At 69.1% G+C, this 56,605-nt stretch carries 49 protein-coding genes (1 of these 49 cut by a window edge); 23 read left to right on the forward strand and 26 right to left on the reverse strand.

Translation table 11 applies throughout. The features are described 5' to 3' along the window. Positions 1-406, forward strand: a 406-nt coding sequence (locus PO605_RS07275; RefSeq protein WP_272206207.1) for an Ig-like domain-containing protein, incomplete at its 5' end; no start/stop codon positions are given. 31 nt (positions 407-437) lie between these two features. On the opposite strand, the gene PO605_RS07280 is transcribed toward PO605_RS07275, so the two are convergent. From PO605_RS07280 to PO605_RS07305, 6 genes are all read right to left on the reverse strand, one after another. Beyond that, complete coding sequence (locus PO605_RS07280; RefSeq protein ID WP_046984647.1) at positions 438-755, reverse strand: DUF3325 domain-containing protein; 318 nt, start codon at positions 753-755, stop codon at positions 438-440. Next, entirely contained in the window at positions 748-2,421 is a 1,674-nt protein-coding gene (locus PO605_RS07285; protein WP_047470436.1) for a PepSY-associated TM helix domain-containing protein, read from the reverse strand. Before PO605_RS07285 ends, PO605_RS07280 begins: the two co-directional genes overlap by 8 nt. A gap of 16 nt (positions 2,422-2,437) precedes the next feature. Continuing rightward, positions 2,438-2,716, reverse strand: coding sequence for a hypothetical protein (locus PO605_RS07290; RefSeq protein ID WP_016448165.1), 279 nt, complete (start codon positions 2,714-2,716; stop codon positions 2,438-2,440). An 88-nt stretch (positions 2,717-2,804) separates the two neighbouring features. Then, the gene (locus PO605_RS07295) at positions 2,805-4,523 is read right to left on the reverse strand and encodes an FMN-binding glutamate synthase family protein (RefSeq protein WP_047470434.1); all 1,719 of its coding nucleotides are present in this window, start codon (positions 4,521-4,523) and stop codon (positions 2,805-2,807) included. A gap of 87 nt (positions 4,524-4,610) precedes the next feature. Further along, positions 4,611-6,116: a sensor histidine kinase gene (locus PO605_RS07300; protein ID WP_074923442.1), complete on the reverse strand. Its 1,506-nt coding sequence runs from the start codon at positions 6,114-6,116 to the stop codon at positions 4,611-4,613. Positions 6,117-6,118: 2 nt separating this feature from the next. Further along, entirely contained in the window at positions 6,119-6,835 is a 717-nt protein-coding gene (locus PO605_RS07305; RefSeq protein ID WP_047327256.1) for a response regulator transcription factor, read from the reverse strand. A 168-nt stretch (positions 6,836-7,003) separates the two neighbouring features. On the opposite strand from PO605_RS07305, the gene msrB reads away from it, so the two are divergent. From msrB to PO605_RS07335, 6 genes are all read left to right on the forward strand, one after another. Next, a complete protein-coding gene (gene msrB, locus PO605_RS07310) occupies positions 7,004-7,504 on the forward strand; it encodes a peptide-methionine (R)-S-oxide reductase MsrB (protein ID WP_016448169.1) in 501 nt (166 codons plus the stop codon). Between the two features lie 41 nt (positions 7,505-7,545). Further along, a complete protein-coding gene (gene msrA / locus PO605_RS07315) occupies positions 7,546-8,295 on the forward strand; it encodes a peptide-methionine (S)-S-oxide reductase MsrA (protein ID WP_047470383.1) in 750 nt (249 codons plus the stop codon). A gap of 84 nt (positions 8,296-8,379) precedes the next feature. Continuing rightward, positions 8,380-9,738: a chromate efflux transporter gene (chrA, locus tag PO605_RS07320; RefSeq protein WP_272206208.1), complete on the forward strand. Its 1,359-nt coding sequence runs from the start codon at positions 8,380-8,382 to the stop codon at positions 9,736-9,738. Positions 9,739-9,751: 13 nt separating this feature from the next. Next, the gene (locus PO605_RS07325; RefSeq protein WP_047473424.1) at positions 9,752-10,579 is read left to right on the forward strand and encodes an AraC family transcriptional regulator; all 828 of its coding nucleotides are present in this window, start codon (positions 9,752-9,754) and stop codon (positions 10,577-10,579) included. Positions 10,580-10,663: 84 nt separating this feature from the next. Continuing rightward, positions 10,664-11,350 (forward strand): B3/B4 domain-containing protein, encoded by a 687-nt coding sequence (locus tag PO605_RS07330; RefSeq protein WP_272206209.1) that lies wholly within the window; start codon positions 10,664-10,666, stop codon positions 11,348-11,350. A 321-nt stretch (positions 11,351-11,671) separates the two neighbouring features. Continuing rightward, a complete protein-coding gene (locus tag PO605_RS07335; protein ID WP_272206210.1) occupies positions 11,672-13,831 on the forward strand; it encodes a TonB-dependent siderophore receptor in 2,160 nt (719 codons plus the stop codon). 36 nt (positions 13,832-13,867) lie between these two features. Here the strand turns inward: PO605_RS07335 and PO605_RS07340 are convergent, their stop codons facing one another. Further along, positions 13,868-14,818, reverse strand: a complete 951-nt coding sequence (locus tag PO605_RS07340; RefSeq protein WP_272206211.1) for a transglutaminase-like domain-containing protein — start codon at positions 14,816-14,818, stop codon at positions 13,868-13,870. A 227-nt stretch (positions 14,819-15,045) separates the two neighbouring features. Between PO605_RS07340 and PO605_RS07345 the strand changes: the two genes are divergently transcribed. After that, positions 15,046-15,732: a GntR family transcriptional regulator gene (locus tag PO605_RS07345; protein WP_012204906.1), complete on the forward strand. Its 687-nt coding sequence runs from the start codon at positions 15,046-15,048 to the stop codon at positions 15,730-15,732. Between the two features lie 12 nt (positions 15,733-15,744). On the opposite strand, the gene PO605_RS07350 is transcribed toward PO605_RS07345, so the two are convergent. From PO605_RS07350 to PO605_RS07360, 3 genes are read right to left on the reverse strand one after another with little or no spacing between them, the layout of a single operon-like run. Then, positions 15,745-16,164, reverse strand: coding sequence for a heme-binding protein (locus PO605_RS07350; RefSeq protein WP_272206212.1), 420 nt, complete (start codon positions 16,162-16,164; stop codon positions 15,745-15,747). Between the two features lie 37 nt (positions 16,165-16,201). Then, positions 16,202-19,288, reverse strand: coding sequence for an FAD-binding and (Fe-S)-binding domain-containing protein (locus PO605_RS07355; protein WP_047474701.1), 3,087 nt, complete (start codon positions 19,286-19,288; stop codon positions 16,202-16,204). An 8-nt stretch (positions 19,289-19,296) separates the two neighbouring features. Continuing rightward, complete coding sequence (locus PO605_RS07360; RefSeq protein ID WP_047474698.1) at positions 19,297-19,986, reverse strand: GntR family transcriptional regulator; 690 nt, start codon at positions 19,984-19,986, stop codon at positions 19,297-19,299. Positions 19,987-20,144: 158 nt separating this feature from the next. On the opposite strand from PO605_RS07360, the gene PO605_RS07365 reads away from it, so the two are divergent. From PO605_RS07365 to PO605_RS07380, 4 genes are all read left to right on the forward strand, one after another. After that, on the forward strand, positions 20,145-21,386 hold the full coding sequence (locus tag PO605_RS07365; protein WP_047327241.1) for a pyridoxal-phosphate-dependent aminotransferase family protein: 1,242 nt from the start codon (positions 20,145-20,147) through the stop codon (positions 21,384-21,386). A gap of 105 nt (positions 21,387-21,491) precedes the next feature. Then, positions 21,492-22,532, forward strand: coding sequence for a Bug family tripartite tricarboxylate transporter substrate binding protein (locus PO605_RS07370; RefSeq protein WP_047474697.1), 1,041 nt, complete (start codon positions 21,492-21,494; stop codon positions 22,530-22,532). Positions 22,533-22,543: 11 nt separating this feature from the next. Beyond that, a complete protein-coding gene (locus PO605_RS07375) occupies positions 22,544-23,140 on the forward strand; it encodes a tripartite tricarboxylate transporter TctB family protein (protein ID WP_082001652.1) in 597 nt (198 codons plus the stop codon). A 27-nt stretch (positions 23,141-23,167) separates the two neighbouring features. Beyond that, positions 23,168-24,676 (forward strand): tripartite tricarboxylate transporter permease, encoded by a 1,509-nt coding sequence (locus PO605_RS07380; protein WP_047474696.1) that lies wholly within the window; start codon positions 23,168-23,170, stop codon positions 24,674-24,676. A 10-nt stretch (positions 24,677-24,686) separates the two neighbouring features. Here PO605_RS07380 and PO605_RS07385 read toward each other — a convergent pair whose 3' ends face one another. From PO605_RS07385 to PO605_RS07415, 7 genes are all read right to left on the reverse strand, one after another. Continuing rightward, entirely contained in the window at positions 24,687-25,904 is a 1,218-nt protein-coding gene (locus PO605_RS07385) for a Fic family protein (protein ID WP_047474694.1), read from the reverse strand. A 94-nt stretch (positions 25,905-25,998) separates the two neighbouring features. Then, positions 25,999-27,042, reverse strand: coding sequence for a transporter (locus PO605_RS07390; protein WP_016448182.1), 1,044 nt, complete (start codon positions 27,040-27,042; stop codon positions 25,999-26,001). Between the two features lie 178 nt (positions 27,043-27,220). Next, positions 27,221-27,838 (reverse strand): hypothetical protein, encoded by a 618-nt coding sequence (locus tag PO605_RS07395; RefSeq protein ID WP_016448183.1) that lies wholly within the window; start codon positions 27,836-27,838, stop codon positions 27,221-27,223. A 133-nt stretch (positions 27,839-27,971) separates the two neighbouring features. Further along, positions 27,972-28,703 carry a ligase-associated DNA damage response endonuclease PdeM gene (gene pdeM / locus PO605_RS07400; protein ID WP_047469534.1) on the reverse strand — a complete coding sequence of 244 codons (732 nt, stop codon included), beginning with the start codon at positions 28,701-28,703 and terminating at the stop codon, positions 27,972-27,974. A gap of 16 nt (positions 28,704-28,719) precedes the next feature. After that, entirely contained in the window at positions 28,720-31,596 is a 2,877-nt protein-coding gene (locus tag PO605_RS07405) for a ligase-associated DNA damage response DEXH box helicase (protein WP_047469540.1), read from the reverse strand. 22 nt (positions 31,597-31,618) lie between these two features. After that, entirely contained in the window at positions 31,619-33,310 is a 1,692-nt protein-coding gene (locus PO605_RS07410; RefSeq protein ID WP_047469531.1) for an ATP-dependent DNA ligase, read from the reverse strand. Beyond that, positions 33,307-34,356 (reverse strand): ligase-associated DNA damage response exonuclease, encoded by a 1,050-nt coding sequence (locus PO605_RS07415; RefSeq protein WP_047469528.1) that lies wholly within the window; start codon positions 34,354-34,356, stop codon positions 33,307-33,309. The genes PO605_RS07410 and PO605_RS07415 overlap by 4 nt, the downstream gene beginning before the upstream one ends. 224 nt (positions 34,357-34,580) lie before the next feature. Here PO605_RS07415 and PO605_RS07420 point away from each other — a divergent pair, with 224 nt between their 5' ends. The 6 genes from PO605_RS07420 (at position 34,581) to PO605_RS07445 (ending at position 40,401) form a co-directional block, all read left to right on the forward strand. Next, positions 34,581-34,844, forward strand: coding sequence for a DUF2789 domain-containing protein (locus tag PO605_RS07420; protein ID WP_017404395.1), 264 nt, complete (start codon positions 34,581-34,583; stop codon positions 34,842-34,844). A 193-nt stretch (positions 34,845-35,037) separates the two neighbouring features. Further along, complete coding sequence (locus PO605_RS07425) at positions 35,038-36,270, forward strand: SpoIIE family protein phosphatase (RefSeq protein ID WP_047469525.1); 1,233 nt, start codon at positions 35,038-35,040, stop codon at positions 36,268-36,270. 9 nt (positions 36,271-36,279) lie between these two features. Continuing rightward, complete coding sequence (locus tag PO605_RS07430) at positions 36,280-36,852, forward strand: SiaB family protein kinase (protein ID WP_016448190.1); 573 nt, start codon at positions 36,280-36,282, stop codon at positions 36,850-36,852. A gap of 84 nt (positions 36,853-36,936) precedes the next feature. Continuing rightward, complete coding sequence (locus PO605_RS07435; protein ID WP_047469523.1) at positions 36,937-37,338, forward strand: DUF1987 domain-containing protein; 402 nt, start codon at positions 36,937-36,939, stop codon at positions 37,336-37,338. After that, positions 37,338-38,096 carry a GGDEF domain-containing protein gene (locus tag PO605_RS07440; protein WP_016448192.1) on the forward strand — a complete coding sequence of 253 codons (759 nt, stop codon included), beginning with the start codon at positions 37,338-37,340 and terminating at the stop codon, positions 38,094-38,096. Before PO605_RS07435 ends, PO605_RS07440 begins: the two co-directional genes overlap by 1 nt. Before the next feature lie 28 nt (positions 38,097-38,124). Beyond that, positions 38,125-40,401: a putative bifunctional diguanylate cyclase/phosphodiesterase gene (locus PO605_RS07445; RefSeq protein WP_047472934.1), complete on the forward strand. Its 2,277-nt coding sequence runs from the start codon at positions 38,125-38,127 to the stop codon at positions 40,399-40,401. Positions 40,402-40,433: 32 nt separating this feature from the next. Here PO605_RS07445 and PO605_RS07450 read toward each other — a convergent pair whose 3' ends face one another. Together PO605_RS07450 and PO605_RS07455 are read right to left on the reverse strand one after the other, a co-directional pair. After that, positions 40,434-41,606, reverse strand: coding sequence for an MFS transporter (locus PO605_RS07450; RefSeq protein ID WP_047472933.1), 1,173 nt, complete (start codon positions 41,604-41,606; stop codon positions 40,434-40,436). After that, positions 41,603-42,844: a serine hydrolase domain-containing protein gene (locus PO605_RS07455; protein ID WP_047472932.1), complete on the reverse strand. Its 1,242-nt coding sequence runs from the start codon at positions 42,842-42,844 to the stop codon at positions 41,603-41,605. The genes PO605_RS07450 and PO605_RS07455 overlap by 4 nt, the downstream gene beginning before the upstream one ends. 116 nt (positions 42,845-42,960) lie before the next feature. On the opposite strand from PO605_RS07455, the gene PO605_RS07460 reads away from it, so the two are divergent. Continuing rightward, on the forward strand, positions 42,961-43,902 hold the full coding sequence (locus PO605_RS07460) for a LysR family transcriptional regulator (protein ID WP_272206214.1): 942 nt from the start codon (positions 42,961-42,963) through the stop codon (positions 43,900-43,902). 354 nt (positions 43,903-44,256) lie between these two features. Further along, positions 44,257-47,226: a diguanylate cyclase gene (locus tag PO605_RS07465; RefSeq protein ID WP_082001458.1), complete on the forward strand. Its 2,970-nt coding sequence runs from the start codon at positions 44,257-44,259 to the stop codon at positions 47,224-47,226. A 67-nt stretch (positions 47,227-47,293) separates the two neighbouring features. Here the strand turns inward: PO605_RS07465 and PO605_RS07470 are convergent, their stop codons facing one another. The 7 genes from PO605_RS07470 to PO605_RS07500 form a co-directional block, all read right to left on the reverse strand. Next, positions 47,294-47,971 carry a DUF1028 domain-containing protein gene (locus PO605_RS07470; RefSeq protein WP_017406790.1) on the reverse strand — a complete coding sequence of 226 codons (678 nt, stop codon included), beginning with the start codon at positions 47,969-47,971 and terminating at the stop codon, positions 47,294-47,296. Between the two features lie 53 nt (positions 47,972-48,024). Beyond that, positions 48,025-48,459, reverse strand: a complete 435-nt coding sequence (locus PO605_RS07475) for a RidA family protein (protein WP_047470736.1) — start codon at positions 48,457-48,459, stop codon at positions 48,025-48,027. Between the two features lie 53 nt (positions 48,460-48,512). Beyond that, positions 48,513-49,796: a flavin-containing monooxygenase gene (locus tag PO605_RS07480; protein WP_047470738.1), complete on the reverse strand. Its 1,284-nt coding sequence runs from the start codon at positions 49,794-49,796 to the stop codon at positions 48,513-48,515. A 115-nt stretch (positions 49,797-49,911) separates the two neighbouring features. Next, positions 49,912-50,610, reverse strand: a complete 699-nt coding sequence (locus tag PO605_RS07485) for an ABC transporter ATP-binding protein (RefSeq protein WP_016448200.1) — start codon at positions 50,608-50,610, stop codon at positions 49,912-49,914. After that, positions 50,603-51,430 carry an ABC transporter ATP-binding protein gene (locus PO605_RS07490; RefSeq protein WP_016448201.1) on the reverse strand — a complete coding sequence of 276 codons (828 nt, stop codon included), beginning with the start codon at positions 51,428-51,430 and terminating at the stop codon, positions 50,603-50,605. Before PO605_RS07490 ends, PO605_RS07485 begins: the two co-directional genes overlap by 8 nt. Beyond that, positions 51,420-52,601 carry a branched-chain amino acid ABC transporter permease gene (locus PO605_RS07495; RefSeq protein ID WP_047470742.1) on the reverse strand — a complete coding sequence of 394 codons (1,182 nt, stop codon included), beginning with the start codon at positions 52,599-52,601 and terminating at the stop codon, positions 51,420-51,422. The genes PO605_RS07490 and PO605_RS07495 overlap by 11 nt, the downstream gene beginning before the upstream one ends. Beyond that, positions 52,601-53,518, reverse strand: a complete 918-nt coding sequence (locus tag PO605_RS07500) for a branched-chain amino acid ABC transporter permease (RefSeq protein WP_016452303.1) — start codon at positions 53,516-53,518, stop codon at positions 52,601-52,603. The genes PO605_RS07495 and PO605_RS07500 overlap by 1 nt, the downstream gene beginning before the upstream one ends. Positions 53,519-53,807: 289 nt before the next feature. On the opposite strand from PO605_RS07500, the gene PO605_RS07505 reads away from it, so the two are divergent. The 3 genes from PO605_RS07505 to PO605_RS07515 all read left to right on the forward strand — a co-directional run. Further along, positions 53,808-54,956 (forward strand): branched-chain amino acid ABC transporter substrate-binding protein, encoded by a 1,149-nt coding sequence (locus PO605_RS07505; RefSeq protein ID WP_047470744.1) that lies wholly within the window; start codon positions 53,808-53,810, stop codon positions 54,954-54,956. Beyond that, a complete protein-coding gene (locus tag PO605_RS07510) occupies positions 54,956-56,470 on the forward strand; it encodes a 4-hydroxyphenylacetate 3-hydroxylase family protein (RefSeq protein WP_026062743.1) in 1,515 nt (504 codons plus the stop codon). Before PO605_RS07505 ends, PO605_RS07510 begins: the two co-directional genes overlap by 1 nt. 133 nt (positions 56,471-56,603) lie before the next feature. After that, positions 56,604-56,605: a 2-nt sliver of a LysR family transcriptional regulator gene (locus PO605_RS07515; RefSeq protein ID WP_016448205.1), read on the forward strand. Its footprint extends 949 nt past the window's final position; only 2 of the gene's 951 nt are visible here; its start codon straddles the right edge of the window (only 2 of its three bases are visible, at positions 56,604-56,605); the stop codon falls past the right edge of the window.

Here is a 56,605-nt window from a genome sequence, read left to right on the forward strand (position 1 = left end):
GTCCATCACCCTCGCTGGCACGGACTTCGAGTCGGACCCGCTGCGCTTCGAGATCACCACCGGCCCCGCCCATGGCGGCATCAGCGGCTTCGATCCCCAGACGGGTACGCTGATCTACACGCCGACGGCCGGCTACTCCGGGCCCGATACCTTCGCCTTCACGGTATCCGACGGGCACCAGAGCGCTGCCGCACCGGCATCCGTGACCATCGAGGTGATCGCTGCCGATCCTCCCGATCCCGGCCCGGGCACCGATCCCGACCCCGGTCCGGGCACGGACCCAGGACCCGGTGCCGGCCCCGGAAATGTCCAGGCCGTTCCCGGCCTGGGCCAGGGTGGCATGCTGGCACTGTTGTGCGGCATGGCCTATCTGGCCAGCCGCAGGATGAGGAAAAGGCAGGCCTGAGCCCGCAGCGGGCGCAGGTCCCGCGCAAACGTCAGGCCGGCAGCCAGCGCAGCCAGCGCGGCCGCCAGGTCAGCGTGAAGGCAATGGCCAGGGCGGCGGCTGCCAGCGTCATGATCCAGACCAGGGAGGCCATGGAGGCATGGTCCACCGCCAGGCACAGGCCCAGCGAGGCGGCCAGGCCTGAGGCGCCCAGCCAGCGCAGCAGCCTGACCTTGCCATCGGGCTGGGGCATGTCGCCGTGCACCTGCTCCCAGTGCACGTCCTTGGCCAGCGCAAACCAGGCCATGCCCAGCAGCGACGCCGCAAAGGCGGCGGCCAGCAGCAGTGCGTCCATCAGCCCCTCAGACATGGGCCACCTCCGCAGCGCGCGAGGGCATGGCGGGCGCGGCGCGCGTCTTGAGCTTGCGCGCCACCACCACGGCCAGCACGGCGCTGGCCAGCATGAACAGGTCCACGCCGGCCACCGGCCAGTAGCCCTCGCCCAGGGTCTTGAACAGGTGGTCGCCCGTGGTCAGCCAGTTCAGCAGCACGGCCGTGACGGCCATGGCGGCCACGGCCCAGCACTGCTCGCGCCAGGCGGGGTTGGGCAGGCCCCGGGCCACGGGGGCGCTGCGCACAAAGGCATGCGCCATGGCCAGCAGCCAGGTGGCCCAGAAGAAATAGCGTTCCATGTCGCCCCGGCCCGGCCAGCCCTGGGGCATGGCCTCGGGCAGCAGGCGGTTGGCGATCAGCATGCCCAGCGTGGCCACCAGCATGCCGGTGACCGTGGTGACGGCCAGGGCATCGACCACGCGCGCGCCCTGCACGCCCTGTCTGGCGTGCTGCTTCTTGCGCTTTTCCACGAAGAAGACAAAGCCGGTGGCAATGCACACGCAGCCGGCCAGGCCGCCCAGCACGTACAGCCAGCGCAGCAGCCAGTGGCGGAAGTGCTGCAGGTGCAGGCCGGTGAGGAAGGTGTTGATGCTGTCCACGGCCGTGCGCGGAGGATCTTCGCGCAGCAGGGCGCCCGTGCTGGCCTTGAAGTGGATGCCCTCGCCCGTGAGCGCGATGCGGTCGGTGCCGGCGCGGTAGACGCTGACGTAGCCGTTGGCATCGCCCACATGGGTGACGGACAGGAAGCCCACGTCGCCGGCCATGCCCTTGGCGGCCCAGCGGCGCTGCGCCTCGGCCACCATGGCGTCCACCGAGGCCATGGGTGCGGCCACGCCGGCGCGGTCGTGCGGCAGGCCGGTTTCCTCGGCCTCCATCTTCTCGTGCAACTCGTGCAGGGGCTCCAGCTGGGTATGGGTGATGGGGAAGTAGATGCCCGCAAAGATCACCAGGCCCGTGAAGGCGAAGAAGAAGTGGAAGGGCAGCGCCACCACGCCGGTGAGGTTGTGCAGGTCCAGCACGCTGCGCTGCGTGGCCTTCTTCGGACGGAAGGTGAACAGCTCGCGGAAGATCTTGCGGTGCATGACCACGCCGCTGACCAGGGCCACCAGCATGATGAGCGCGGCAAAGCCCACGATCCAGTAGCCAAGGTTCATCCAGTTGAGCGTCAGGCTGTAGTGCAGCGGGTAGAAGAACTGGCTGCCGATCTTGAGGTGGTCGTCCGGCAGGGATTCGCCATTGCGCGGGTCGATGGTGCGCATGGCCCAGATCAGGGTCTCGGGCTTCTTGGCGTTGGGCACCTCGTAGCCGGCGAACAGGCCCAGCACGGGATCGCGGTGGGTGGTGTAGGCGCCCCAGCGCTGGGGCGTGTCGAAGCGCTCGGGCAGCGGGCCGTTGACCTCGCCGCGCATGGCATCGCGCGCCTGGGCGTTGGGCTGCATGGACTCGAAGACCGGCTTGAGGATCTGGTCGTACGAGGGCATGGGCGTGGGCTCGAAGCGCGCGGCCGGGATGGCCCAGCGGTCGATCTCGCGGTCGAACACCGACAGCGCGCCGAAGAAGAAGGCGGCCATGAGCACGAAGCCGAGCGCAAGCCCGAACCAGGTGTGCAGCCAGGCCATGGAGAGGCGGAAGTTCTGGAACATGGGGCGTTCTCCGGATTCAGGGCAGCAGCATCTGCTGGAGCAGCGATGCGCAACCGGTCATGACAATGCCGCCGCCGGCCAGCACGGCCCAGACGCGCGGGAGGCTCTGCGCCGCAAAGGCCCAGAGGAACACCGTCAGAAACACCAGGAAGCCGAGGATGTAGCCCAGATGCTCGGCATCGTGGAACTCCATTCCGGCGGCAAACATCAGCGCCACGCCCAGGGCGATGAAGCCCCAGGTGAAGGCATAGCCGCCGAAGACGGCAGCTGCAATGCGAACCAAAATAGTTTTCATTTACAAAGAAAAATACAGTCGTGGACCAAAGTGCTCGGGGCGCATTATCCCCGAGCGCCGTCAAAACCCGTGATCGGCCGTGGTGTCCCTATGCGGGCTGGCCTGCCGCCTGCGCCTTGGCCTGCGGTGCCGAAGGCTTGAGCGTGGGCGGCACGAACTGGAAGGTATCCGCGCGCGCGCCCGGCCAGTAGAGCTTGAACACGTTGTGCTGCTTGTCCAGCGGCCCCAGCAGAGCGCCGGGCTCCACGCGCAGGACCAGGTTGGCGAGCTGGCGCACCTCGGTGTCGGAGATGCGCCGCACGATGTGGTGGGCCGTGATGTCGCAGGGGTGCTCCAGGCCCGCCGCCTGCACCAGCTCCTGCAGCGCATGCAGGGTCTTGTCATGGAAGTTGGCCACGCGCGTGGCCTTGTCGGGCACGACCAGGGCCTTCTGGCGCACCGCGTCCTGCGTGGCCACGCCCGTGGGGCAGTGGCCGGTGTGGCAGTTCTGCGCCTGGATGCAGCCCAGGGCCATCATGAAGCCGCGCCCGGCGTTGCACCAGTCGGCGCCCAGCGCCATCATGCGCGCGATGTCGAAGGCCGTGATCACCTTGCCGGCCGCGCCGATCTTGATGCGGTGGCGCAGGCCCACGCCGATCAGCGTGTTGTGCACCAGCAGCAGGCCTTCCTGCAGCGGCACGCCCACGTGGTCGGTGAACTCCACGGGCGCCGCGCCCGTGCCGCCCTCGGCGCCATCGACCACGATGAAGTCCGGCGTGATGTCCGTCTCCTGCATGGCCTTGACGATGGCGAACCACTCCCAGGGATGGCCCACGCAGAACTTGAAGCCCGTGGGCTTGCCGCCCGACTTCTCGCGCAGGCGGGCGATGAAATGCATCATCTCCACCGGCGTCCTGAAGGCGCTGTGGCTGGAGGGGCTGATGCAGTCCACGCCCACGGGCACGCCGCGCGCGGCGGCGATCTCGGGGGTGACCTTGGCGCCCAGCAGCATGCCGCCGTGGCCGGGCTTGGCGCCCTGGCTGAGCTTGATCTCGATGAGCTTGACCTGCGGGTCGGTGGCATTGGCGATGAACTTCTCTTCGCTGAACGTGCCATCGTCGTTGCGGCAGCCGAAGTAGCCCGAGGCCACCTCCCAGATCAGGTCGCCGCCGTGCACGCGGTGGTGCTGGCTGATGGAGCCCTCGCCCGTGTCGTGCGCAAATCCGCCCATCTTCGCGCCCTTGTTCAGCGCCAGGATGGCATTGGCCGACAGCGCGCCGAAGCTCATGGCCGAGATGTTGAAGATGCTGGCGCTGTAGGGCTGGGTGCAGGGCGAGGCACCTTCATCGGCGCAGCCGATGGTGATGCGGAAATCATGCGAGGCCAGCTTGGTGGGCTGCATGGAATGGTTCACCCACTCATAGCCCTGGGCCGTGACATTGAGCTGCGTGCCCAGCGGGCGGCTGTCCGGGTCGCCCTTGGCGCGCTGGTAGACCAGGGAGCGCTGGGCGCGCGAGAACGGCAGCGCCTCATGGTCGGACTCGATGAAGTACTGCCGCATCTCGGGCCGGATGAACTCCAGCAGGAACCGCAGGTGGCCGATGATGGGGTAGTTGCGCAGCACCGAATGGCGCACCTGGGTCATGTCGCGCACGCCCAGCAGCGCCAGCGCGGCGCACACGCCGAAGCCCAGCCACCACCACAGCCCTCCCCACACCAGCGCCGCCACCAGCAGCCCCGCGCTGCCGACCAGGCTCAGGCAGAACGTGGTGTAGCGCAGCGGCACCCATGCGGGCAGGCGATGAACGGGAGATGCAGACGTTGACATGGCGTGGGTCCTCGGAACGAGTTGACGATCTTGTGCATGCCGCGCCTTCAAGGGCGCGCTGTGCACAAGGTTAACCCACGATCCGCGTCAGCCCTGGCGCGGCCGGGCGCCGGCGCCCGTTGCCTGCGCGGCCGCAGGCAGCACGAACCGGAAGCTCGCCCCCTGCCCCGGCGGGTCCACCAGCTCGATGCGGCAGCCGTGCAGCTCCAGCATGCGGTGGACGATGCGCAGGCCCAGGCCGCCGCCGCGGCGGGCGCCGCCCACGGTGAAGGGGCGCTCGAACAGGCCTTCGCGCAGATCGGCCGGGATGCCGGGGCCGGTATCGGCCACGGTGACTTCGACGGCGTTGCCCGCCGCCGCCAGCGCCACCAGGATGCTGCCGCCTTCGGGGGTGTGGCGCAGCGCGTTGTCCAGCAGGTTGCCCAGCACGCGCTCGATCATCCCCAGGTCGGCCTGGACGACGGGCAGGCGGGCTGGGAAGTCGGCCCGCAGCGCCACCTGTCGCGCCTCGGCACGCAGCTCGAATTTCTGGAACACGTCCTGCACCAGGTCGGGCATGGAAAACGGCTCCGGCTCGGGCTGGACAAAGCCGTATTCCAGGCGCGCCAGCTCGAACAGGCTTTGCGCCAGCTCGCCCACCTTCTGGCTCTGTGCCAGGGCAATGCCCAGGTAGCGGCGGCGTTCGGTGGTGTCGAGCACGGCGTCCTTGAGCAGCAGCGTTTCCAGGTAGCCGTGCAGGGACGACAGCGGCGTGCGCAGGTCGTGCGAGACGTTGGCGATGAGCTCGCGCCGCTCCTGGTCCTGGCGCGTGAGGGCGCGCCACTGCTCGCCGATGCGCGCCACCATGCGGCGGTAGGCCGCGTCCAGCACGGCGATCTCGTCGCGGCTGTCCTGCGCGGCACCGGGCTGGGGGGCCGGCAGGTCCGGGGGGGTGCCATGGATGTCGAAGCCGGCCACCTCTTCGGTGAGCCGGCGCAGCGGCCGCGTGATCAGCGCAAAGGCCACCAGGCCGGCCACCAGGCACAGCAGCGCCACCAGGCCGATGGACCACAGCGCCGTGCTGAGCACCGAGTTGGCCGAGCCCTGCGCCACCAGCTGGTCATGCGCCTCGCCCTGCAGCACCACGTAGATGAAGCCCACTTCCTTGCCGTTGACGCGCAGCGGCGCCGCGCTGAAGACCTTGCGGCCTTCGGTGCTGCGCGGGTCGTCGCCCAGGATGGGCAGCGTGCCGCCTTCCAGCAGCCGGTGCACGGGCGCCAGGTCCACGCGCTCGCGGCGCACGCGGCCGTCGGGGGCGGCATGGCCGGCAATGCGGCCATCGGCATCCAGCAGGTAGACCTCCACGCTGGGGTTGACCAGCATGAGCTGGTTGAAGAAGCTGCGCACGGCGCCGGGCATGAGGCCGTTGGCGTCGGTCAGCTGGGCATCGCGCGCAATGCTTTCTGCCACGTCGCGCGACAGGCCCTGCACCACTTCCAGCTCGTGCATGCGGCTGGCGCGCAGCTGCATCCAGGCAGAGGTGCCGCTGCACACCAGCAGCAGCACGGCAAAGACCAGGGACAGGCGCTGGGTCAGTGTCAGGCGCAGTTTCATGGTCATGCGCCCTCGCCCGCTTCGGCGAACTTGTAGCCGCGCCCCCAGACGGTGAGGATGCGCGCGGGCTGGGTCGGGTCGGCCTCGATCTTGGCGCGCAGGCGGTTGATGTGGGTGTTGACGGTGTGCTCGTAGCCTTCGTGCTGGTAGCCCCAGACGGCGTTGAGCAGGTCCATGCGCGAGAACACCTTGCCGGGCTGGCGCGCAAAGAAGTACAGCAGGTCGAACTCGCGCGGGGTCAGGTCCAGCCGGGCACCATGAAGCCGGGCATCGCGCGCCACGGGGTCCATGGCCAGGCCGTCAATGGACAGGCTGCCGGACTCCAGCCGCGCGTTCTGGGCCAGCGCCTCCACACGGCGCAGCAGCGCCTTGACGCGCGCCACCAGCTCCAGCACGGAAAACGGCTTGGCCAGGTAGTCGTCCGCGCCGATCTCCAGGCCCAGGATGCGCTGCACCTCGCTGGAGCGCGCGCTGATGATGATGATGGGCGTGTAGCGCGCCATGGCGCGGGCGCGGCGGCAGATCTCCAGGCCGTCCACGCCGGGCAGCATGATGTCCAGCACCAGCGCGTCCCAGCCGCCGCGCTCCAGTTGGCGCAGGCCGTCGTCGCCGCGCGCGCAGTGCATGACTTCCAGGCCTTCGTCGCGCAGGTGCAGCGTGAGCAGGTCGGCGATATGGGCGTCGTCCTCGACGAGAAGTACGCGGCGCGTGGCGGTCATCGGATGCGGTTTCCTGGAAGTGGCGGGAGTGGCTGCCATTGTGCGCAATACCGGGGCCGGGAGTTATCACGAATCTTTGAACTCTGCGTGAGGACTTCGGGAGGCCGGCGCCCTAACCTGACTGGCATCGCTTCGTTTTCAGACGCACGCAACCTTCAGGAGCACACCATGACCACCAGACGCCATCTTCTGTGGACTGCAGGCGCCGGCACCACCGCCGTGCTGGCGGCCAGCCTGTTCCCGCGCCGCGCGCCAGCGGCCGCCTCCAGCGAGGTCTTCGAGGTCAGCTACACGGATGCCGAGTGGCGCGCCCGCCTCACGCCCGAGCAGTACCGGATCCTGCGCAAGGAAGGCACGGAGCGTGCAGGCTCCAGCCCGCTGAACAAGGAGCACCGCGCGGGCACCTTTGCCTGCGCAGGCTGCGCGCTGCCCCTGTTCTCGTCCAAGACCAAGTTCGACAGCGGCACGGGCTGGCCCAGCTTCTGGCAGCCGCTGGACAAGGCCGTGGCCACGCGCCAGGACCGCACCTACGGCATGCTGCGCACCGAGGTGCATTGCCGCCGCTGCGGCGGCCACCTGGGCCATGTCTTCGACGACGGCCCCAGGCCCACGGGCCTGCGCTACTGCATGAACGGGCTGTCCCTGACGTTCACACCCCAGCCTGCCTGAACCCGGGAGCCAGACCACCCCACCATCACCGGAGAGACACCATGACCAACGATTCCCCCCTCGCCGCCGCACCCCGCCGCCGCGGCCTTCTCCAACTGCTGACCGGCAGCGCCGTGCTGCTGGGCGGCGCCCTGCTGTGGCAGGGCAGCGACCTGCAGGCGGCAGAGCAGGCCGTGCGCATTCCGCCACCCGCGCAGGACATGCCGGCCACGGGCCAGGGGCCGCAGAAAGCCATCTTTGCGGGCGGCTGCTTCTGGGGCGTGCAAGGCGTGTTCCAGCATGTCAAGGGCGTGCAGCGCGCCGTCTCGGGCTACAGCGGCGGCACGGCGGCCCAGGCCTCGTATTCGGCGGTGAGCAGCGGCCGCACCGGGCATGCGGAGTCGGTCGAGGTCACCTATGACCCGGCCCAGGTCAGCTACGGGCAGCTGCTGCAGATCTACTTTTCCGTGGCCCATGACCCGACCCAGCTCAACCGCCAGGGGCCGGACACGGGCACGCAGTACCGCTCGGCCATCTTCGCCACCGACGCCGCCCAGCTCAAGACCGCCCAGGCCTATGTGGCCCAGCTGGACGCGGCCAAGGTCTTCGGCAAGCCCATCGTGACCCGGCTGGAGGACAAGCCCAGCTTCTTCCCGGCCGAGAACTACCACCAGGACTTCATGACCGAGAACCCGCGCCACCCCTACATCGTCATCAACGACCTGCCCAAGGTGGAGCAGCTCAAGCAGCTGTTCCCGGGCAGCTACCGCGCCGAGCCGGTGCTGGTCAAGCAGGCCGCCCGGCAGATGTAGCGTCTGCGCAGCACGGGTGCGGTACGGATGCGGTATAGGTGCCTGCAGGCGTCGGCGGCGGCTGCCGTATGAGACATTTGCGGCATGCCTCCCAGTTCGCTTGATGCACCCGCTGCACCCCTCCCGCCCACCCGCGCCGAAGCCCTGCGCTACTGGCTGAAGCTCGGCTGCATCAGCTTTGGCGGGCCGGCCGGGCAGATCGCCATCATGCATGAGGACCTGGTGGAGCGGCGGCGCTGGATCTCTGAGGGGCGCTTCCTGCATGCGCTCAACTACTGCATGCTGCTGCCCGGCCCCGAGGCGCAGCAGCTGGCCACCTATATCGGCTGGCTGCTGCACCGCACATGGGGCGGCATCGTGGCCGGCGGCCTGTTCGTGCTGCCTTCGCTGCTGCTGCTCATCGCCCTGTCCTGGATCTATGTGGCCTTCGGCCATGTGCCGGCCATTGCCGGCATCTTCTATGGCATCAAGCCGGCCGTGACGGCGCTGGTGGTGCAGGCGGCCTGGCGCGTGGGCTCGCGCACCCTGCGCAACGGCTGGCTGTGGGGGATTGCCGCGGCGGCCTTCGTGGCCATCTTCGCGCTGAAGCTGCCGTTTCCGCTGATCGTGCTGGCGGCCGGCGCACTGGGCTACCTGGGGGGCAGGCTGGCGCCGCGCCACTTCTCCCCTGCGGGCGGGCACGGCCCGCGCGGCGGCAGCCACGGCCCGGCCGTCATCGACGATGACACGCCCACACCGGCCCATGCACGGTTCCGCTGGCGCTTTTTCAGCCAGGTGCTGGCGGCCAGCATGGGGCTGTGGGCGCTGGCGCTGGGCCTGCTGACCGCCGCCTTCGGCTGGCAGGGCGCGCTCACCCAGATGGGCTGGTTCTTCACCAAGGCGGCATTGCTGACCTTTGGCGGCGCCTATGCCGTGCTGCCCTACCTCTACCAGGGCGCGGTGGACCACTACCACTGGCTCACGGCCACGCAGATGATGGACGGGCTGGCCCTGGGCGAGACCACGCCGGGGCCGCTGATCATGGTGGTGTCCTTCGTGGGCTTCCTGGGCGGCTGGAGCACGCAGGTGTTCGGCCCCGATGCGCTGCTGCCTGCCGGCGCCGCCGCCGCCCTGGTCGTGACCTTTTTCACCTTTTTGCCGTCCTTTGCCTTCATCCTGCTGGGCGGCCCCTTCATCGAGTCCACCCATGGCAGGCTGGGCTTCACCGCGCCGCTGACGGGCATCACGGCCGCCGTGGTGGGCGTCATCGCCAACCTGGCCGTGTTCTTTGCCTGGCACGTGCTGTGGCCGCAGGGCTGGGCGGGTCCCTTCGACTGGCCGTCCGCACTGCTGGGCCTGGCTGCGGCGGCCGCGCTGCTGCGCTGGAAGGTGGGCGTGATCCCCGTGGTGGTCGGCGCGGGGCTGGCCGGCCTGGCGATCACGCTTGCGCGCCAGGTTGGATAGGAAAGGCTGCGGCATGGTATCGACCACGGATGGGCATTTCAGCTGGCTGCGCTGCCGCACCGCAGGCGTGGAGGCCGTGGCCGCAGACACGGCGAGGCACTTTGGGCGGCACGCCCACGAGCAGTACGGCATCGGCCTGATCGAGCGTGGCGCGCAGAAGTCCGCCAGCGGGCGAGGTCTGTACGAGGCCGGGGCTGGCGACCTCATCATGGTCAACCCCGGCGAGTTGCATGACGGCATGCCCCTGGGCGATGGCGGTCGCGCCTGGCGCATGCTCTACCTGGAGCCCTGGGTCGTGGCCGGGCTCATGGCGGACATGGATGGCGCAGGGCCGGCGGCCGGCTTCGAGTTCCGCCAGCCCGCCGTGCGCGACCCGCGCCTGGCCGCGTGTTTTCAGACCCTGTACCGCAGGATGACCGGCAGCGGCGAGCCAGCGGACGCCCTGGACCTGGACGAAGCCCTGCTGCAGCTGCTGGGCGGCATGCTGCAACGCCCTGCCCCTGCGCCCCGCGCACCGGCCCCCATCACACTGGCCCGCGCCCGGATGGACGACGATCCCGGCGCGCCCCTGACCCTGGGCGCCCTGGCCCACGAGGCGGGCCTGAGCCGCTACCAGTTCCTGCGTGCCTTTGCGCGCGCCACGGGCATGACGCCCCATGCCTATCTGCTGCAGCGGCGCCTGCACCAGGCGCGCGGGCTCATCGCCAGCGGCATGCCGCTGGCCGAGGCCGCAGCGCACAGCGGCTTTGCCGACCAGAGCCATATGACGCGCCTGTTCGTGCGCAGCTTCGGCATGGCGCCCGGCTTCTATGCCAGGGCAGCCAAGGCCTGCGCTGCGTGACGCGCTGCAATTTCCTTCAAGACCACGCAAACCGGCCTGGCGAGGATGGGGATCACATCCCCTCTCCAATCACAAGGCCCGATCTTGCCGTTCTCCTACGCACCCTCCATCCCCCGCGACTTTCCTGAACTGGCCACGCAGACCTTGCTGCTGCGCGGCCTGTCGCCCGACGTGCCCGCACACGCCGTGATCGCCCCCTTCATGGCACAGGCCAGGCAGAACCTGGCCTGCACCCCGGAAAGCGAGATGCCATCCATCCAGGCCTGGCGGCGCGGCTTTGCCAGGATGGGCCTCAAGCCCACGCAATACCGCTGCGCCGCCGAGGCCCTGCTGCGCCGCCTGCGCAAGGAGGGTGATCTTCCCGGCCTGCATCCGCTGGTGGACCTGTGCAATGCGGCCTCGGTGGCCTTTGCCATTCCCGTGGCCGTCTTCGACCTGGACCGCATCAGCGGCTGCCTGCAGGTGCGCCCCGCAACCGGCAGCGAGGTCTACGAGACCTTCTCGGACGAGATCGAATATCCCGAGCCCGGCGAAATCATCTTTGCCGACACGGCTGGCCGCGCCCACGCCCGGCGCTGGTGCAACCGCCAAAGCGGCCACTCGGCAGTGCGCGAATCCACCGTCAACGCGCTGATCGTGACCGAAGCGCTGCACGCCACCGGCAAGACGGATACGCAGCAGTTGGTGCAAGCGTTGCAGGCGGCGGCCGGTCGGCTGTGGCCCGAGGCCGTTTCACACCCAGGCAACCCCTTGCAGGCCGCCCAGGCCTGAGGCGACCGGGGCGGTTGGCGCCCCGGCACGAAGAGGGCTATCACGCTGCGCGGACTTCCCGCAAGCAAGACCGTACGCGTATCGCACCGCCCTGCACATCGACCCGCAGGCCCTTTCAAAACAAGCTTTTACGCTATCAAATTGATAACAATGCGTTGCATGCTACATACAAATGAAAAGAAAAAGAAATCATTCCCATTGTCATTCTAGAATCCGCACCCGCCATGACAGGCTGCGCTGCTGGCCCCAGGGCCGGCAGCAGCGCCGACGCACCCAGAGCACGCCCCACGGCACAGGTTTCCCAGCTCTCGACCATTGACCATGCTTACCCAAAGACTCTCGCGCACGGCAGTTGCGCATGCCGCCCTGCTTGCCCTGTGCGGCGCAGCCCACGCACAGGCCCAGCCTGACAAGGTCCCCGAGGCCACGCTCGCCCCGGTCACCGTGAACGCAGGCACCGAGAAGGAAAATCCCACCGGCCCCGTGGTGGGCTTCACCGCAAAGCGCGCCATTTCGGCCACCAAGACCGACACGCCGCTGATAGAGACGCCCCAGGCCATCAGCGTGGTCACGCGCGACCAGTTCGAGGCCCAGGGCGTGCAGACGCTGCGCCAGACCACCGCCTACAGCGCGGGCGTGGTATCCAACTACTTTGACAGCCGGGTGGACAGCTTCTCGGCACGCGGCGGCAGCGTGAGCCAGTACCAGGACGGGCTGCTGCGCACCTACGGCACCTACAACACCAGCCGCCCCGACCCCTACACGCTGGAGCGCGTGGAGTTCCTGCGCGGCCCCTCTTCCGTGCTCTACGGCCAGGGCAGCGTGGGCGGCGTGCTCAACCTCACCAGCAAGCGCCCGCAGGCCGAGGCGCTGCGCGAGGTGCAGGTGCAGGTGGGCAGCTACGGGCGCAAGCAGATCGCCGCCGACCTGACCGGCGCCGTCACCGAAGACGGCCAGTGGCTGTACCGCCTGGTGGCCGTGGGCCGGGAAAGCGGCACCCAGGTGGACCATGTGAACGACGACCGCCTGGTGATCGCGCCCAGCCTGACGTGGAGGCCCAGCGCCGATACCTCGCTGACGCTGCAGGCGCTCTACCAGAAGGACAAGAGCGGCTCGCTGATCGGCTTCTTCCCCTGGCAGGGCACTCGCCTGCCCAGCCCCTACGGCCAGATTCCCACCAGCACCTTCATCGGCGAGCCCGGCTGGGACTCTTTCGACACAGAGAACAAATCCTGGAGCTACCTGTTCAGCCACCGCCTGAACGCGGACTGGACCGTGCGCCAGAACCTGCGCCGCACCATCAGCGACGTGGACTACCGCTCCATCTACACCAGCTTCACCGCCATCCCCGGCCAGGGCCGCCCTGCGCGCCCGGTCTTCAACCCCGACAACCGCAGCGTCTACCGCGATGCCTCCTGGCAGGTCAACGGCGGGCGCATGCTGGTGATCGACACGCAGCTCGAAGGCCGGCTGCGCTGGGGCACCGCAGAGCACACCGTGCTGGCCGGCATGGATGCGCAGCGCAACAGCACCAGCCAGTCCACCTGGCGCGGAGTGACCGCGCCGTTTGACGTCTACAACCCCGTCTACGGCAATTTCACGCCGCCCACGGCCTCGCAGTTGGTGCGCCAGCCGGGCGTGTCGCAAAAGCAATTGGGCTTCTACGCCCAGGACCAGATCAAGTGGGGCCGCTGGACCGCCACCCTGGGCCTGCGCCACGACAGCGCGCAGACGGACACCGAAGGCCGTCCCGCCTCCGCCGTGGACGAGAAGGCCTGGACCAAGCGCGCAGGCGCCACCTACCAGATGGACGGTGGCTGGGCGCCCTACCTGGGCTACTCCGAGTCCTTCCAGCCGCTGGGCGGCGTGAACGTCTACGGCACGCCCTACAAGGCGCAGCGCGGCGAGCAATGGGAAGCCGGCGTGAAATGGCAGCCGCCGGGACAGGGCCTCTCGGCCTTTGCCGCGGTCTATACGCTGCGCGAGAAGAACCGCAAGACCACCGACCCGGCCAACCCGCTCAACAGCCTGCAGATCGGCGAGGTCAAGGTCAACGGCTTCGAGGCCGAGCTGACCGCCAGCTTGGCCCGCCACTGGGACGCCACGCTCGCCTATGCGTACACCGACGCCATCATCTCGCGCAGCAACGGCGGCGACCAGGGCCAGCGCGTGACCAGCGTGCCGCGCCACACGGCATCGGCCTGGCTGACCCACCGCTTTGCCAGCGAAGGGCGCGGCGGCTGGAGCCTGGGCGCTGGCGTGCGCTACACAGGTTCGCAGTGGACGGGCACCAGCCTGGTGGACACGCCTTCGGCCACCCTGCTGGACGCCATGGTGTCCTATGACGCCGGCCCCTGGCGCCTGGCCTTCAACGTGGTCAACCTGACCGACAAGGTGCAGATCACGCAGTGCCTGGCACGCGGCGACTGCTTCTACGGCCAGCGGCGCACCTTTGCGGTGACGGGAACGCACCGCTTCTGAGGACCGCCGCCGTGCGCCTTTTACAGCGCAGGCAGCTCAGGCAGGCAGCTGCCTGAAGCTCCTTCGGTCCGCCGTGCTGCCAAACGATGCGCAGCCCGACAGCACGGCGGGCGAAGGCGCGGTGGTCGACAGCGCCTCGCTGCACAGACGGGGCAGCTGGCTGTGCTCATCTTCCAGGGCCTGTGTCTGGATCATGGGGGCCATGGCCACCACGTTGCCGAAGATGGTGGCAAAGGCCACGTCGGCCGCGTCCCGGCCCGTGCCAAAGCGCATGAAGCCCATGGGAATGGCCGTGCCCGATGCATCGAACAGGTACCACCTGTCGCCCAGGTAGGCTTCCACGTAGGCATGGAAATCGGGCGGGCCCAGTGCAGGATCGGCGCCGTAGTCCGTGCCGGTGGCGATGCGGGCGGGAATGTTCAGCGCACGGCACAGGGCGATCATCAAGTGCGTGAAATCGCGGCACACGCCCACCTGCTCCACCAGGGTATCGACGGCCGAGGTGGACGAGTTGCTGGTGGCCGAAGCGAAGGTCACCAGCTCCTGCACCCACTGCTGTATGGCCAGCACGCGCGAATAGCCGGGCGCCAGGTGGCCGAAATTGCGGAAGGCCAGCTGCATCAGCCGGTCGGACTGGCAGTAGCGGCTGGGGTAGATGTAGGGCAGGATTTCCAACGGAATGCAGCGCACCGGAACCTCGCCCAGCGCCGCCGGATCCTCGCGGTGGTGCGCGATGCAGACGGTGGCCGTGTAGGTCAGGTGCAGGGGGCCGGGGTTGGCATGCAGGCGCATGAAGCGCGTGGAGGTGGCGGGCTCGGTGGCAATGTCGGGCTCCACCGGCTGGCTGAGCACCAGCCGCTCGTTCTCCACCGTCTGGTGCGAGGTGTGGGCCGCATGGATGTTGAACACGAAGTCGGCCCCGGCCGGATCGCGGATGTCATAGGCAAGATCCACCTGGATCTGCAGCCGGATCGCTGCGTTGGCCATTGTTTGTCCCTGGTTGGTGTGTCTGATCGGAACCATGGTGCGGGCAGCCACGCCCGCAGGCCGTAGGCCCCTGCTGAAAAGCCTGTAGTGCTTGGCAGGGACAGCGCGTGCGCCCGCCCGGCGGCCCGCAGGGGATGCAAACTCGGCTAACATCGGCGCCGCCCCGCATGGCGCAATGCCTGTGGCGGGGGCATCCACCAGCCAGGAACAGCCAAGGAGACCGCTAGATGGCGGAGATCATCGAGATATCGCGGGCGGCGCTGCACGAGCAGGTGGCGGACCGTTTGCGGTCCATGCTCATCGAGGGGCGCATCGCCCCGGGCGCCAAGCTCAACGAGCGCGAGCTGTGCGAGCAGCTCGGCGTCTCGCGCACGCCGCTGCGCGAGGCCATCAAGCTGCTGGCCGCCGAAGGCCTGGCCGACCTGCTGCCCAACCGCGGCGCCATTGCCGTCAAGCTGAGCGAGGCCGATGTCATGCACGCCTTCGAGGTGCTGGCCGGCATCGAGGGCCTGTCGGGCGAACTGGCCGCCCAGCGCATCACCGACCAGGAATTCGCCGAGATCCGCGCCCTGCACTACGAGATGATGGCCAGCGTGGCGCGCGCCGACGTGTCTGCCTACTACCGGCTCAACGCCGCCATCCACGCGGCGCTGAACAGCGCCGCCAAGAACCCCGTGCTGACGGAGACCTTCCAGCGCATCAACAACCGCGTACAGTCGCTGCGCTTTCGCACCAACCTGGACACGGCCAAGTGGAAGCAGGCCGTCAAGGAGCACGAGGCCATGATCGAGGCCCTGGGCGCACGCGACGCCACGGCCCTGCGCGAGCTGCTGGTCACCCACCTGCACCACAAGCGCGATGCCGTGCTGGCCATGCTGCGCGCCGAGGCCCTGCAGCCGCGCAAGGCGCGCTGAAGCCCAGGGCCCCTACCGCTGCGGCGCGGCCCCCAGCGCCGCAACGCCGGCCCGCGCCACCTCCGCATCCTCGGCCGGCTTCACCCCGCTGACGCCCACGGCGCCCAGGCAGTGGCCCTCCCTGGCGATGGGCACGCCGCCTTCCAGCAGGCCCTGCAGCGCGGGCACGCTCAGGTAGGCGGTGCGGCCGCCATTGATCATTTCCTCATAGAGCCGGCTTTCCTTGCGGCCCAGTGCTGCGGCGTGGGCCTTGGCCGGCGCGATGTGGGCCGAGGCCGGTGCCGCGCCGTCCAGGCGCTGCAGCCACAGCAGGTGGCCGCCGTCATCGGCGATGGCGATGCTGACGGCCCAGCCGCGCGCCGTGGCATGCGCCTCGGCGGCCTGGGCGATGGCCTTGATGTCCTGGAGGTCCAGGCAGGGCTTGTGCTTCATGAGAGTGCCTTGTCTTGTGCGGTAGGGAGGATGGCAGTCAGCGGGCGTCCAGCAGGCTTTCCAGCAGCCGCGCCACATGCACGGCTTCGCGCGCCGCGCCGTCGGCGATCTGGTGGCGGCAGCTGGTGCCGTCGGCCACGACGATGGCCTCGGGGCGCTGGCGTATGGCCGGCAGCAGGGCCGCCTCGGCCATGTCCATGGAGACCTGATGGTGGCTGGCCTCGTAGCCGAAGCTGCCGGCCATGCCGCAGCAGGAGCTTTCGATGAGCTCGGGCTGGGCGCCGGGAATCAGCCGCAGCACGTCGAGGATGGGGCTGACGGCGCCAAAGGCCTTCTGGTGGCAATGGCCGTGCACGAGGATGGGCGCCTCGGCGGCGCGCAGCGGCAGCGCGAAGCGGCCGGCCTTGACTTCACGGGCAATGAATTCCTCGAACAGCAGGGCCTGGGCGGCAACGGCCTGCGCAGGCTCGCCCAGGCCCATGACCAGGGCTTCGTCGCGCAGGGTCAGCAGGCAGGAGGGCTCCAGGCCGACGATGGGGATGCCGGCCCGGGCCAGGGGCGCCAGGGCGTTGATCAGCGCACCGGCGCTGGCCTTGGCCTGCTCGACCATGCCGGTGGCCAGGTAGGTGCGGCCGCAGCAGTGGTGGCCGCCGCCCTCTTTGGCGGACTTGCTGGCGGTGTGCAGCGCATAGCCGGCCGCCTGCAGCACGCGGGCGGCGGCCAGGGCGTTTTCGCTCTCGAAGGTGCCGTTGAAGGTGTCCACGAAGAGCACGGCCACGCGCTCGCCGGCCGCCGCGCGGGCCAGTGCCTGGTCGCGGTCAAGAAAGGTATGTGCTTCGGGCGCGCGCCAGAAGGTGTCGCTGCGCCAGGCCGGCAGCGAGCGCCTGGCGGACAGGCCCAGCAGTTTTTCGCCCAGTTGGCGCAGCACGGGCAGGCGGTTGCGCAGGTTCAGCAGCCAGGGCATGCGGCTGGCCGTGGCCGCGTAGCGCGGCAGATGGGCGACCAGCCGGTCCTTGAGCGTGTGGCCATGGCGGGCCTTGTAGTGGGCCAGGAATTCCACCTTCATGCGGGCCATGTCCACGCCCGTGGGGCAGTCACGCCTGCAACCCTTGCAGCCCACGCACAGGTCCATGGTGTCGTGCATGGCCTCGCTGGTGAAGGCGTCCGGCCCCAGCTGGCCCGAGATGGCCAGGCGCAGGGTGTTGGCTCGGCCGCGCGTCAGGTGCTGCTCGTCGCGCGTGACGCGGTAGCTGGGGCACATGGTGCCGGCGTCGAACTTGCGGCAGTGGCCGTTGTTGTTGCACATCTCCACGGCCTTGGCAAAGCCGCCGGTGACGTCGCCGCCCGTGCCGGGCGCCGTGGTGACTTCGGTGACCGGGTCGGCCTGCACGTTCCAGGCGGACCAGTCGAGCACGGGCGTGATGGGAATGCGCCGGTAGGGCCGGGGCGCATCGGCGGGCGCGAAGCGGAACAGCCGGCCATCGTCCATCTTCGGCGTATCGATGATCTTGCCGGGGTTGAAGAGGCTGTCCGGGTCGAAGTGCTGCTTGATGGCGCGCAGGGCCTCGGTGATGGCGGGCCCGAACTGCCAGGCAATCCACTCGCCGCGGCACAGCCCGTCGCCGTGCTCGCCGCTGAAGGCGCCCTTGTATTTGCGCACCAGTTCGGCCGCTTCCTCGGCAATGGCGCGCATGCGCGCCGCGCCGTCGGTGCGCATGTCCAGGATGGGCCGCACATGCAGCGTGCCCACGGAGGCATGGGCGTACCAGGTGCCCCGGCTGCCGTGGCGCGCGAACACTTCGGTGAGCGCGTCGGTGTACTCGGCCAGGTGCTGCAGCGGCACGGCGCAGTCCTCGATGAAGCTCACGGGCTTGCCGTCGCCCTTGAGGCTCATCATGATGTTCAGCCCCGCCTTGCGCACTTCCCAGAGGTTTTTCTGGGCCGCTTCCTCGGGCATTTCCACCACGCTGCCGGGCAGGCCCAGCTCGCCCATGAGTTCCACCAGCTGGCGCAGCCGCGCCAGCAGCGCGGCGCGGTCGTCGCCGGCGAATTCCACCAGCAAGATGGCGGCCGGGCGGCCGATGAGCGCGGTCTCTATGGTGGGCCTGAAGGCCGGGTTGGCCAGGCCCAGCTCGATCATGGTGCGGTCCACCAGCTCCACGGCCGTGGGGCCCAGCTTCACGATGTGCTGGGCCGAGTCCATGGCCGCGTGGAAGGTGGGGAAATTGACCACGCCCAGCACCTTGGCGCGCGGCAGCGCGCTGAGCTGCAGGGTGAGCGAGCGCGTGTAGGCCAGCGTGCCCTCGGCGCCTATCAGCAGATGGGCCAGGTTGACGCTGCCGTCGGCCGTGTAGGGCCGCTCGCTCTGGTTGTCGAAGATGTCGAGGTTGTAGCCGGCCACGCGGCGCATGACCTTGGGCCAGTGCGCGTGAATGTCCTCGCGGTGCTGTTGCGCCAGCCCGTGCACGAATTGCGCAATGCGCGCCGCGCGGCCCGTGGCCTGGGCGACGGGGCCGAAGTCCAGCAGCTCGCCATCGGCCATCCAGGCGCGGGCGCCGCGCACGTTGTGCACCATGTTGCCGTAGGCAATGGAGCGCGAGCCGCAGGAGTTGTTGCCCGCCATGCCGCCCAGCGTGGCCTGGGCGCTGGTCGATACGTCTACCGGATACCACAGGCCGAGCTTCTTGAGCCGGGCGTTGAGGTGGTCCAGCACCAGGCCGGGCTCGACCTCGGCCGTGCCTGCATCAGGGTCCACCGAGAGGATGTTGCGCAAATGCTTGCTGTTGTCGATGACCAGGGCCGCGCCCGTGGTCTGCCCGCACTGGCTGGTGCCGCCGCCGCGCGGCAGCACGGGCACCTTCAGCTCGCGGGCGATCTGCAGGGCCGTGGCGATGTCTTCTTCGCAGGTGGGCACGAAGACGCCCACCGGCATGATCTGGTAGATGGAGGCATCGGTGGCATAGCGCCCGCGCGAGGCGGCGTCGAACAGGACCTGGCCGCGCGTGTCCGAGCGCAGGCGGCGCGCCAGCATCTGGCTGACATCGTTAGGCGGCAGCACGGTGCCGGGGGCGGGCACGGTGTCGTCGGGGGAAGCGGCAAGGCGGTGCGTGGATTCCATCAGCATGGCAGCTCTCATTCGTTCATGGTTCGTGGGTAGATCTGGCCTGCCTTGAGCAGGGCGATGACGGTGTCGCGCTTGTGCTTCAGGTGGGCCACCAGCACCTGGCGCAGCGCGGCGGCATCGCGCGCCTGCAGCGCCTCCAGCATGCGTTCGTGCTCCTGGACGGCGCGCTTCCACTTGGCCGCGTCCTGGTTGGTGCGAAAGCGCAGCGACTGCACGCGGGCGTTGATGCGGCCATAGGTCTCGGCCAGCACGGGGTTGGCGGCGGCGCGGTTGATGGCCGAGTGGATCAGCGCATTGAGCCGGTAGTAGCCGGACAGGTCCTGGCGCGCATGGCTGGCCAGCATCTCGAAGTGCAGGGCCCGCACCTCGGCCAGTTGCTGCTCGCTGATGCGCTGCGCGGCCAGCTCGCCCGACATGCCCTCCAGCCCCGCCAGCACCTCGAAGGTCTGCAGCACATCGGCCTCGCCCAGGCGCACGGCCACGGCGCCGCGGTTGGGCACCAGGTCCACCAGCCCTTCGGAGGCCAGCAGCTTGATGGCCTCGCGCAGCGGCGTGCGCGAGACGCGCAGCTGCTCGCACAGCGCGCGCTCGTTGAGTTTGGCGCCGGGCGGTATGCGCCCCTCCACCAGCCAGGTGCGCAGCCGCGCCGCCACCTGGTCATGCAGGGCAAGCCGCGAAATCTCGATGATCTCCGCCATGGATTCTCCTGGTTTAATGAATTTTGCATTCATTTTTACGCAAGCATTTCTCAATGCATTCATGGTTATCACCAAGGCGTTTATGAATTTTGAATGCAAAAATTCGCAAACACCCTCCCCCGCAGACCGACCTGGCATTTCCTTGAAAAGGACGCACCATGCTCACGCTCGACAACCATCCCACGGGCCGCCACTTCCTCCAGATCCCCGGCCCCAGCCCGGTTCCCGACCGCATCCTGCGGGCCATGAGCCTGCCCACCATCGACCACCGGGGGCCGGAGTTCGGCCAGCTCGGCCTCAAGGTGCTGGCCGGCATCCAGCAGGTCTTCAAGACCCGGCATCCGGTGGTGATCTATCCGGCCTCCGGCACGGGCGCCTGGGAGGCGGCCCTGATCAACACGCTCAGCCCTGGCGACCATGTGCTGATGTTCGAGACCGGCCACTTCGCCTCGCTGTGGCAGAAGATGGCCACGCGCCTGGGCCTGTCCACCGAGTTCCTGTCCTATGGCGGCTCCGACGAGCATCTGCCCCAGGCGCCGGGCTGGCGCCATGGCGTGCAGGCCGGCCTGATCGAGGCGCGGCTGCGCAAGGACACGGAGCGCCGGATCCGCGCCGTGTGCGTGGTGCACAACGAGACCTCCACGGGCGTGACCTCGGACATCGCCGCCGTGCGCCGGGCCATCGACGCGGCGGGCCACCCGGCCCTGCTGCTGGTGGACACCATCTCGGGCCTGGCCAGCGCCGACTACCGCCACGATGAATGGGGCGTGGACGTGACCATCAGCGGCTCGCAAAAGGGCCTGATGCTGCCGCCCGGCATCAGCTTCAACGCGCTGTCGCCGCGTGCGCTGGAGGCCGCCAAAAGCGCCAGGCTGCCCAAGTCGTTCTGGGCCTGGGACGAGATCGTGGAGATGAACCAGACCGGCTACTGGCCCTACACGCCCAACACCAACCTGCTGTACGCCCTGTCCGAATCGCTGGACATGCTGCTGGCCGAAGGGCTGGATACGGTGTTTGCGCGCCACCAGCGCTGGGCGGCCGGCGTGCGCGCCGCCGTCCAGGCCTGGGGCCTGCCCATCCAGTGCGCCGATCCGCAGGTCTACTCGCCCGTGCTCACCGGCGTGATCACGCCCGAGGGCGTGGATGCCGACGCCCTGCGCCGCCTGATCCACACGCGCTTCGACCTGTCGCTGGGCGCGGGCCTGGGCAAGCTCAAGGGCCGCATGTTCCGCATGGGCCACCTGGGCGACAGCAACGACCTCACGTTGCTGGCCATGGTGGCGGGCGTGGAGATGGGGCTGAAGCTGTCAGGCATCCGGCTGGCCGGCAGCGGCGTGCAGGCATCCATGGATTACTTCGCGGCCCACGCCGCAGCCGGGGCGCTGCGCAAGGCCGCCTGAACCCATCGGCCCCGCGCCGAAAACCCTTGGCAGAGCCGGAGCACATGGCTCGCCCCCTTGATCGTGGATTGCACCAATACCAGGAAACAACAGGAGACAAGAGACATGACATCGCCCCGCAACCGCCTGGCGGCAACTGCCGTCGCCACCCTCGCCGCCACCGCCGCCATCACCCTGGCCGCCCCTGCCGCCTGGGCGCAATGGAAGCCCGCCAAGTCCGTCGAACTCGTCGTGCCGTTCTCGGCCGGCGGCGCCTCGGACCAGATGGCGCGCGTGATCCAGGCCATCGTCACCAAGCACAAGCTGATCGAGCAGCCCGTGGTCATCCTCAACAAGGCCGGTGCCTCCGGCGCCGAGGGCATTCTGGATGTCAAGGCCTCGGCGCGCGACCCGCACAAGCTGCTGGTGGCCTCCACGGCCATCTTCACCCTGCCCATGGCCACGGCCCTGCCCTTCCAGTGGCGCGACCTGAATCCCGTGGCCATGATTGCCCAGGACCAGTTCGTGCTCTGGGTCAATGCCGAGACCGGCTACCAGACGCCCGCCGACTACCTGGCTGCCGCGCGGCAGGCCGGCGGCAAGTTCAAGATGGGCGGCACCAGTTCCAAGCGCGAGGACCAGATCATCACCGCCAACATGGAACAGGCCGCCGGCGTGAAGTTCACCTACATCCCCTACAAGGGCGGCGGCGAGGCCAGCACCCAGCTGGTGGGCAAGCACATCGACTCCAACGTCAACAACCCCAGCGAGTCCATGGCGCAGTGGCGCGCGGGCCAGGTGCGGGCGCTGTGCGTGTTCGACACGCAGCGCATCGAGTACACGGCCAAGGTCACGGGCAGCCAGGCGCTGTCAGACATCCCCACCTGCAGGGAGCAGGGCCTGGATGTGCAGTACACCATGCTGCGCGGCTTCTTCCTGCCGCCCGGCACCACGCCCGAGCAGGCGCAGTTCTATGCGGGCGTGATGCACAAGGTGGTGGCCACGCCCGAGTGGAAGGAGTACCTGGAGAAAAACGCGCTCAAGCCCGAGTACATGACGGGGCAGGCCTTCGTGGACTTCCTGGCCAAGGACGAGACGCGCCACCTCGACATCATGAAGAAGGCCGGTTTCCTGTCGGCCAGCGTGGCCGCCGCCGCAGCCAAGTGAGGAGCCGCGCCATGGACACCGCCATCCACCTTGCCCCGCCCTCCTCCAATTCAGCGGCGGCAGCGGCAGCAGCAGCCCCGGCCCAGCCCTCCAGCGCGGCCACCGAATCCATCCCCGCCACCGAAGCCCAGGCCCCCGGCCTGTCCCGCCGCCATGTGGAGTACGGCGTGGCCGCCGTGCTGCTGGCGCTGGCCGTGCTCGTGGTCTGGGACAACCAGCGCATTGGCGCGGGCTGGGGCGACACCGGCCCGCAGGCCGGCTACTTCCCGCTGCGCGTGGGCGCCGTGCTGGGCATCTGCGCCATCGCCGTCTTCGTGCAGGCGCTGCGCAGCCGCAGCCAGGAACAGTTCGCCAGCTGGCTGCAGCTCAAGCGCGTGGCCCAGGTGCTGCTGCCGCTGACGGCCTACATCGCCGTGATCGCGCCGCTGGGCATCTACGCGGCCTCGGTGCTGTTCATCACGGGCTTCATGGTGTTTGCGGGCCGCTATCCCTGGTGGAAGGCCGTGGCGCTGTCGGGCTTCACCAGCGTGCTGCTGTTCTACGTCTTCGAGATCCAGTTCAAGGTGCCCCTGCCCAAGGGTCCGCTTGAAGCCTGGCTCGGCTATTGACCCCTGTCGCCGCCACGGAGCAACACCATGGACGAACTCCAATACCTCGCGCACGGCTTCGCGGCCGTCACCACCTGGCAGAACACGGGGCTGATGCTCACGGGCATCCTGCTGGGCATCGTGGTCGGCGTGCTGCCGGGCCTGGGCGGCCCCAACGGCGTGGCCATCCTGCTGCCGCTGACCTTCGGCATGTCGCCCACCTCGGCCATCATCCTGCTGTCGTGCATCTACTGGGGGGCGCTGTTCGGCGGCGCCATCACCTCGGTGCTGTTCAACATCCCTGGCGAGGCCTGGTCGGTGGCCACCACCTTCGACGGCTATCCCATGGCCCAGCAGGGCCACGCGGGGGCGGCGCTGACCACGGCCTTCACGGGCTCGTTCATCGGCGCCATCTCGGGCGTGATGCTGATCACCTTCCTGGCGCCGGTCGTGGCCTCGTTCGCGCTGCAGTTCGGGCCGCCGGAGTTCTTTGCGGTCTTCTTCCTGACGTTCTGCTCCTTCATCGGCATGGGCAAGGAGCCCAAGGCCAAGATCGTGGCCGCCATGGCCGTGGGCCTGCTGCTGGCGGCCGTGGGCATGGACACCATCTCGGGCGACCTGCGCATGACCTTCGGCTCCACCGAGCTGCTGCGCGGCTTTGATTTCCTGGTGGTGGTGATCGGCCTGTTCGGCATCAGCGAGATCCTGATGACCATCGAGGAAGGCCTGGCCTTCAAGGGCAAGAAGGCCTCCATCGACCTCAAGGTGGTGTTCAGGACCTGGGCCCGGCTGCCGCGCTACTGGCTGACCATGCTGCGCTCGGCCCTGGTGGGCTGCTGGATGGGCGTGACGCCCGGCGGCGCCGTGGCGGCCAGCTTCATGGGCTACGGGCTGGCCAAGAAGTTCTCGCGCGACCCCGACAGCTTCGGCAAGGGCAACCCCGAAGGCGTGCTCGCCCCCGAGACCGCCGCCCACGCGGCCGGCACCTCGGCCCTGCTGCCCATGCTGGCCCTGGGCATTCCGGGCTCGGCCACGGCGGCCGTGCTGCTGGGCGGGCTGATGATCTGGGGGCTGCAGCCCGGCCCGCTGCTGTTCACCGAGCAAAAGGACTTCGTCTGGGGCCTGATCGCCAGCATGTACCTGGGCAACATCGCCGGCCTGGTCATCGTCATGGCCACCGTGCCGCTGTTCGCCGCCATCCTGCGCGTGCCGTTTTCCATCGTCGCGCCCATGATCCTCATGGTCTGCGCCATCGGCGCCTTCACCGTGCACGGCAATGCCACGGACATCTGGCTCATGCTGGTCTTCGGCGTGGTCGGCTACGTGTTCAAGAAGCTGGACTATCCGCTGGCGCCCATGGTCCTGGCCATCGTGCTGGGCGACCGCATGGAAGACGCCTTCCGCCAGAGCATGCTCTCCAGCCAGGGCGCGCTGGGCATCTTCTGGCACAACGGCCTGTCGGGCACCATCACCACGCTGGCCTTGCTGATGCTGGTGTGGCCGCTGCTGGGCAGGCTGCGGGCGATGGCGTTCGGGGCAAGGGCTTCGGCGGCCTGAGAGGAGCCGTCTACAGCGAATCAGCCTCCGCTTCCGGCCAGAGGCGGGGGAAGTAAAAACGCAGGGCGTGCAGCGGCACGCCCAGGCGCACTCTTCCATACGGTGAATCCGTCTCCAGCAGGCCGCGCTTGAGCAGTGCCGATACCTGGGCGGTGGCCAGCCGGTCACCCAACCCCAGCATGGCCTTGAAGTCGGCCCGATCCATCTCCGCCTGGGCCGCAAAAAGATAGTGCAATGCGCGCAATGCCTCGCTGCGCACGCCTTGGCGCACCACCCGTTCCTCATAGGCAAGGCATGCCGCCATGCGTTCCTTCATGCCGTCCAGCGACAGAAGTCCCTCCATGAAGCTCACCTGGTCCATGCACAGTTCCAGCACGTATGCGATCCATTCGATCAACCCCAGTTCGGTCAGATTGCCACGGCCATCAAGGTCACCACGGCGCGGCTCGTCTGCGGCGGCAAGCAAGGCGTAATAGCGCTCCTGCGACCGTGCGAACCCCCTCAGGGGGGACCACAGACCATTGCTCAGGCCCATGTGGGTTAGTACGAGATGTGAATGCAGCCGGGCCACGCGCCCGTTGCCGTCCCGGAACGGATGGATCCAGGCCAGGCGCTGGTGCGCAGCGGCCATGGCCACCAACTGCAACTCGCCACGGCGCACGCCGGAGTAGAAGCTCGACCAGCGGTCCAGAAAAAATGGCAACTGCCCCGCTGCAGGCGCCGCATGCCTGCCCACGCTAACCTCCCGCGTGCGCCATCGACCCGGCTCGATGGCATCGTCGCCAAGGGCGCCGGCCTCCAAATCGGCCTGGGGCAGACGGGCGAAGAGATCCTGGTGGATATCGGCCAGCATCTGGGGGGTCCAGACCTGCGCATTCGTCCATTGCGTGGACCTGTACTCCAGTTGCTCTTCAGTGGCCATGTGCGCCAGCGCCAACCGCTGACGGCGGGCCTGGTCTTCGTCCTGCGCATAGTCGTTGTGCAGGGCGCGCTCGATATCCAGCGGAAAGGTGTGCTGTCCCTCGATCCTGTTCGAGTAATACGAGTTCATGGCCCGAAGCAGCCGGCGCAGGCCTGGCAATGTGTCTGGTCGGTAGCGGCCGGCCAGCCGCTCACCCAACCTGATCAGGTCATGGGAGAGCTCCAGCAAAGGGCCCAGCTTGTGTTCCCCCGGCAGCAGCGGCTCCATCTGGGCAGGATGGTCGTATAGCAGGAATTCTTGCGACATTGATCACCTATATAAGCAGCTGATTTATATAGATGAAATCCGTTTGGTGCGAGATATTTTGCGAGTTCTTCTGCAAGACTCCCTGACACGTCCCCTAATCCCTGTACCGCTTCTTGCGAAACGCCAGCCATGCGGCGATGACGGTGAAGGCGACGACGATGGACACCACGATCCAGAAGCCGTGCTCGTGCTCGGCCAGCGGTATGCCGCCCACGTTCATGCCGAACAGGCCGGCCAGGATGTTGATGGGCAGGGCCAGCACGGTGACCACGGTCAGCACGAAGAGGCTGTTGCTGTTGTCCTCGTTCACGGCGGCGGCCACCTCTTCCTGCAGCAGCTTGATGCGGTCCTGCAGGGTCTGCATGTCGCGCAGCATGAGCGAGAACTCCTCGCTCGCTGCGGCCAGGCCGCGCCGGTCTTCCTCGCCCATCCAGCCGGGGGGCTGCTGCAGCAGGCGGAACAGCGCCGCGGGCTCGGGCGCCAGCAGGCGCTGAAGGCGCACCAGCAGGCGGCGCAGCCGGCCCAGGTGGGCGCGCGGATGGTGGTAGCGCTGGGCCAGGATGGCGTCCTCGATGTCGTCCACGCGCGCCGTGGTCTCGCGCACCACCTTGACCAGCACATCGGCCTGGGTGCGCATCAGGTGCTCCAGCAGCTCGGCCGTGCTGGCGGGGCTGTCGCCGCGGCGCACGGCGTCGCGCAGGGCATCGACAGAGCGCAGCGGCTGGGTGCGCGCGGTGATGACCAGGCGCTCGTCCAGGCAGATCCACAGCGTGGCGATGTCGGCCGAATCGAAGTTGAACTCGAAGTTCACGTCGTTGAGCACGGCGACCAGGCTGTCGTCGGCGCGCTCGATGCGCGTGGAGGTCAGGCCCTCGCGCAGGGCGGCATAGAACACGTCGGGCAGCCCCGCATGGCGCTGCAGCCAGCGCAGGGACTGGGTGTGGGTCAGGTTGAAGTGCAGCCACAGGAAATCGCGCCGGCCCGCATCGGACCGGGCTGCGGCATCGGCCAGCCACTGCGCGGCGGATGGCGCCGTCACGGCCTGCACGCACTGCCGTGTGTCACTGAAGAAGCGCCAGCCGCAGATCAGGCCTGCGTCTTCGTGGGCCTGTGCCAGGGGGGAGGCTGCATCGGTCATGGGGAGGAGGAAGCACCTGCGGAAGTGGCCTGCGCGGGCCGGGCAAGTGCGGGATTCTTGGCTGCGTCCATGACAGGGATGTGACAGGCGTCATCAGACTGTCATGCACAGGCCCTTGCGTCCCCTCTCCGCCCCCTCACTGCCCCTGCTCCTCCCCTCCCCTTGCCGCGACCCTGCATCAGCACATCACGACGTTCTCCAGCGAGAACGAGAAGGGGCGGGAATTCGCCCCCGAGCCGCCGCCGCGCATCACGATGTCGGCACGGGAGATGCCCAGCAGGGAGATTTCGGTGTTCATCTGGGAGACGATGGCCGAGTTCATGATCTGGCCCTGCTGGATGTGCGAGGCCACGCCGATCCAGATGCTGGGCTTGAACTCGAAGACGGCCTTTTGCCGGGGGGCAATCGCGGTCTTGACGGCCAGCAGCCTGCCGTCCTTGTAGCAGCTGGCGTTGATGGCGCCTTGGGGCAGCGCGTTGAGCACCTGCACTTCCTTGGAGCTGGCGCCGTAGCCTGCGGGCGCCAGGCGATCGCCGGCGGTGGACGGTGCCATCTGGAACTGCTGGCCATACTGCGCCTCCAGCTGCGGCGTGCAGTTGCCATGGCTGTCGCTGGCGCCGACCTGCAGACCCAGCGGAAAGGTGAACGGATGGTTGTCGCCCTGTCCGCAGTACTTGATGACGCGCCAAGCCACGGCAGGCGCATCGAGGTCGCTGGCGACGTTCTTCTGGAAGATGACGATCTGCGGGTGGTTCGCGTCGTTCGATTGGTTGAAGAAATTGAGTTGAACGCCCATGCATTCCTCCTGGTGGAACGAAAAGCGCTGCGGCATCCCCGGGCACTGCCTGCTGTCCCGCCACGCTTGCTGCGGGAGTCACTGTAGGGAACAACGGCCTTGCGGAGAATTACGCCCGATTACATCCCTGGGCTCACCCAGGCACGGCCCAGACCCGGTCCGCGCCCACGGCAAAGAGCTGGCGGCCTGGCTCGGGCGGCAGGCTGGCCATGCCGGTGAACAGGCCGAAGGCGGGCAGCAGGGTAAAGCCAGCGTGTACGGCAAAGCACGGCAGGCGCAGGGCGTCGCGGCCGGCGCCGCGCAGCACGATGGCGGGATGGACATGGCCGGCCAGCACATGCCAGGGCCGGGCCTGCTGCGCCTGCAGGTCCTGCGTTGGCGGCGGGGGGTGATGGCAGGCGGCGAACGGCCCCAGGTGCCAGGGCTCGTCCACGATGGCAAAGCCCAGCGCGGGCGGCGGATCGCCTGCATGGCTGTCATGGTTGCCGCGCACCAGCACCAGTTCCACGGCCGCATGGCGGCTGCGCCAGCGGGCCAGTGCAGCCAGTACAGCAGGATTGCGTGCCTCGGCCGCGTGCAGGAAGTCGCCCAGCACCACGAGCCGCCGCACGGGCAGGCCCAGAAGAAGGGCCGACAGCCGCTCCAGGTTGCCCTGCGTGGTGCCCGCCGGCACGGGGATGCCGCGCGCGCGGAAGGTGGCGGCCTTGCCCAGGTGCAGGTCGGCGATGAACAGCGTGCCCTGGGCGGGCCACCACAGCGCATGCTGGGCCAGCAGGTGCACGGGCTCGCCGGCCAGGAACATGCCCAGGCTGCCGGCCAGGGCGTCGGGGGAAACAGGACTTGGCAACGGTGCGTGGCCTTTCATCAGCGGTGCAATGGTTCTACAGCAGCGGCAAGGGCCGCGAGGGCTTGCGTACGCGGCGCGGGCGGCGGCTGGCGGCATCGGCCTCGGGGCCGTCGGTGGCCTGCAGCGAGAAATCCAGCGTGCGGCGCACGGCGGCCGTGTCCTCGTCCACGGCGGGGGGCTGGTCTGCCTTGGTTTTTTTCCGTGGACGCAGCGGTGGATCGGGCGGGACCAGGTCCTGCGTGCGCGGCTCGCTGGCTGCACCGCCAGCATCTGCCGCCTCGTGCAGCTGGGCCAGCATGCGCGCGATGCGGTCGGCCAGATGCTCGTTGGTGAGCTTTTCGCGAAAGCGCTCCACCATCAGCGGGAAGGCAAACGGGCTGGGCCGGCGCAGCGCGCTCACCACCAGCTGCTGGGCCTGCATGCGGCGCAGCGCGGCCAGCAGCTGGGCGACATCGAGTTCCTGGCTCAGCACTTCCTCGTCGGCCTGGCGCAGCAGCAGGTTGCTGTCGTCGTACTTGCGAAACACCTCGAAGAACAGCTGTGACGAGGCCTGCAGCTGGCGCGCACTGCGGCGCTCGCCCGGGTGGCTCTGGAAGATCAGGCCCGAGACGCGGGCGATCTCGCGGAAGCGCCGCCTTGCCATCTCGGTGGCGTTGAGGCTGGCCAGCACTTCGTGCAGCAGGGCGTGGCGCGCGTCATCGCTCGCCAGGTGGGCGTCGTCGGCGGCCTGGTCCCAGTGGCGGTCCGCATTGGCGGTGTTGCGCGTGGCGACCGCCTGGCTGGCGGACACGCGCCCGGGCACTGCCACGGCCTGGGCCGGCTCGGCGCGCAGCAGCTCGGGCAGCATGGCGGCCCAGTCACGCTCGGTGGCGCTCAGCAGCTCCAGCCCGTAGTCGTTGACGGCGATGGAGAAGGTGCCCGTCTCGCCCTGGGCGGCGCGCCAGGCCAGCAGGCTGGCCAGGCCCATATGGGCATGGCGACCTGCAAACGGGTAGAGAAACAGGTGCCAGCCCTCGCGCGTGCGCAGGGTTTCGGCCAGCAGCGTAGCGGGCGTGGGCAGGGCCGACCAGCGCTGCTGCACTTCCAGCAGGGGGCGCACGCAGCGCAGCTCGGGCGAGTGGTAGTCGCCCGCCGCCGCCAGCGCCAATTGCTGCACCACGAAGTCGGCCAGCACGGTGGACAGCGGCATGCGCGCGCCGGCCCAGCGCGGCACGGTGGGCCGCGTTCTGGCGGCGCGGCGCACGTAGGCGGTCATGTCCTCGATGCGCACCAGCTCCAGCACCTGGCCCGCGAAGACAAAGGCATCGCCGGGCGACAGGCGCGACAGAAAGCTCTCCTCCATGCTGCCCAGCCGCGCGCCGTGCAGGATCTGCACGCTCATGCTGGCGTCGCTGACGATGGTGCCGATGTTGGCGCGGTGCCTGCGCGCCAGCCGCGCGTCGGGCATGCGCCAGATGCCCTCCGCGTCGGGCCGCACGCGCTGGTAGTCGGGATAGGCGGCCAGCGAGGGGCCGCCGCGGTGCACGAAGTCCAGGCACCACTGCCAGACCGCAGGCGCCAGCCCGGCGTAGGCGACGGTGCGGCGCACTTCGGCATACAGCTCATCGGGCACGAAGCCGCCGCCCAGGGCCACGGTGGCCAGGTGCTGCACCAGCACGTCGGCGGGCTGGCGGGGGCTGGCGCGCATTTCCACCTGCTGCGCGCGCACGGCAGCGCGGGCGGCGGCGGCCTCCACCAGCTCCAGGCTGTGCGTGGGCACCAGGGTGATGCGCGAGGGCCGGCCCGGCGCATGGCCCGAGCGGCCCGCGCGCTGCAGCAGCCGTGCAATGCCCTTGGCCGAGCCGATCTGCAGCACGCGCTCCACGGGCAGGAAGTCCACGCCCAGGTCCAGGCTGCTGGTGCAGACCACGGCCTTGAGCGTGCCGGCCTTGAGCCCGGCCTCCACCCATTCGCGCACACCCCGGTCCAGCGATCCATGGTGTATGGCCAGCAGGCCGGCCCAGTCGGGCCGGGCCTCCAGCAGCGCCTTGTACCAAAGCTCGGCCTGCGAGCGCACATTCACAAAGACCAGGGTGGAGCCGGCCGTGGCCTCCAGCTCGCGCACCACGGCCGGCAGCATGGCCAGGCCCAGGTGGCCGGCCCAGGAAAAGCGCTCGGGCCGGTCGGGCAGCAGGGTGTCCACCACCAGGCGCTTGTCCACCTGGCCCTGGACCAATACGCCGGGCCGCGGCTGGCCATGGTCGTCCAAGCCCAGCAGGGTCTGCATGGCTTCGTCCAGATTGCCCAGCGTGGCCGACATGCCCCAGACGCTCAGCTGCGGGCTCCAGCCGCGCAGCCGCGCCAGGGCCAGCTGCAGTTGCACGCCGCGCTTGTTGCCCAGCAGCTCGTGCCATTCATCGGCCACCACCAGGCGCGCGGAGCCCAGCAGCTCGCGCGCATCGGCGCGCGCCAGCAGCAGGGACAGGCTCTCGGGCGTGGTGACCAGCACGGTGGGCAGCTGGCGCGACTGCGCGCTGCGCTCGGCGCTTCCCGTATCGCCCGTGCGTGCGCCCACGGTCCAGCGCGCCAGCGCGGGATGGCCCTGGGCCAGCGCCTGCAGGGGCGTCTGCAGCGCCTTGAGCGTGTCGGCCGCCAGGGCGCGCATGGGCGTGATCCACAGCACGGTGAGCGGTGCGGAGGCCGGTTTTCGTTTTCCGGTGTGCGCCGGCATCGGGGTTTGCGGCGGGCCCGCAAAGGCCTGCAGCGCGCCCAGCCAGACCGCATAGGTCTTGCCCGCGCCCGTGGTGGCATGCAGCAGGCCGCTGTGGCCCTGGGCCAGCGCCTTCCACACGGCGCGCTGGAAGGCAAAGGGCTTCCAGCCCCGTGCGGCAAGCCAGGCGGTGGCGAGGGGATGGGGGGAACGGGTGGCCATGGCGCGGTGCGTCAAGGGTGGGTCACGGGTCGGAGTGCGGCAGCAGGGCCGCCAGCGTGTCGATGGAGTCGGCCTCCTGCACAGGCTTGTCCTCGCGCCAGCGCAGCATGCGCGGAAAGCGCACGGCAATGCCGCTCTTGTGGCGTGCGCTGCGTGCAATGCCCTCGAAGCCCAGCTCGAACACCAGGGTGGGCCGCACGCTGCGCACGGGGCCGAAGCTCTCCACCGTGGTCTTGCGGATGATGGCGTCCACGCGCGCCATTTCGGCATCGGTCAGGCCCGAATAGGCCTTGGCGAAGGGCACGAGGGCCCGGCCCTCGGTGCCGGGCGGCGCGTTCCAGACGGCAAAGGTGTAGTCGCTGTAGAGGCTGGCGCGACGGCCGTGGCCGCGCTGTGCGTAGATGAGCACGGCGTCCACGCTCAGCGGATCGATCTTCCACTTCCACCACACGCCGCTGTCCTTGGTGCGGCCCACGCCGTAGGCGGCGTCGCGGGCCTTGAGCATCATGCCCTCCACACCCAGGGAGCGGGCCTGTTCGCGAAGTTCGGCCAGGGCCTGCCAGCTGTCGCCTGCCAGCACGGGGCTGGGCAGCAGCGCCGGGTGCGCCACCAGGGCCACCAGCTGCTCCAACCGCGCGCGCCGTTCATGCTGGGGCAGGGCGCGCAGGTCCTGGCCGCCCTCCTCCAGCAAGTCATAGGCCAGCAGCACCACGGGCAGCTCGCGCAGCAGCTTGGGTCCCAGGGTCTTGCGGCCTATGCGCTTTTGGAGGTCGGCAAAGGGGCGCACATGGGCGGGCGCCTCGCCCTGCTGGGCGGCCCAGACGACGATCTCGCCGTCGATAACGGTGCCCGCAGGCAAGGCATCGCCCATGGCCTGCAGCTCGGGGAAGCGCTCGCTCACCAGTTCCTCGCCGCGCGACCAGATCCAGGTGCCCAGCGCGTCACCGCTGCCGCGCCGCACGATCTGGGCGCGTATGCCGTCCCATTTCCACTCCACCACCCATTGGGACGGCGGGCCGAGCACGGCGTCGAACTGCTGCAGCGGCAACTGCAGCGGATGGGCCAGGAAGAAGGGATAGGGGTGGCCACGGGCTTCGCCCGAATGCGCATCATCGCCCTCTTCCTCACCTGCCACCAGCCGCAGGTAGTCGGCCGCCCCGGGCCGCGCGCCGATGTGGGTGTAGCCCATGAGCCGCTGGGCGATGCGCTTGGCATCCACGCCGCTGACGGCCGCCAGCGCCTGCGTGACCTGCAGCCGCGACACGCCGACACGGAAGGCGCCGGTGATCAGCTTGAAGTAGACCAGCCGCTCATCGGCCGCCAGCCGCGCCCATTGCATGCGCAGCGTGTCCGCCAACGCCTCGGGCGCCATGCCGCGCAGCGGCAGCAGGTGGTCCGTGACCCAGGCGGCCAGGCCCAGGTCGTGCGCGTCACCGGGTGGCGGCAGCAGCAGCGCAATGGTCTCGGCCAGGTCGCCCACGGCCTCGTAGCTTTCGTCGAACAGCCATTCGGGCAGGCTGGCAGCCTCGCGCGCCAGCTCCTTCAAGACCTTGGTGGGCACCAGCTGGCGCGGCTTGCCGCCGGCCAGGAAATAGACGGCCCAGGCCGCATCGGCAGGCGCGGCGGCGCGCAGATAGGCCTGCAGCGCGGCCTGCTTGTCGCGGCTGGCGGTGCTGGCGTCCAGCGCGCGGTAGAGGGCGGCGAAGTCCTTCATGGGGTGGGCGCCTCATCCGGTGCAGCCTGCGCAGCGGAGACAGCGGCAGCCTCGTCCTCATCGCCGTATTCGGTCTGGAAGGCTTGCGCATCCAGGCCCTGCTCGCGCAGCCAGCGCACCAGCACGGCCACGCTGCCGTGGGTGACGAAGACCCGCTCGGCGCCCGTGGCGCCAATGGCGTACTGCAGGCCGGGCCAGTCGGCATGGTCGGACATGACGAAGCCCCGGTCCACGCCACGGCGGCGGCGCGTGCCGCGCAGCTGCATCCAGCCGCTGGCAAAGGCATCGGCATGGCCGGGAAATCGGCGCATCCACGGCGTGCCCTGCGCCGAAGGCGGCGCCAGCACCAGGGCGGTCTTGAGCAGTCGTGCATCCACGCCGGGGTCGGTCACGCGCAGCGTGGCCGGCAGGTCCACGCCTGCCGCGCGGTACACGGCGTTGAGCGGCTCCACCGCGCCGTGCACGACGATGGGGCCGATGCCGCTATCCACCCCGTGCAGGATGCGCTGGGCCTTGCCGAAGGCATAGCACAGCAGCACAGAGGGCCTGCCCTGGGCCGCGTTGGCCTGCCACCAGGCGTTGATGTCGGCCATGAGCTCGGGCTGGCGGGGCCAGCGGTAGATGGGCAGGCCGAAGGTGGATTCGGTGATGAAGGTGTCGCAGCGCACGGGCTCGAAGGGGGTGCAGGTGCCGTCGGCCTCGGTCTTGTAGTCGCCCGAGGCCACCCAGACCTGACCGCCATGCTCCAGCCGCACCTGGGCCGATCCCAGCACATGGCCGGCCGGGTGCAGGGAGATGCGCACGCCGTGGTGATCGATGGCTTCGCCATACGGCAGGGTCTGCAGCGTGATGTCCGCGCCCAGCCGTGCGCGCAGCACGCCTGCGCTGTCGTCATGGGCCAGGTAATGGACGTGGCCGGCGCGCGCGTGGTCGGAGTGGCCATGCGTGATCACGGCCCGGTCCACGGGCCGCCAGGGGTCGATGTAGAAATCGCCGGCCGCGCAGTACAGGCCTTCGGGACGGGCCACGATCAGGTCGGCGGCCATGCGGGATCGGGGAAAGCAGTGCTCATGTCCCCATGCTAGTGGGGCAGTCGACGGGCGCGCGCTGGCCCGGAGCGCGGCAGGCTGTCAGCCTGCACCTACCCGCGCTGCCATGCTGCCGCAACTGGCCTGCGGCGCCCTGCAAATCGGGGAAGATAGCGCCCTGGCCCCTTCCTGCAGCCGGCCCGCCGGCTCCCTTTGATCCCACACGCACCGAACACGCCTCCATGAACAACTCCGTCGTCCGCATGTCCAATCTCTTCCTGCAGCTGGGCCTGGATGCCAGCGACCAGGCCATTGCCGACTTCATCCGCGCCCACCAGCTGGCCGCCGATGTGGATGTGGTGGATGCGCCCTACTGGAGCGATGCGCAGCGCCAGTTCCTGGCCGAGCAGCTCAAGGCCGATGCGTCGTGGTCCATCGTGGTCGACCAGCTCAGCGAGTCGCTGCACGAGGACGCGGTCAGGCGGCGCGCCGAAGGCCTGAGCTGAAGCGAGGCTGCCTGTCCACCCCGATGGCCTGCATGGACGGCAGCCCCAGGCCGCGAACGGCCATGCCGCGCCAGGACGAAGGCTGTCGGCTCACAGTCCTCCAAAGAGGTGCCTGCCCCTCAGGCCCATCCGCGTCACAAAACTGAAACAGGGAAATCGTAACATTCCCTAACAATTTTGCGATGTGCATTCCATGGATGAGTCCCGCGCCTACCTGAGCGATTCCCGGCCCCGTTTCCGCCCACCCAGCGCCGCGGACCTGTGCACCCCCGTACCCTGCATGACCGCCGACGAGACCAACGAGAAGGTGCTCGAGGTCTTCACGCGCCACCGCGATCTGGCCAGCCTGCCCGTGGTGGAGGGCGACCGCCCCATCGGCCTGATCAACCGCAGCATCTTCCTGTCGCAGTTCAGCAAGCCGTTTCGCATGGAGCTGTACGGCAAGAAGAGCTGCATCGCCTTCATGGACAAGGAGCCGCTGGTGGTCGATGCCTCCACCGACATCGACACCCTGACCGTGAAGACCGTGGAGTACGGTGAAAAGGCGCTGACCGACGGCTTCATCATCACGCGCGGCGGCCTGTTCGCGGGCGTGGGCCACGGCCTGCAGCTGATGCGTGCGGTGGCGGACATGCAGGTGGCGCGCAACCGCCAGATCATGCACAGCATCGAATACGCCAGCGTGATCCAGCAGTCGCTGCTGCGCAGCTCGCGCGAGGCCCTGGCACGCGCCTGCCCCGGCGCCGACCTGGTCTGGGAGCCGCGCGACGTGGTCGGCGGCGACTTCTACCAGTTCAGCCAGGACGGCGATGGCTGGTTTGCCACCGTGGCCGATTGCACGGGCCACGGCGTGCCCGGCGCCTTCATGACGCTGATCGCCACCAGCAGCCTGGGCCAGGCCATCAAGGAACACGGCCCGCGCGACCCGGCCGCGCTGCTGGGCCATGTGAACCGCAGCGTCAAGCAGATGCTGGGCCAGCTCGACGGCAAGGACGGCACGCCGGGCTCGGACGACGGGCTGGACGCGGCCTGCTTCTGGTTCGAGCCCGCGCACCGGCGCCTGCGCTTTGCAGGCGCGCGCCTGTCGCTGTTCCTGCTGCACCCCGGCGCCGAGGCGGTGGAGGTGGTGGACGGCCAGCGCAAGGGCGTGGGCTATGTGGACAGCGAATTCGACTTCGCCTGGAACAACATCGACCTGGAGCTGCCCGCAGGCACCCTGGTCTTCACCACCACCGACGGCCTGATCGACCAGGTCGGCGGCCCGCGCGGCATCACCTTCGGCAAGAAGCGCCTGCGCGAGCTGCTGCTGGAGCAGGCCGGCCGCACGCCCGCCGAGATCAACCGCGCCCTGCTGGACGCCCTGCAGGCCTGGCAAGGCGAGCACCACCGCCGTGACGACCTGACCTTCTTCTGCTTCAGAACCTGAATGCCTCCCATGCCCCAAGCACAGATCGCCGACAAGTACGGCAGCTTCTTCCACCTGGCGCGCCAGCACCAGGTGATCTTCTACTACGTGGGCTACTTCTCGCAGAACATCGTCGCGGCCATGGCCGAGGCCGTGCGGCTGCAGCTGGAAGTGGCCGGCGTGCCCGGCCCCACGCGGCGCAAGCTGTTCTCGTCCTTCGTGGAGATGGCGCAGAACATCATCCATTACTCGGCCGATGCCCTGACCCCGCCCCACCAGGACGATGGCGAGCTGCGCCACGGCGCGGTCTGCATCCGCCGCGAGGACGACGGCAGCTTCGTGCTGCTGTGCGCCAACCCCATCGAGCCCGGCATGGGCGAGGCGCTGCGCGCCAAGCTCGACGCCCTGCGCAGCATGACCCTGGACGAGATCAAGAAGGCCTGCCGCCAGTCGCTGCGCGACGACGCGCCCGAAGGCAGCAAGGGTGCGGGCATGGGTTTCCTGACCCTGGCCCGCGATGCGCGCGAGCCGCTGCAGTTCGACTTCGATCCCGCCCAGACCGTTGACGGTCGTCCCGTCTTCTACCTGAAAGCCACGCTCTGAGCCGCACCGGCCAGCCAGGAACGCTCCGGCACCGGACCTGGACAGGCCGGGCGCGCAGGCACGGACAACGCACCGAGATCACGCATGGACAACCTCTACATCACTCCGACCCCCAGCTCCCCGGAAGTGGACTTCCGGTTCGACACGCACACGCTGCACCTGCGTGGCGAGTCCTATCCGGAGAACGCCGCCGCCTTCTATGGCGGCATCCTCACCCGCCTGCAGGACTACCTGGCCCTGGCGCAGCCCGCGCAACAGCAGGCACCGATCCAGGTGCACATCGCGCTGGCCTACTTCAACAGCTCCAGCACCAAGATGCTGTTCAACCTCATCGAGGCGCTGAGCGAGGCCGCCGAGGCCGGCCGCACCGTGGCCCTGCACTGGTACTACGACGAGGAAGACGACACCATCTGCGAATTCGGCGAGGAGCTGCGCGACGACTTTGCCGCCATTGCCTTCACCGGCCATCCCGTGAAGGCCGCGTGATGGACACCGTGGCAGCACCCGCCGCCTGCGCCGCTCCTGCAGATCTTTTCGATGCCGAGCACCGGGCCCTGCTGGCGGCCCGCGCGGCCCACGAGCTGGGCGAGGAGGCCGGCGCCCGGGCCTGCCACCAGGCCCTGGGCGCGCTGCTGGCCGCCTATGACCGCCTGCTGCGCGAAACGCGCCGGCTGGTGCGCCGCAGCGACCGCGCCGAGCTGGAGATGACCCAGCTCAACCAGCGCCTGCAGGAGCTGGCCGGCGAGCTGGAGTACCGCGCCACGCACGACCCGCTGACCGGCGTGCTCAACCGCGCGGCCATCATCGAGCGCGTGAACCGCCACTTCACCCAGCAGGGCCTGGCCCTGATCGTGCTGGACATAGACCACTTCAAGCGCGTGAACGACAGCTTCGGCCACCCCGTGGGCGACAGCGTGATCCTGGGCGTGGTGCGCTGCCTCAAGGCCGCCGTGCCGGACACGGCCCACATCGGCCGCGTGGGCGGCGAGGAATTCACCGTGCTGCTGCCCCAGCACGACAGCGACGGCGCCGTGCGGGTGGCCGAGCAGGTGCGCGCCGCCATCGAGGCCCATCCCTTCGGCCTGCCCGACGCCAGCTGCATCACGGCCAGCTTCGGCGTGAGCTGGCGCCCGAGCGGCGGCCGCTTCGACGAGGCCTACAGCCTGGCCGACGAGGCGCTGTACGCCGCCAAGCGCAGCGGGCGCAACCAGGTCGTACGCGCGGCAGACCATGCCACGGCCTGAGCGGCGCGGACACAGACAGGGCTGAGGCATGAGTTTCGTGATGCGCGCACGGGCGCCCAGGGCGCCCGCCCCTGCTTCCGCCCTCCTGCAGCCTGCCCTGCAGCCGCCCCCGCCATCGCCCGTGCCCGGGCCTGAATGGCGGGTGCTGATCGTGGACAGCGACCCCGACGTACACGCCGCCTTCCGCCTGGCGCTGGAAGGCCACACCCTGTTCGGCCGGCCGCTGGTGTTCCTCTACGCCCGCTCCGGCACGCAGGCACGCAACCTGCTGCGCAGCGAGCAGGACCTGGCCGTGGTGGTGCTCGACGCCGTGACCGATGGCACGGGCGCCGGGCTGGATCTGGTGGATTTCATCCGCTACACGGCCGGCCTGCGCAACAGCCGCATCGTGCTGCGCACCGGCCGCCCGGGCCAGGCGCCCGATCTGGAAACCCTGCTGCGCTACGACATCAACGACTGCCGCACCAAGACCGAACTCACGCCCGACCGGCTGCTGGCCATCGTGGTGACCGCCGTGCGCTCCTACGAGCAGCTGTGCGCCATCGAGGCCAACCGCCGCAGCCTGGAGCTGATGGTGCGCTCCAGCGCCTCGCTGCTGGAGGAAACCAATCTGCACGCCTTCGCACGCGGCGTGATCACCCAGCTGGCCACCTTGCTGGGCGTGGCCAGCGAAGGCCTGGTCTGCTCGGAGGGCACGCACCCGGCCGAGCCCTACCGCGTGCTCGCGGCCACGGGGCCATTCGCCCGGCTCATCGACCAGCCCATCGCCACCGTGCTGGCCTCGCGCGGGCTGCGCCTGCTGCGCCAGGCGCTGCAGACCCGCCGCAACATCTATGGCGTGCAGCGCGGCGTGGCCCTGTACATAGGCCGGGGAGACGAGCAGGACATGGCCGTCTTCATCGACGCGCCGGCCTCGCACAGCGCACTGGACCGCCAGCTGCTCGAAGTCTTCTGCGCCAACCTGCGCACGCTGCTGCACAACCGCGGCCTGCTGGAGCGCCTGCATCAGTCCGCCTACTTCGACCCCCTGGTCTGCCTGCCCAACCGCGCCCACTTCGTGGAAAAAGTGGACGAATGCGTGTGGCGCGGCACGCAGGACCATGTGCTGGCCCTGGTGGACATCGACGACTTCAGCGCCACCAACGACGTGATGGGCCACCGCTTCGGCGACCGCCTGCTCGAAGCCATGGCCCGCCGCCTGGCCGGCGCCCTGCCCGCCGGCGTGCTGCTGGCGCGCGTGGGCTCGGACACCTTCGGCATCCTGGGCCCCACAAGGGAAGTGGCCCTGGGCCAGCTGCTGGACTGCGCGCGCCAGCCCCTGGCCGTGGACGGCGTGCCGCACAAGGTCTCGCTGACCTGCGGCTACGTGCACCTGCCCCGTGAACGCCAGGCCGGCACCGACCTGGTCAAGGACGCCACCATCGCCCTCAAGCGCGCCAAGCGCGACCACCGGGGCCAGCTGCTGGAGTACTCCGAGCACATGGGCATGGAGGCACGCGACCGCGCCCTGCTGCTGTCCGACCTGCGCGCGGCCATCGACGGCGCCCAGCTCTTCCTGGTCTACCAGCCCCAGTTGGACCTGGAAACCCATGCCCTGGTCGGCCTGGAGGCCCTGCTGCGCTGGCCACGGCAGGACGGCAGCTTCGTGCCGCCCGACCGCTTCATTCCCGTGGCCGAGCATTCGGGCCTCATCGTGCCGCTGGGCCAATGGGTGCTGGCCACGGCCTGCCGCACCATGCGCGAACTGCTGGACGCCGGCCGCGCGCCCCGGCGCATGGCCGTCAACGTCTCCACCGTGCAGCTGCAGGACCCGGGCTTTCTGCAGACGGTGCGCCATGCCCTGGCCGAGCACGGCCTGCAGGGCGCGCAGCTGGAGCTGGAGATCACCGAATCCGTCGCGGTCCTGCCCACCCAGCTGCTGCAGGCCACGCTCAGCGCCCTGCGCACGCTGGGCGTGACCATTGCCATCGACGACTTCGGCACCGGCTACTCCTCGCTGAGCTACCTGGAGCGCCTGCCGCTGGACCGCATCAAGATCGACCGCAGCTTCGTGCGCCAGCTTGGCGAATCACAGGAAGCGCGCATCGCCGAAATGATCGCCCAGCTGGGCCGCAAGCTCGGCCTGCAGGTCCTGGCCGAAGGCATAGAGGACGCCAGCGCCTGGCAGGCCCTGCGCACCATGGGCTGCCAGGAGGGACAGGGCTATCACATTGCACGGCCCATGGACAAGGCGCAGTTGCTGGGCTGGCTGGGCCAGCGCAATGAAGCGCTTCAGCGGCAGCCTGGCACCTCTGAGTTCCCCTGAGGCGGGCAGGCCGCGTCCTGCTCCCTCCCTACCTACCTGCACACCGCAGGAAACCCATGCCGCCTGGCCGCCCACACCACGGCCAGCGATGCGCCCAGCAGCGCCAGCAGCACGGGCGTGAAGGCGCCCACGCCCATGCGCGCCAGCAGCAGGCCGCCCACGATGCCGCCGCCGGCAATCGCCATGTTCCAGGCCGTGACCAGCATGGACTGCGCCACGTCGGCGGCCTCGCCCGCCGTGTGGGCAATGGCAGTCTGCAGCAGCGTGGCGGCGCCGCCAAAGGCCAGGCCCCAGACGGCCACCGCCGCATACACCAGGGCCGGCGCATCTGCGGCCACGCCCAGCATCAGCGTGGACAAGGCGAACAGCGCAATGCTGGCCAGCGTGAGCGCACGCAGGTGGCGGTCGATCAGCACGCCGGTGATCCAGATGCCCAGCACGGAGGTGGCGCCGAACACCAGCAGCACCAGGTCCGTGCGCGCGGCCATGCCCGCCTCCGCCAGGAAGGGCGCGATGTAGGTGTAGAGAATGTTGTGCGCCAGCACGAAGGCCAGCACCACGAACAGCACGGGGCGCACGCCCGCCAGGGTGAACACGCGCCGCAGCGGCAGGTGGCGGCCTGCCGCCTGCCCCGCAAAGTCGGGCAGGCGGGCGCGCACCCAGACCATGAGCGCCAGCGCCAGCACGCTCATGAGGCCGAAGCACAGCCGCCAGCCCACCCACTGGCCCAGCACGGTGCCGGCCGGCACGCCCAGCGACAGCGCCAGCGGCGTGCCCACCATGGCAATGGCGATGGCGCGGCCCTTGAGATGGCCGTGCACCATGCGTGCCGCGTAGCCTGCCAGCAGCGCCCAAAGCAGCCCGGCCGAGACCCCCGCCAGAAAGCGCGCCACCAGGGTCAGCGCAAAGTGCGTGGACAAGGCCGTGACCGTGTTGGCGACGACAAAGCCCGCGATCGCCGCCAGCAGCAGGGGGCGGCGGCGCATGCCCTGCGTGGCGGCCGTCAGCGGTATGGCGGCCACCAGGGAACCTATGGCGTAGAGGGTGACGGTCTGGCCCACCCAGGCCTCGGTCACCGCCAGGCCCTGGGCCATCTGCGGCAGCAGGCCGGCCGGCAGCGCCTCCGTCAATATGGTGATGAAGGCTGCCATGGCCAGCGCCAGCAGGGAGGCAACGGGCAGGCGGTCCTGGCGTGTTCCGTTCATTGCGGCTCTCCCGAAGCCCCGTGGACCTCACAAACCCCGTAGACCGCGTCGCGCAAATCGTTGACGAAGCGCCCCGACATGCCCTCGTACAAGGTGTTGGTGAAGGCCACGACACTGAGTTCCTGTGCCCGGTCCACGAACCAGGAATGCCCGTAGGCCCCGCCCCAGCGCCAGGTGCCCGCCGACTCGGGCGACGCGGCCAGCGCCGGATCGCGCAGCACGGAAAAGCCCAGTCCGAAGCCGAACCCGGGCGCATCGGGCAGCTCCAGCCCGCCCGTCTGGTCGCGCGCCATCTCGGCGACCAGCGCGTCGGGCAGGAGCGTTCCGCCGCCCTGGCGCAGGGCCTCCAGCAGGCGCAGGAAGTCGCCGGCCGTGCCGGCCATGCCCGCCCCTCCCGAGGCAAAGGCCCGCGCATTGAAGATGCGGGCCGGGCTGAACGGGATGCCGATGGCGCCCTCGAAGGGCGACACGGTCTCGCCCTCGGCCAGCGGATGGGGCTGCGGCACATCGTTGACATAGGCCGTGGCCACGCGCCGTGCGGCCAGTGCATCGGTCACCGCAAAGCCGGTATCGGCCATGCCCAGCGGCCCGGCCACAAGGTCGCGCACGGCCTGCTCCAGCGGCCTGCCGTGCACCTGTTCGACGAGGGCGCCCAGCACATCGGTGGCCAGCGAGTAGCCCCAGGCCGTGCCGGGCTCGTACCGCAGCGGCACGCTGGCGATGCGGCACAGGTTCTCCGCCAGGCTGATGCCCGAGCCATCCATGCCGTCCGATACACCGGCCAGCGCATAAGGGCCCTGTGCGTCGGACTCGAAGAAGCGGTAGCCCAGCCCCGCCGTGTGGCTGAGAAGCTGCCGCGCGGTGATGCGCGCCGGCCGGCCATCGGCCAGCCGGGGCCGGAACTGCGGCAGCCAGCGGTCCACGCCCTCATCCAGACCAAGCCGGCCCTGCGCCACCAGCACCAGGGCCGCCGCCGAAACAATGGGCTTGCTCGCCGAAGCCAGGCGGAACACCGTGTCCACGGCCATGGGCAGGCCGCGCTCGCGGTCAGCCCAGCCGGCCGCCTGGCGGTGGACCAGGGCGCCGCCACGCGCCACCAGCACCACGGTGCCGACCAGGCGCTGCGCCTCAAGCGCCTGCCGGACCACGGCCTGGATGCGGTCGGACAGGGGCGAGTTCAACGGGGCTGCAGGCAGCGCAGCGGGTGCAGCAGATGCCGCAGAAAGAGCAATCGTCATGGGAATTCCCGGGATCAATGAACAGGGTCCTGACGATAGAAAGCCCTCGATTAAAGAAAAAGTGGGGTAGATTTCCGGGTTATGCGGAACTTTCTGTCCGCAATGAAGGAGTGGCCTTGGACAGCCTCAACGGTTTCCTGGTGTTCGTGCAGGTCGCCGAGACCCGCAGCTTCGTGGCGGCAGGCCGGCTGATGGGAGTCTCGGCATCGGCCATCGGCAAGAGCGTGGCAAGGCTGGAGGACCGGCTGGGCGTGCGCCTGTTCCACCGCAGCACGCGCAGCATCACGCTGACGGCCGAGGGCACGCTGTTCCTGGAGCGCAGCCGGCGCATCCTGGCCGAGATCGAGGCCGCGCAGCTGGAGCTGTCGCAGGCCAGCGCCGCGCCGCGTGGCCGGCTGCGGGTCAGCCTGCCCCTGGTCAGTTCGCTGGTGCTGCCGGTGCTGGGCGAGTTCATGCGCGCCTATCCCGAGATCGAGCTGGACCTGGACTTCACGGACCAGCTGGTGGATGTGATCGAGGAAGGCTTCGATGCCGTGGTGCGCACGGGCGCGCCCGCCGACTCCCGGCTGTCCGCGCGCCGGCTGGGCGCCTTCGGCTACCTGCTGGTGGCCTCGCCCGGCTATCTGGCGCAGCGCGGCACGCCCCGGGTGCCCGAGGATCTGCTGCAACACAGCTGCCTGCACTACCGCTACCCCCACAGCGGCAAGCTGGAGCCCTGGGTGCTGCGGCGCGCAGCGGGCGCGCCCGAGCTGCAACTGCCCACCTCCATGATCTGCAACAACATCGAAACCCGGCTGTGCTTTGCGCTGCAGGGCCTGGGCATCGCCTACCTGCCGGATTTTTCCATCCGCGAGCCGCTGGCCGACGGCCGGCTGCAGCCCGTGCTGGCGGACTGGATGGAGCACACCAATGTCTTCCACGTGCTGTGGCCCGCCAGCAGGCACCCCTCGCCCAAGCTGCGGGCACTGGTGGACTTCCTGTGCGCGCGGGTGTTTCCACAGGCGCAGCCCGGGCAGGTCCAGGACGCTGCCAGGACCGGGGCGCCCAAGACACCCTAGACATCCGGGACGCGCAGATAGGCTGCGCGCCGGCTGCTGCAGCCTGCAGGCCCTGCCCTGCCAAGCTGGCTATCGCGCAGGCCCCTATCTGAGTTAGCATGCTTATAGAGCGACGTATTCACAGAGTCATATCGGTTGCTCTGGCCCACCGGCAGGCAGGACCTGCGTCTCGAGCGCTGTGGCGTGCGGGGCGCTGTATCGGTGGGCCATTGCGGTTGACAGCTGGCGTTGCAGATCTTTTTTCTTGTCTCGCTGCGTTGCATGTCTTCTCGTTCCACCGCTATCCATCGTCCCGCCCTTTCCTCGCGCTCGCACGCAAGAACATCGTTGGCCGTCATTGCAGGCGTCTGCTTGATGGCGCTCGCAGCGGGGCTGTACTGGGCCGCGTTGCTGACCAGCCACCAGTACATGCAGCGCTACACACGGGATCAGGCATGGCTGCGCGTCTCGCAGATGTCCCAGGCGGTTTCCGCGCAGGCCGGGACCATGCTGTCGGGCCTGAACTATTCCCTGCGGGACCTGGCCCGGGACTACGAGTCGGGTGACTCCGAGGCGTTCGGGCGAGCCGTCGCCAGCGTCCAGGAGGCCTATCCGCCCGGCACCATCGTCCAGGTGGCCGTGGCCGATGCGAAGGGCCAGGTGGTGTATTCGAGCCTGGCAGCCTCGGAGCCGCCTGCGCAGGGCGTATCCATTTTCGACCGCGAACATTTCCAGGCGCATCTGAAGGGCCTGACGCAGGGAACCTTCATCGGCCGTCCGGTACAGGGACGGGTTTCCGGGCAATGGGGTATCCAGCTGAGCCGCGCCCTGCACCACCGTGGCGCGTTTGCGGGCGTGCTGGTGGTGTCGCTGTCGCCGCAGTACCTGTCGCGGCAGTTGCAGGCCATCTTCGACAGCCCGCGCGACGTGATCTTGCTGCTGCGCGAGGACGGCACCTATCTTGCGCGCTCGCAGAACCAGGACCGGGTGCTCGGGCGCCAGTTGCCCGCGAAGCGGGTGGCGCTGTTTGCCCCCGATGTCACGCATGGCACCTACGAGGTGCTGGCGAGCACCGACGGAATACAGCGCATGTATGCCTGGAGCCGCGTCAGCGGCTTTCCGATACTGGTGAGCACGGGGCTGGACCACGAGGCCGTGTTCGGTCCGCTCAACGAGACCATACGGCAGAGCCTGTGGCGCAACGGCATAGGCACGCTGCTGATTTTTCTGGGCGGGATGCTGACGGCCTGGCTGGCGTTCCAGCGCTGGCGGGAGGAGGACCAGCGGGTCCAGTCCGAAGAGCGCTTTCATCTCCTGTCGCAGGAAGTGCCGGGCGGCCTGTTCCAGTACAGCTGGGACCCTGCCGGCCACTACGCTCTGTCGTTTGCCAACCCCGGCTTTTATGCCATGCACTGCATCGATCCGGATACGGCAGACACTGCCTTGCAGGACCTGGCACAGCGGGTTCATCCGGAAGATATCTCCGCGCTCAGGCGGTCCATCGACGAAGCGATGCGCAGCCAGGGGGACTGGGCCTGCAAGTACCGCGTACAGTCCGCCGATGGCTCCGTGCGCTGGCTGCAGGGCCATGCACGCCCGCAACGCACTGACGACGCAACCGTGCTCTGGCATGGCTACATCCTCGATGTCACCCAGGACGAAAGCCTGCGCAAGGCGCTTCACGAAAGCGAGGAACGGCTGCGGCTGACCATCGGTGCCGTGCGTGACGGACTTTGGCAGTGGGACCGCGAACACGACCAGGTGCTGTGGGATGCCCGCTGCTACCAGATGCTGGGCATGCCGGACCAGGCACTCGGTTCGTTCACGGTGGCCGGCTTCATGCATCTGCTGCACCCACTGGACCAGCCTCGCGTCCAGGACCGGCTCAGGCGCCACCTCGAACACGGCGACCCATTCCGTGTCGAGATGCGCATAAGGCAGGCCGATGGCTCCTGGCGATGGATCGAATCGCGCGGGGAAGTGACCCTGCGCGATGCCGACAACAAGGCATTGCGCATGCTGGGAATGCACACCGATATCCAGGAACGGGTGGAGCAGACCCATATGGTGAGCGCCCTGCTGGAGCGCGGAAGCGCCCTGGTGCTTGTCGCCAGCCATCGCCGCAGCATCGTCTACGCCAATGCCCGGGCAGCCGAGTGCTTCGGCCTTGCGGCGGGCGCGCTCGAGCCGCAGTGCTCATTCCAGCAGCTGCATCCGTCCGGCGACAGTTTCGACAGCTTCGCATCGCTGTACGAGCGCCTGAGCCTGAAGGGCACGGTGCGTACCGAGTGGGCACTGAAGGTCAAGGGCGGCCACATGCGCTGGTTCGACATGCAGGGGGCACTGCTGGACCCCGAAGATCCCCAGGGCAATGTGATCTGGACACTGTTCGACGTAGATGCCCGCCATCAGGCGGAAAGCGCATTGCACCAGGTACAGCAGCGGCTGGAGGCCATCATCGAGAAATTTCCGTCGGGCATCCTGGTGACCGACGATGCGGGGCAGTGCATCAGGGCAAGCAACGCAATGCTGGTGGACCTGTTCGAGCTGCCGCTGTCCGCCACGGACCTTGTGGGGAAAAGCCTGCAGACCTTGCTGTCCTATTTGCCCCCGGCCATGGCAACGGCCTTGCAACCTGCGCCGCAACCGGGGGCAGGTGCCCTGTCGCAACGAACGATCTTTGCCCTGTCCAACGGCCGCCATATAGAAACGGAGCTGCTGCCGCTTCGCAGGCAGGAGCGGCTGCTTGGCTACTGCTGGGTATTCCACGACGTGACCGACTACAAGAGGCGCGAAACGCAACTCGAAGCCCTGGCATTGACCGATGCGCTCACGGGTGCCAGCAATCGGCGGGCCTTCATCACGCGCATGGAGTCGGAGCTGGAGCACCTGCGCCTGGGACTGAGCCATCCGTCGGCACTGATCATGCTGGATATCGACCATTTCAAGCGCGTCAACGACAGCTTCGGCCATGGCGTGGGCGACGAGGTGCTCAGGCATCTGGTGATCGCGGTGTCCAAGCAGCTGCGCCAGGGCGACATGCTGGGCCGCCTGGGCGGCGAGGAATTCGCCGTCTTGCTGACGGACGTGGACGCCCCGACCGCACTGCGGCGCGCGGAGAACCTGCGTGAGGCCGTGGCGGCGCTGGCCGTGTCCGTACAGGGCCAGGACAGCCCGATCCGCTTCACCGTGAGCCTGGGCGTATGCCTCATGGACGAGGGCGAGGCATCGGTCGAGCGCTGCCTGGAGCGGGCCGACGCCGCCATGTACTTCTCCAAGCGCAATGGCCGCAACCGCACCACGTGCTGGACGCCCGATACCCCCGTGATTTCAGACGCCAAGTGAACGCGATGCCAGTGCCGCGACACGCCCGTGCGCCCGGGCAAGGCGATGTGTCAGCTACCCGGCCGCCTCACTCATCGCCGGGCACTCCGTAGCTGGGCGCGGCCGTGGGATCGATGGCGCGCGTCTGGTAGTCCTGCATCTGCGGCGCGTAGGCGGCCCAGAGGCCTTGCAGCGCGCCGATGGGATCGTGCTCGGACCAGTCCACGCGCAGGTCCGCCATGGGCCAGCTGTGCTCGCCCGCCACCTTGAGCGCGGCCGAATGCACGGGCCCGGCCTCGCCGCCCGCGGCCATGGCGGCCTGCATGGCGGCCAGCAGGCGCTCGGCCAGCGGCAGCGCCGCGCTGCGCTCGAAGGCCGGCACCATGGCCTCGATGGTGCGTTCGCTGGCCAGCAGGTTGCCGGCCGCCACGCACTGCCGCCCCACGGCGCTGGTGAAGATGCCCAGGGCCTGGCTGCCGCTGAAGACGCCGGTGCGGCCCTGCGCGTCCACCACGGTGACCTGGCGGTACTGGGGCCAGCTGCCGTCGTCCAGCGCCTGGCGCAGCGCGGCCTGGGGGTCGGCGCCCTGCTCCAGCAGGTCCAGCACGCGCGGGCCCAGGGCGGGCAGCGTGATGTTCTGCGTGGACACCACGCCCACGCCCGCGCGCACCCAGGGGCAGCGCGCGCCCACCGCAATGCTGGACGAGCTGATGGCCACGCCCAGCTGCCCGGTGCGCTCGCAGCGCCCCACAATCGAAAAAGTCATGGTTTCTTCCTCCTGCCGATGCAGCTGTACCAGGTGCTTGCTGTGGTTGACGCTCAGGCGCTGGCCCGCGGCTGCCAGTCATCGGGGATGACCGCGATCACATCGATCTCCATCAGCCACTGCGGCTGCCCCAGGGCCGAGATGCACAGCCCCGTGGAGATGGGAAACACGCCCTTGAGCCACTTGCCCACTTCCTGGTAGACGGGCTCGCGGTAGCGCGGGTCGATGATGTAGGTGGTGGTCTTGACGATGTGCGACAGGTCGCTGCCCGCTTCCTCCAGCAGCTGCTTGACGTTCTTCATCGCCTGCTCGGCCTGCTTTTGCGGATCGCCCAGGCCGACCAGGTTGCCCTCGAAATCGGTGCCGATCTGGCCGCGCACATAGACGGTGTTTCCGGCGCGCACGGCCTGGCACAGGTCGTTGTCCAGCGACTGGTTGGGATAGGTGTCCTTGGTGTTGAACATGCGGATGCGGGTATGGGTGGGCATGGTCTGGCTCCTGCAGGGGGTGGATGGGAAGGTGTCTCAGAGCGCGCTACCTGCTACCTGCTGCGGGCGGCGGCGTCGTAGTCGCTGTAGCGGCGCTGCTTGGCGATGTGGTCGGCCACGAACTTGGCGTCATGCCACACGCCCCAGATGAAGGACGAGCCACGGCGCGACAGCCAGGGCAGGCCCAGGAAGTAGATGCCCGGCTCATGGCCCACGCCGCGGTGGTGGCGTGGCTTGCCGCCGGGCTCGAAGCTGTCCACCTGCAGCCAGCTGAAGTCCACCCTGTAGCCCGTGGCCCAGATGATGGAGGTGATGCCTGCGGCGGCCAGGTCGAGTTCGCGCAGCGGATGGGTCACGCACTCGGGATCGGGCAGGCGCCTGCGCGCTTCGGGCTCCTCGGGCAGGTCCAGGCCGTTGCGGCGGATGTAGTCGTCGGCCGCATCGAGCATGGCCAGGTAGTTGGCGTCGCCGTTGGCGATGTTCTCGGCCAGGTCGTCCCTAAAGCGCACACTGCCATCGGCGAAGGACTCGGTCAGCCCCACCAGGGTGATGCCCTGGTGTCCCAGCGCGCGAAAGTCCACGGTGTGGCCGCCGCGCGCGCCGCTGACGGCAATGGTCACATGCTCGCGGCCGGGCTTGGCAATGGCCGCATCCCATTCGCCCAGCACGCCCAGCCACCAGCAGAAATCACGGCCGCGGTAGGCGCGCGGCGGCCGGTCATGCGCGCCTACCGAGAGAAACACCTTGCGGCCCGCGCGCTGCAGTTCGTCAGCGATCTGCACGCCCGAGGAGCCTGCGCCCACCACCAGCACGGCGCCTTCGGGCAGCTGCGCGGGGCGGTGGTAGTGCGCGGAATGGATCTGCAGCAGGCGGCCATCTGCGGGCGCAGCTGGCGCAGCCGGCGCTATCGGCGGGATCACCGGCACCTGGAACGGCCCCGTGGCCGCGATCACGTTGCGGGCCTCGATCACGCCCTCGGACGTTTCCACCGTGAAGCCCGGCCGGCCCTGGTTGCGCGTGACCCGCCTGACCTCCACGCCGGTGCGCACGGGCGCCTTGATCTGGCGGACATAGTCCTCGAAGTAGTCGGCCACCTCGTCCTTGCCGGGAAAGCCGTCGCGGTCGCCCTTGAACTCCAGGCCCGGAAAGCGGTCATGCCAGGCCGGCCCGTTGGCCACCAGCGAGTCCCAGCGCCCCGTGCGCCAGGCCTGGGCGATGCGCTGGCGCTCCAGCACCAGGTGCTCTACGCCGAGCTGGCTCAGGTGTTCGCTGGCCGCGATGCCGGCCTGCCCGGCGCCGACCACGAGCGTGTTGATGGTTTGGATTTCAGCTGTCATGGTGTGGGTCTCTCAGGAAAAAAAGGCGCAGGCCGTCCCGCATCGGCGCGGTGCCGACTGCCTTGGTGTGGTCCGCAACAAAAAAGGGAAGGAGGTGAAGGCCGCCCGTGCGGCGCTACAGGTACAGGTGCTTCACCACGTCGTTGGCCAGCAGCTCGCTGGCCGTGCCCGAGGCCACCAGCTGGCCCTTGAGCAGCAGATAGCCCGTGTGGGCGATGGACAGCGCCGCCTCGGCGTTCTGCTCGATGAGCAGCACGGTGATGCCTTGGCTGTGGATGCGCTGCACCGTCTCGAAGTACTCCTCGATGAGCTTGGGCGACAGCCCCAGCGTGGGCTCGTCCATCACCACCAGGCGCGGCTCGCCCATGAGTACGCGGCCCAGCGCCACCATGGCCTGCTCGCCGCCGGACAGCGTTCCCGCCGCCTGCGACAGGCGCTCGCCCACCCGGGGGAACAGGGCCACCACGCGCTCCAGCGCCTGGGCAAAGCCCTGCTGCGGGCGCAGCGCGTCGTGGCCGATCTTCAGGTTCTCCTGCACGGTCAGCTCGGCAAACAGGCGCCGCCCTTCGGGCACGAAGCCCACGCCCAGGCCGGCCAGGTCCTCGGTGCGCATGCGCGCCAGCGGCTGGCCCATGACGCGGATGGCGCCGTGGTGCACGGGCAGCAGGCCCGCAATGGCCTTGAAGGTGGTGGTCTTGCCCGCGCCGTTGGGGCCCAGCAGGCAGACGATGCTGTGCTCGGGCACCTGCAGCGAGACCTGGTTGAGCATGTTCACCACGCCATAGCGCGTGCTGATGGAGTCCAGTTCAAGCATGGCTGGCCTTTCTGCCCAGATAGGCTTCCTGCACGCGCGGCAGCCGGCGCACTGCCTCGAAGCTGTCGTCGCCGATCTTGCGTCCGTAGTCCAGCACCATCACGCGGTGCGGCAAGGTGGCGATGAGCCGCATGTCGTGCTCGATGATGATGAAGCCCAGCGCCGGATTGCCTTCGCGCAGGCGCTGGATGTCGGCGATCAGCGCATCGGTGTCGCGATCGTCCATGCCGCTGGAGGGCTCGTCCAGCAGCACGATGCGGGGCTCGGCGGCCAGGGCGCGCGCAATCTCCAGGCGGCGGCGGTCGGCCTGCGGCAGGCTGCTGGCCAGCACGTTGCGGCGCTGGTGCAGGTCGCTGGACACGCTTTGCAGCAGCGCGCAGGCGCGCTCGGCGCAGCGCTTCATCTCGGCGCGCGAGACGGCCGGGCGCAGCAGCGCGGTGAGCACGCCGCAGCGGGTGCGCGCGTGCATGCCGATGATCACGTTGTCCAGCACGCTCAGCGAGCCGAACAGCCGGCTGGTCTGGAAGGTGCGCGCAATGCCGGCGCCCGCGATGTCGTGCGCGGCCATGCCCTTGAGCGAGCGGCCTTGCAGCAGCACCTCGCCCTCGGTGGGCTGGTAGATGCCGGTCAGCAGGTTCAGCAAGGTGGACTTGCCCGCGCCGTTGGGCCCGATGATGCCCAGCACCTCGCCCGCCGCCAGGTGGATGTCCACGCCCTGCACCGCCGTCAGGCCGCCGAAGCGCATGGTCAGGCCACGCCCCTCCAGGACCAGCGGACCTGCGGGCGCGGCATGGTGGGTGGGATGGGAATCAATGCTCATGGTTGCGCACCCGTTGGGGGAAGATGCCGCGCGGGCGGATGATGAGGAAGGCGATCACCACCAGGCCGTAGAACAGGATGCGGTAGTCGGAAAACGCCCGCAGCTTCTCCGGCAGCATGGTCAGCAGGAAGGCGCCGACGATCACGCCCAGCGTGTTGTCCATGCCGCCTGCAATCACCAGCGTCATGATGGTCACGGACACCAGGAAGGTGAAGTTGTCCGGCGAGATGAAGCTCACATAGAACGCATACACCGTGCCCGCGAAGCCCGCCAGGAAGGCGTCCACCGCAAAGGCCTTGACCTTGAACCAGGTGACGTTGATGCCGCAGGCGCGCGCGGCGATCTCGTCGTCGCGCAGGGCATTCCAGGCCAGTCCCACGCGCGAGCTGTGCAGGCGCTGCGCCGAGACGATGGCCAGCCCCAGCAGGGCGACGGCCACGTAGTAGAAGTTGGCCTGGCCCGGCAGGCTGTGGCCCCACAGCGTGATGGGGTCGTTGAACGAATGGCCGAACAATGTGGGCGAAGGAATGCCCACCAGGCCGTTGGCGCCGCCCGTCCACTCCAGGTTCATCAGCAGCTGGTGCACGACGATGCCGAAAGCGATCGTCACCAGCGCCTGGTAGCTGTCGCGGGTGCGCATGGACGGCAGGCCCAGCAAAAAGCCGAAGACCGTGGCCACGGCGGCGGCCACCAGCAGGCAGATCCAGAAGCTCACGCCGAAGTGGATGGCCAGCAGGGCCGACGCATAGGCGCCGATGCCGTAGGACGCGCCAGTGGCGAAGTTCGGTATGTTGGCGCTGCCCAGCTGGAAGTTCAGCGCCAGCGCCAGCACCGCGTACAGGCAGGCAATGATCATCAGGTGCATGGCGTAGCTGTCACCGCCCAGCAACCACGGAAACACCAGGGCCAGCACCACGCCCGTGCCCACGGCCAGCGGCCTGCACTGGCCGAAGGCGGCCACGATGCGGTCCTCCACCAGCGGGCGTTTCTGCACCTCGACCAGGGCCACGGCAAAGCAGGCCAGCAGCGCCAGCACCGTGATCCAGCTTTCGGCCAGCAGGAACTGGCGCAGCAGCACGGCGCCCGCCAGGGCCACGCCCAGCACGATGGCGGCAGAGCCCGCACTCCGTGGCGCCGCCCGCGGCGGCGCCTGTATCGTCGTTGTCTGCATCACACCTTCTCCATTTTCTGAACGCCGAACAGGCCGGCGGGGCGAAAGATCAGCACCAGGATCACCAGCGCGAACACGAACACCAGGCGGTACGAGGTGCCGTTGGGCACATAGCCCTGCACGATGGTCTCGATGGCCGCAATCAGCAGGCTGCCGACAATGGCGCCCCCCAGCCGCCCCAGGCCGCCGACCACCGCGGCGGAAAAGCCGATCAGGCCCGCCTGCACGCCGAAGTCAAAGCGCACCACGCCCGCATAGCTGGCCAGGAAGATGCCGCCCACCGCGCCGGTGGCCGAGGCAATGAAGAAGGTGTTGCGAAACACCGGCCCCGGCGCAATCGAGAACAGCCGCGCGGTTTCGCGGTCCTGCGACACGGCGCGTATGCGCATGCCCATGGGCGTGTGGTGCAGCACATAGAGCAGCACGCCCACCAGCGCCACCGCCACCAGCACCGAGACCACGCTGATCAGGGGCAGCGGCCCGAACGGGGTGGGAACGGCCCCCTGCGCAATCGCCGGGAACGCGTGCGGATTGCTGCCCTGCGGGTACAGGTGGCGGATCAGCTCGCGGATCACGATGCCCAGCGCCACCGTGGCCACCAGCGGCATCATGGCCGGCGCATTGCGAAAGCGGCTGATCACCAGCCGGTCCAGGGCGATGCCCAGCCCTCCCACCGCCGCAATGGCCACCAGGCAGGCCAGGCCCAGCACCAGCCAGGGGGCCGAGCCGCCCAGCGCGGTGGCCAGGGCCTGCACGGCCGCCAGGGCGATGAAGGGGGCGACCATGGCCACGTCGCCATGGGAAAAGTGAATCACCTGCAGCACGCCAAACAACAGGCTGAAACCCAGGGCAAGCAGGCTGTAGATGCAGCCCAGGGTCAGCCAGTTGATGAGTTGCTGGAACAGCGCGTCATGCATCGATAGGGTTCCTCTTGTGTCGGGTTCGGCCGGGTTGGCGGGGCTTCGCTTGTCTCCATGTCACGCAGCCATTGAAGCAAGAAACCGCACAAAACCTGCGTCGCTTTTGCCGAGGCGCTGCTTCGGAAAACGCGATCCAGTCCCGGGCAGGTGCGGCGATACATTGATCCGGCGGCGTTGCCAGACAGCGCCGGCCAGCCCGCCATGCACCGTGGCGCCCCGCTGCCCCGGGCCCCGCCCGGGCCGCCATGGCTGCCCCTCGTCTTCACCTGAACAGGACCGACCGACCATGCAAGCCTTCACGACAACCACCGCCCTCCTGCCATCGCGCCGGCGCCTTGCCGCATCCGCCCTGGCGCTGGCCGCCGCCACGCTGGCCTGCGGCGCGGCCTGGTCCCAGTCCACCGTGAAGCTGGGCTTCATCGGCCCCGTCAGCGGCGGCAACGCACAGCAGGGCCTGGGCGCGAAGAACGGCTTCCTGCTGGCCATAGACCAGTGGAATGCCACGGCCGGCGTGCCGTTCAAGGTGGAGGGCGTGGTGCTGGACGATGCCTCCGACCCGCAGACCGGCGTGTCCGCCGCGCTCAAGCTGGTCAACGACCGCGACGTGGTGGGCGCCATAGGCCACTGGAACAGCCCCGTGGCCCTGGCCACGCTGCCGGTGTTCAACCGCGTGCAGATGCCCTTCATCGTCTGGGGCGCCATCGGCCCCAAGATCACCGACCAGAACTTCGCCAACACCACGCGCGTGACGCCCACCCTGGTCAACGAGAACAAGCCGCTGGCCGCCTGGGCCGCCACGGGCCTGGGCGCAAAAAAGATCGCCATCATTGCCGACACCAGCGACTACGGGCGCGCCAACCTGGCCTCGTTCGGCAGCTTCTACAAGGCAGAAAAAGGCAGCGTGGTGGCCGAGGAAAGCTACCCCGTGGGCACCACGGATTTCCGCTCCATCCTCACCAAGATCAAGAGCCTGAACCCCGACGCGGTCTACTTCGGCGGCGTGATCACCGAGGCCGGCATCGTGCGCAAGCAGATGGCCGAGCTGGGCATGAAGCAGCCCATGCTGGGCATCAGCGGCATCTTCGATCCGCAGCTCATCCAGATCGCCGGCCCGGCCGCGGACGGCACCATCGTCGGCACGCCCAAATCGCAGACCAACCCCCGTCTGGACGCCATGAGCCGCGCCTATGCCGCCAAGGGCTATGCCGACTCCGAGAGCCCGTACACCAAGTACGCCTACGACGCCACCGGCATCCTTTTGCAATCGCTCAAGACGGCAGGCACCAAGGACCGGCAGGCCGTGGCCAAGGCCATCCGCGCCATACGCTACGACGGCGTGACCGGTACCGTGACCTTTGATGCCAACGGCCAGACGCAGGTGCCCGTGGAGCTGCAGCTGCACGAGGTCAAAGACGGCAAGTGGGCCAGCCGCTGATGATCAGGACAGGCAGCCAGTACCGCGACTCCATCCGCGATGGCCGGCGGGTCTGGATGAACGGCGAGCGCGTCAACGACGTGACCACCCACCCCATGTTCAAGCCGCTGGTGGACATCCGTGCACGCATGTACGACCTGCAGCACGAGGCCGCGCTGCGCGACGCGCTCACCTACGACGAAGGCGACGGCGAGCGCCACCCCATCGCCCACAAGCTGCCGCTGACGCGCCAGGACTGGTGGGACAAGCGCCGCGCCACCGACCTGCTGCTGGAGGACATGGGCGGCGTGGTCATGCGCGTGGGCGACGAGAGCGTGGGCGAGATGTGGTCGCTGTTCGACGGCCAGGACGTGCTCAACGAGCTGGACCCGCGCTTTTCCGCCAACATCCGCACCCACATCCGCCGCGTGGTGCGTGGCGACCTGTTCCACGTATCGGCCAACACCGACCCCAAGGGCGACCGCTCGCGCCTGCCGCAGGACCAGGACCCCGACGTGCTGCTGCACGTGGTCAAGGAGACCGATGCAGGCGTCATCGTGCGCGGCGCCAAGTACGAGACCGCTGCCGCCTATGCCAACCAGGCCTTCACCAAGCCGGGGCTGGCGCACTGGGGCGACGCGGCGCAGTCCGAATACGCCATAGGCTTCATCTGCGACCTGGGCGCGCCCGGCCTGCGCTTCATCTGCCGCCCGGGCCTGGCCGCCCGCGCATCGGCCCAGGACCATCCGTTGAGCCATCGCTTCGACGAAGTGGATGCCATCGTGGTCTTCGACGACGTGCTGGTTCCCTGGGAGAACGTGCTGTTCTACCGCCACACCCGGGCCGCCCATTTCCTGCGCGAGACGCTGCACCGCTACTCGGCCTTCACCTTCCTGCAGCGCAGCCTGAAGCTGGCCGACATGCTGATAGGCACGGCCCTGCACAACGCGCGCCAGACCGGCGTGGAGAAGCTGCAGGCCGTGCAGGACAGGCTGGCCGGCCTGGCCTGCTACCGCGAAGGCATCAACGCCCACCTCACGGCCGCCATCGCGCTGGCCGAGCGCAGCCCGGCCGGGCTGATGATGCCCAACCAGTCGCTGCTGTTCACCGGAAGGTCGCTGGCCACCGGCCAGCTGCACCACATGATGAACACCGTGCGCGAGCTGTGCGGCGGCCAGGTCTGCCTGACGCCGGACCACGCCAGCTTCGAGAACGAGGACACCGGCCCCTGGCTGCGCAAGTTCTACACGCTCGGCCCGCAATCGCAGGCCGACGACCGCCGCAGGCTGCTGGCCTATGCGCGCGACCTGCTCGACTCGGACCACGCCGGCCACCGGCTCAGCTTCCAGCTGTTTGCGCAATGCCCGCCCTACGCCCAGACGGCGGCCGTGTACCGGCACTTCAACTGGGATGCGCCGCTGGACTTCGTGGGCAAGTCCGCCGGCCTGACGGACCGCGTGAAGGCCACGCAGGCGCCGGCCCAGGGCGACGGTGCGGTGGCGCAATGGTTTCGCAATCACAACGCCAGCGACTGAAGGCTGCCGGGGCCCGACCGCCGCACAATGCAGGCGCCTTGCGGGAAGGGCCTCTTGCAGCGCGCCCCGCCGCTTGGTCAACTACGCGGCAGGTCACCCTGGCCGCCCTCCCCCTCTCCACCTCTTGCGCACCGT

This window comes from Delftia sp. DT-2 (genome assembly GCF_028401915.1).
GTDB lineage: Bacteria > Pseudomonadota > Gammaproteobacteria > Burkholderiales > Burkholderiaceae_C > Comamonas > Comamonas tsuruhatensis.

Excerpts from the sequence above, each read along its gene's own strand:
- PO605_RS07280 (WP_046984647.1), bottom strand. The coding sequence starts at position 755 with ATGTCTGAGGGGCTGATGGACGCACTGCTGCTGGCCGCCGCCTTTGCG.
- PO605_RS07285 (WP_047470436.1), bottom strand. The coding sequence starts at position 2,421 with ATGTTCCAGAACTTCCGCCTCTCCATGGCCTGGCTGCACACCTGGTTC.
- PO605_RS07290 (WP_016448165.1), bottom strand. The coding sequence starts at position 2,716 with ATGAAAACTATTTTGGTTCGCATTGCAGCTGCCGTCTTCGGCGGCTAT.
- PO605_RS07295 (WP_047470434.1), bottom strand. The coding sequence starts at position 4,523 with ATGTCAACGTCTGCATCTCCCGTTCATCGCCTGCCCGCATGGGTGCCG.
- PO605_RS07300 (WP_074923442.1), bottom strand. The coding sequence starts at position 6,116 with ATGAAACTGCGCCTGACACTGACCCAGCGCCTGTCCCTGGTCTTTGCC.
- PO605_RS07305 (WP_047327256.1), bottom strand. The coding sequence starts at position 6,835 with ATGACCGCCACGCGCCGCGTACTTCTCGTCGAGGACGACGCCCATATC.
- msrB (WP_016448169.1), top strand. The coding sequence starts at position 7,004 with ATGACCACCAGACGCCATCTTCTGTGGACTGCAGGCGCCGGCACCACC.
- msrA (WP_047470383.1), top strand. The coding sequence starts at position 7,546 with ATGACCAACGATTCCCCCCTCGCCGCCGCACCCCGCCGCCGCGGCCTT.
- chrA (WP_272206208.1), top strand. The coding sequence starts at position 8,380 with ATGCCTCCCAGTTCGCTTGATGCACCCGCTGCACCCCTCCCGCCCACC.
- PO605_RS07325 (WP_047473424.1), top strand. The coding sequence starts at position 9,752 with ATGGTATCGACCACGGATGGGCATTTCAGCTGGCTGCGCTGCCGCACC.
- PO605_RS07335 (WP_272206210.1), top strand. The coding sequence starts at position 11,672 with ATGCTTACCCAAAGACTCTCGCGCACGGCAGTTGCGCATGCCGCCCTG.
- PO605_RS07340 (WP_272206211.1), bottom strand. The coding sequence starts at position 14,818 with ATGGCCAACGCAGCGATCCGGCTGCAGATCCAGGTGGATCTTGCCTAT.
- PO605_RS07345 (WP_012204906.1), top strand. The coding sequence starts at position 15,046 with ATGGCGGAGATCATCGAGATATCGCGGGCGGCGCTGCACGAGCAGGTG.
- PO605_RS07350 (WP_272206212.1), bottom strand. The coding sequence starts at position 16,164 with ATGAAGCACAAGCCCTGCCTGGACCTCCAGGACATCAAGGCCATCGCC.
- PO605_RS07355 (WP_047474701.1), bottom strand. The coding sequence starts at position 19,288 with ATGCTGATGGAATCCACGCACCGCCTTGCCGCTTCCCCCGACGACACC.
- PO605_RS07360 (WP_047474698.1), bottom strand. The coding sequence starts at position 19,986 with ATGGCGGAGATCATCGAGATTTCGCGGCTTGCCCTGCATGACCAGGTG.
- PO605_RS07365 (WP_047327241.1), top strand. The coding sequence starts at position 20,145 with ATGCTCACGCTCGACAACCATCCCACGGGCCGCCACTTCCTCCAGATC.
- PO605_RS07370 (WP_047474697.1), top strand. The coding sequence starts at position 21,492 with ATGACATCGCCCCGCAACCGCCTGGCGGCAACTGCCGTCGCCACCCTC.
- PO605_RS07375 (WP_082001652.1), top strand. The coding sequence starts at position 22,544 with ATGGACACCGCCATCCACCTTGCCCCGCCCTCCTCCAATTCAGCGGCG.
- PO605_RS07380 (WP_047474696.1), top strand. The coding sequence starts at position 23,168 with ATGGACGAACTCCAATACCTCGCGCACGGCTTCGCGGCCGTCACCACC.
- PO605_RS07385 (WP_047474694.1), bottom strand. The coding sequence starts at position 25,904 with ATGTCGCAAGAATTCCTGCTATACGACCATCCTGCCCAGATGGAGCCG.
- PO605_RS07390 (WP_016448182.1), bottom strand. The coding sequence starts at position 27,042 with ATGACCGATGCAGCCTCCCCCCTGGCACAGGCCCACGAAGACGCAGGC.
- PO605_RS07395 (WP_016448183.1), bottom strand. The coding sequence starts at position 27,838 with ATGGGCGTTCAACTCAATTTCTTCAACCAATCGAACGACGCGAACCAC.
- pdeM (WP_047469534.1), bottom strand. The coding sequence starts at position 28,703 with ATGAAAGGCCACGCACCGTTGCCAAGTCCTGTTTCCCCCGACGCCCTG.
- PO605_RS07405 (WP_047469540.1), bottom strand. The coding sequence starts at position 31,596 with ATGGCCACCCGTTCCCCCCATCCCCTCGCCACCGCCTGGCTTGCCGCA.
- PO605_RS07410 (WP_047469531.1), bottom strand. The coding sequence starts at position 33,310 with ATGAAGGACTTCGCCGCCCTCTACCGCGCGCTGGACGCCAGCACCGCC.
- PO605_RS07415 (WP_047469528.1), bottom strand. The coding sequence starts at position 34,356 with ATGGCCGCCGACCTGATCGTGGCCCGTCCCGAAGGCCTGTACTGCGCG.
- PO605_RS07420 (WP_017404395.1), top strand. The coding sequence starts at position 34,581 with ATGAACAACTCCGTCGTCCGCATGTCCAATCTCTTCCTGCAGCTGGGC.
- PO605_RS07425 (WP_047469525.1), top strand. The coding sequence starts at position 35,038 with ATGGATGAGTCCCGCGCCTACCTGAGCGATTCCCGGCCCCGTTTCCGC.
- PO605_RS07430 (WP_016448190.1), top strand. The coding sequence starts at position 36,280 with ATGCCCCAAGCACAGATCGCCGACAAGTACGGCAGCTTCTTCCACCTG.
- PO605_RS07435 (WP_047469523.1), top strand. The coding sequence starts at position 36,937 with ATGGACAACCTCTACATCACTCCGACCCCCAGCTCCCCGGAAGTGGAC.
- PO605_RS07440 (WP_016448192.1), top strand. The coding sequence starts at position 37,338 with ATGGACACCGTGGCAGCACCCGCCGCCTGCGCCGCTCCTGCAGATCTT.
- PO605_RS07445 (WP_047472934.1), top strand. The coding sequence starts at position 38,125 with ATGAGTTTCGTGATGCGCGCACGGGCGCCCAGGGCGCCCGCCCCTGCT.
- PO605_RS07450 (WP_047472933.1), bottom strand. The coding sequence starts at position 41,606 with ATGAACGGAACACGCCAGGACCGCCTGCCCGTTGCCTCCCTGCTGGCG.
- PO605_RS07455 (WP_047472932.1), bottom strand. The coding sequence starts at position 42,844 with ATGACGATTGCTCTTTCTGCGGCATCTGCTGCACCCGCTGCGCTGCCT.
- PO605_RS07465 (WP_082001458.1), top strand. The coding sequence starts at position 44,257 with ATGGCGCTCGCAGCGGGGCTGTACTGGGCCGCGTTGCTGACCAGCCAC.
- PO605_RS07470 (WP_017406790.1), bottom strand. The coding sequence starts at position 47,971 with ATGACTTTTTCGATTGTGGGGCGCTGCGAGCGCACCGGGCAGCTGGGC.
- PO605_RS07475 (WP_047470736.1), bottom strand. The coding sequence starts at position 48,459 with ATGCCCACCCATACCCGCATCCGCATGTTCAACACCAAGGACACCTAT.
- PO605_RS07480 (WP_047470738.1), bottom strand. The coding sequence starts at position 49,796 with ATGACAGCTGAAATCCAAACCATCAACACGCTCGTGGTCGGCGCCGGG.
- PO605_RS07485 (WP_016448200.1), bottom strand. The coding sequence starts at position 50,610 with ATGCTTGAACTGGACTCCATCAGCACGCGCTATGGCGTGGTGAACATG.
- PO605_RS07490 (WP_016448201.1), bottom strand. The coding sequence starts at position 51,430 with ATGAGCATTGATTCCCATCCCACCCACCATGCCGCGCCCGCAGGTCCG.
- PO605_RS07495 (WP_047470742.1), bottom strand. The coding sequence starts at position 52,601 with ATGCAGACAACGACGATACAGGCGCCGCCGCGGGCGGCGCCACGGAGT.
- PO605_RS07500 (WP_016452303.1), bottom strand. The coding sequence starts at position 53,518 with ATGCATGACGCGCTGTTCCAGCAACTCATCAACTGGCTGACCCTGGGC.
- PO605_RS07505 (WP_047470744.1), top strand. The coding sequence starts at position 53,808 with ATGCAAGCCTTCACGACAACCACCGCCCTCCTGCCATCGCGCCGGCGC.
- PO605_RS07510 (WP_026062743.1), top strand. The coding sequence starts at position 54,956 with ATGATCAGGACAGGCAGCCAGTACCGCGACTCCATCCGCGATGGCCGG.